We start from the raw sequence: 43,303 nt of genomic DNA on the forward strand, positions 1-43,303 counted from the left end.
TCTTTTAATTATTCCATATATTAGAAATATTTTCCATAGAAATATTACTCAAAAATTAATGCAATTTTGTACTAGTCAAATGGGAGCAGCATCAACGATACTATAAAGTGCATCGATCATTTCTAAATTTTGATTGTTTATATCCATGATATTTGAATTCCTTTCCATTTTTGTTGCTTTGAGAAAGCATAATACTAAAATATAGCTACGGGGATACCACAGTATTTGTAATTTTCGGGTATATCAAAAACTTGTGTGACAGTATGCTGTTTTAAGTCAATCCACACTTCAAGGAGAGGTTCTCTTTCGAGTATTTCAGTGAAGATTGCCGTTCCGGAGGCAGCAGAGTTACTGTCACGCAGGATAGCTTTCGTAAGAATAATTTTGTATTGTGTCTGGTCATAATCGTTTGGAGAAGCGTGCCCTGATCGGTATTCAATGCCGTTCATGGGAATCTCGGCAGCGTACCAATTTGTCGGCAGTATATAGTTCAGATACATATTTTCTGTGTTATTTATATAGTCTGACGTTTGTTCGTTCTCAGAAACAATGGTCAGGATTTCGGAAATTGTAGATTCGTCCATATGGCAGACAGCAATAGTAGCAGAGTTTTCTGTATAAGAAGCATAAAGGCTATTTAAAGAATGATTATATATTAACATCGCCATGCTATAGGCGGGAACTAAGGAAAAGATGTACATTCCTGTCAGTATAAGCGATCTTTTGGTCTTGTGATCAGGAAGACTGTTTGTACACTTTCCTTTGCAAAACGGAAAGAACATAGAGGTTTTGTTTTTATAGTCGATATAAGATTGACCAAATTTGGTTTCGCACTCCCGCTCCTCTGCTTTGGCTAGCAGATAATAAACAAAAAGCATTGTGATAAACATAAACAGATTGATATATCTGGGCCACAGGATCAACAATCCCAACCCGCAAGTGGCAAATGAGGTATATTGTGGATGCCGTACAAAACGGTATAGCCCACCAGTGACAGCACCTTTACGGGTGAATTTGCTGTAATAGATCTGCACGGCGCCAATCAGGAAAAGGATAAAGCCGATGATCGCGATAAAAGCTCCCACATATTCATGGATATTGATAAGGGAAGAGGTTGTTGTTCTTGCAATATGCGGCAGAAAAAATCTGTTTAAGAACGACAGCGCAGGCGAACTGTTAAAAAATTTTAATATGGGATTGTAAATTCCGTAGAAGTAAATGGCAAATGGACCCGCCATGTAGACCATTTCAAAAGCGATAAGCAGATAAAACAGGACTGTACCCCGGAGCGCTTTTACAGCAGTGGATTTTCCGGTTCCCTCTTGTTTTGTGTTATGTTTGTTTGGCATAATGATTCCTCCATTCATGTGTATTTGAATGAAGTATAGCAATCCTGACTTTGAATCTGCTTTGAAACACGCTGCAATTTTTTCAAAGCAAATTCAAAGGAAAGGTATTTATAATAATGTAAGAGGTGGTGATGTAAATGAAGATATTGCTTGTGGAGGACGAGCTGCGCCTTGCAGAAGCTCTGACACAGATATTGCAAAAGCAAGGCTATCAGGTGGATATGACGGGAGATGGAGTGGAAGCGCAGGACTATGCGGAAACAGGGCTTTACGATGTTATTATCCTTGACCGTATGCTGCCGCACAAAGAAGGCGTGGAAATATTGAAGCATATCCGGAAGAATGGTATTATGACACCTGTTATTTTCCTTACTGCAAAGGATGCTCTGCCAGACCGGATTGAAGGTCTTGATGCAGGGGCAGATGATTATCTGGTAAAACCATTTTCCAAAGATGAGCTGCTTGCCAGAGTGCGTGCATTAGGGCGGCGTTCTGTAAATATGCTGCCAAAAGATAGAATTTTAGTGGCTTCTTTAGAGTTGGATATTAAAAACTGTGAAGCATCCTGTTTGGGAACAAAAATCAAACTGACAGCAACAGAAACACAGCTTTTGGAATTCTTTATGAGGAACAAAGGATTAGTGCTTGGGAAGGAACAGATTTTTGGCAGAGTGTGGGGATTTGAAAAAGAAGTTGAAATTGCATGTGTGGAATTATATGTGTTCTACTTAAGAAAAAAGATTGATTTTTCTTCCTGCGGGGTATCTCTTGATACAATCCGGGGTGTTGGCTACTGTCTGAAGGAGGTTATAAATGATACATGATCTGCGGAAACGTTTTATTATATTTTGTGTGTTGGTTATAAGTATTATTCTGCTTGTTATCAGCTCCTTCATTTTACTAAATCCGGTGGGAGAGATTTCTATCAGACGGTGGGTCGTGACCATTATAGTAGGTATCGGTATGGTGTTTATTGGAAGTTTGGTTTTATCTAAGATCGCTGTTGCGCCCATCGAAAAGGCATGGCAAAAGCAGCTTGATTTTACTGCGGATGCTTCTCATGAACTCCGTACACCACTTGCGGTAATACGAACAAATTTGGAACTGGTTATGGACTGTAAAGAGGAAAGTGTAGAGAGCCAGATGAAATGGCTGAAAAATATTGATGCCGAAAGCCGGAGAATGACAAACCTTATTGATGATTTGCTTACCTTGTCAAGAGCAGATACAGATAGGCAGGAACTAGAGTGTAATGAATTTTATCTTCGCCAGGCAGTGAATGAAGCAGTAAGAGCATTAGAAGGAATCGCAAAGCAGAAGGGCATATGTTTGCATGTTCAAATGAAGCATGACATTTTATTTTATGGTGACAGAAAAAGGATAAAGCAGGTGCTGATGATCCTCCTGGATAATGCCATTTGGTATAGTGGAGCATCTGACATTGCAATTTCTATCATGCAACATAAAAAAAGCATAGAAATATTAGTACATGATAATGGCTGTGGAATAGAAAAGGAGCATTTAGAGCATTTGTTTGATCGTTTTTATAGAGTAGCAGAAACGAGAAACAAAAATCCAGATGGTGCAGGTCTTGGCTTGGCTATTGCAAAATGGATTGTTGAAGGACATGGAGGAAAAATTAGAGTGGAAAGCGTAGTTGAAAAGGGGACAGAATTTAAAATTATATTTTCTGTTCAGAGGATGCAGGACAAAAGGAAAAATGTACTTGAAGCACAGGAAAAAGATATATAGAATCAAAGCAGCGGAGCACATGGATACATATCAGGAGCCAAAAGTCTCTCCGGAAACGTGGATACTCACGATCGCGACAGTTCTGCAGCGGCTAAAGAAAAGATACGCATTATGCTGGAAAAAGAGTTAGGATGATGATAGTATATAAAAGTGTTAAGATGATGACAGTTTATAATTGTTTATAAGGAAGGATAAGATGGATCAGAATATTTTTCGAAAAGAAAGCATAGAGAAAATTTCATCTCCGGAGAAAATCGATGAAATACGGAGGCTACCGGTTTAAAGATTATGAAACGGGAAAAATTCAAAAGGCGCGCTCGACAGATCTGAGTGATCTTTCCGACGAAGGAATCTGTTTTTATCGTCCCTTTCCGCAGAAGAAACTGAATATCCTGGACCTGTTCCGGTTTGTTGAAAAAATTATCATAGAAGACGGCACTTATGAACAGTTGATTGAGGCGGGCGGAAGCTTTGCCGAACTGGTAAAAAGACAGCGGATGGATTTTTAAACCCCACTCAAAATTCAGAAACCAACATATTTGATGATTTGTGATGTTCAGTTAATTTGTAAAGTTTCCTATGATGAAGATATCAAATATAAGGAGGCCACAGGCTATGAACACAGATAAGATTTATGCGGAAGCCCTTGCAAATGAGTATGCACCGAAGGACACCTCAAAGGTGCTGGCACTTAAGAAATTGGATAGAAAAGCGAAGCGTCCAGCAAATGTATTTGCTTATACATTTGGTATCATAACGTCACTTATTGCCGGCATTGGAATGTGTCTCTCTATGGATGTGATCGGAGGAGGTACTGCAGGTTTTATGGTACTTGGTATTACGATTGGAATCCTGGGACTTGCAGGAATGGGAATCAATTATTTCATTTATAAGAAGCTTTTGGAAAAAGGAAAGCAACAATATGCCTTTGAAATTATTGAACTTGCAAAGCAGATCAGCGATAATGAATAGGGAATGCTGATAAAAACGAAAGAGGGATAGGAAATGAATAAGTCAGAAAGCAAATATTTTAATACTGCTATCCGGATGGACAAGGCGTTTCTCTCCCTCTTGGAGAAAAAGGATTTTGAATATATTACAATAAAAGAAATCTGTGACCTTGCGGGAGTAAACCGCTCCACTTTTTATCTTCACTATGAGACTACGCGGGATCTCCTTATGGAGGCACTGGAATATATCAACTCCCGGTTTCTTGGATATTTTACGACAGACGCTGCGGCTACCATAGAGAAGATTAAAAGCGGAAATTTAGAAGAGCTAATCTTTATAACTCCCAGATATCTTATCCCTTATCTGGAGTTTATAAGGGATCATAAAAGAATGTTTACAGCAGCATTGGCAAGGCCGGAAGAATTTCATGTCAATACTTCTTTTCAGAAAATGTTCAAGCATTTATTTAATCCTACACTGGAACGTTTTTGTATTCCAGAACCAGAAAAAAGTTACATTTTATCCTTTTACATAAATGGAATTATAGGGATTGTCACAGAATGGCTTAGAAAAGATTGTGCAGAGTCAGTGGAAGCTATTACCAGCCTTATTATAAAATATACACTTCCGACAGGAAATGGTTGCAGTTAAGGAATAAATACAGGGATGTGAAAAAATGAAAGCAGGAATTTATTTAGGACAGGAAAATATAGAAATCAGGGAGCTTCCAATACCGGAAGTGGGGGACAGAGATGTACTGATTCAGAATATTTACTCCAGCATATGCGGGACAGATGTAGCTGTCTATAGGCATGGACCGAATACCGGGCATAAGATAAATATTGGCGGTGAATTTGGACACGAAACTGTTTCAAGGGTAGTAAAAATTGGAAGAGATGTCACTGATTTCACTGTAGGAGAGAGGGTGTATCCATATCCGAGATATGCCAAAAATGATACAAAAAGAGCAGGCACGATTGGCGGATTTTCAGAGTATATATTGGTACCGGAAGCAAAAAGAATGCATTCCCTTTATCCTGTGGATGAAAGGATATCTGATAAACTGGCCAGTCTGATTGAGCCATTTACTGTTGGCTGCAGGGCGGCCAGAAGAGGGATGATTCCTGCCGGAACAGATGCGGATGCAGGGAAAATGGTTTATGTGAAGGGACAGAATGCAGTAGTATTTGGTGCAGGAACCATAGGCATTGCAGCCGCAGTAGCTTTTAAATACTTTGGAATGGACAAGGTTATGGTATGTGACGTGTCGGATTATAGGCTTTCTCTGGCAGAGAACCTTGGATTTGAAATATGTAATATTGAAAAGCAGGATTTTAGTGAAAAATCAAAGAGTGTATTTGGCACAGCATTCTCTTTAATGGGAGAGACAGCGGATATTGACTGTTGGCTGGATGCGGCAGGAGCCGAAAGTATTCTGGGGCGGTTTATGGAGTTTGGCAAGATTGAAAGCAGATTTGTATCTGTGGCCGTAAACAATACCATGAAGGAACTTGATCTTCTGCATTTGACATATTCACAGAAGAGTATCATAGGCTCTGGCGGTTATATGCCGATTGATGTATGGGATGTGCAGGAAATCATGGCAAGCGGAAGATGGAAATTAGAAAGTATTATCACCCATGAATTTGGCATTGATGATTTGGAAAAAGCAATAAAGACTTCTGGGAATGCAGATAAATCTGGTAATGTTGTAATTCATTTTTAGAGTATTGGATTGCTGGGTGTCACAAGCCATTGAGACAGGTTCAAAACAAGCATTTCTAAAGTTGAAAGAGGTGTATCCACAAGTTTGTCTGGTACATTTATATACTTTAGAGAGAGAGCAATTTAAGAAAATAAATTTTCAAATGAATCTTATAGGTTGGTGAAAAAGTAAATATGGAGAAAGCAAAATGGATATATTGTCCTATTTGTGGCAGTAAAACACGTAATAGATGACGGTCATTACAGAGCCAGGCGCTAAGTCGCAGAGCGATAACAATGAGATCATGATAATTCTCAAGTTATTGCTCTTTTTATTTTGTTGTCAAAAAACGTCGGTAATTCGTAAATGGTGAGAACTGGTCAGGTCAAGGCATTAGCGTCCGGTGGGCAGGTCAAGCAGCCAACGGTATTAATTTTCTAAAGTGACGAATCTCTCACAAAAATGTCACCGAAATGTAAGCATATGGTTCTATTATATAAGGGTCAGGTTCAAAACTCTGATATAAGTAACAAAGTATGAAGTTAGACTAGGGGGTCAACTATTGCTGGATGAGGAGGATCGTTATGATAAATATTGAGGATGTACCAGGACTTGAAATGGAACTGCAGATGGTAAATACGCATATAGAACGTTTATGTCGGTCAAACAGTGAGTCAATGCAGAAAATGCTGGATTGGGTGTTGAATGCAAGGGGAAAGCAGATACGGCCGATTTTGACACTTTTATGTGCGAGACTGAAAGGGAAAGCCGTTGATGCGACAGAGGTCGCGGCGGTGATTGAAATATGCCATACCGCTTCCTCTGCTGGAATTTCTGGCGATCATCTTTCTGTGTGGCTGTATTGAGTATTACATATCATGGTTTCTGGAGCAGATATATGACGGAATGAGATGGTGGGATTACAGTGATTATTTTCTTAATCTTAATGGAAGAATCTGTGTAGAAGGGTTGCTGGCCTTTGGCATTGGCGGGATGGTGATTGTATATTTTTATGCACCGCTTCTTGATCATCTGTTCAGGCGCATACCGAAAAAAATACTTGTGCCAGTATGCCTGGTACTAATCTTAATATTTTGTGCGGATCTGATATATTCAGGCAAAAATCCGAATCTCGGTAATGGGATCGCCAGATGCCGTTAATGAAACACACTGATCCGGATTCACAGATGGCTGGGTGCATGCAGTCTATTGTTCAGAAAAACATGGATGCGTGTTATAATCAGCTTGGTCTATGTTTTTCTGGCAGAATCAATATTGATTGCGTTTTTTCTGCCGATAGGGCAGGCCAGATGCACAGCGGCGTGGACGTTGATCTGTGCGGACACAAATAACATAAAGGATGGTGAAAATCAATGAAACGGATATTTTTAGTGGAAGATGATAAGAAGATTGCAAAGAATCTTGTGCGCCTGCTTCAGGCAGAGGGATTTACTGTTGCCCATGCTTCCACTCAGAAGGAGGCTGTTTCCATGATTAGTGTAAATAAATATGATCTGGCACTGGTGGATATTTCCCTGCCTGACGGAAATGGCTTTACTGTTTGTACGGAGATTAAACAAATACTGAATATTCCCGTTATCTTTCTGACGGCTTCCGGTGACGAATCAAGTGTTGTTACGGGGCTTAATATGGGAGCGGACGATTATATCATTAAGCCATTCCGCCCGAGGGAATTGATTGCACGGGTTAAAACTGCTTTGAGAAGATCGGAACCTTTTTCAGCTGCTTTTGAAATCTGCGGGCTATATGTGGATACGGCCAGCGGTATTGTGAAAAAGGATGGGAAAGAGATAGCTCTTTCTGCATTAGAGTACCGTCTGTTACTGGTATTTATTAATAATCCCAAAAACATTATTACACGGGACAGGCTGCTGAACGAATTGTGGGATGCTTCCGGCGAGTTTGTAACCGACAATACATTGACCGTATACATCAAACGCCTGCGGGAAAAAATCGAGGATGATCCAGCCGCCCCACAGATCATTCTGACAGTCCGCGGAACCGGGTACCGGCTGGGAGGCGGCTATGATCCGAAATAAAGAGCTTCGGCAGTTTGGGTTTTCATTTTTATTGATAGCCGCTGTCACAGTCATTCTGGGGTTTGTGATAGGCGCGGCAGCCGGAGTCCTGGCCCTCGTTTCCGCCGCCGCTTTTGGGATGGCGTTTTTTGTATTTACCAAAGCGAGGTATCGAAGAATTGCAGATATTTCCGATCAGGTTGATCTTGTGCTCCATAATGCCGATCATTTGTATATCAGTGAAGCGGAAGAGGGAGAGCTTTCCATTCTGCAAAGCGAGATCACAAAGATGACACTGCGCATCAGAGAGCAAAATGATGCACTGAAAAAGGAAAAAGAACATCTTTCGGATTCCCTTGCGGATATTGCCCACCAGCTTCGGACACCGCTCACGTCAGCAAACCTGATTTTGACATTGTTAGAGAAGAATCCTGACGAGGATGAAAGAAAAGCGTTGCTGCGGGAAACAGAAGAATTGTTTGCACAAATGGAATGGCTGATCAATTCTTTATTAAAATTATCCCGTCTGGATGCGGGCATCGTGGTTTTCCAAAGTAAACAGGTAGAAATGACCACTTTGATCAATACGGCTGTACGTCCGCTTCTGATTTCAATGGAGTTACACAATATTGTTTTAAAGACAGACGTGCCGGACGGGATGATCATTCAGGGGGATTTAAGCTGGCTTTCAGAAGCTATCCGGAATATCCTCAAAAATTGTATACAGAGTGTAGGTGATAATGGCAGGATTGAGATCATCTGTGAAGATAACCTGCTCTTTGGTGAGATTACCATCCACGACAGCGGGAGCGGCTTTGAAGAAGAGGATCTGCCCCATCTGTTTGAACGGTTTTATCGGGGGGAAAATGATGGAGCCTGTGGGTACGGTATTGGATTGGCACTTTGTAGAATGATCATCAGCCGGCATGAGGGGACGGTCACTGCCAAAAATCACCCGCAAGGCGGTGCGATTTTCTGCATCCGGTTCCCGAAGTGACGGATCTCTCATCGGAAAGTGACGGATCTCTCACGGAAAAGTCACGGAAATGTAAGTTAGAAGTTCTATCATATGGGTGAAATATAAAAAAGGAGGCTCATAGAATGGAGTTTTTAAAAGTTGAAAATTTATGCAAGGTCTATGGCAAGGGTGAAAATCAGGTTACTGCTTTAGACCAGGTTTCTTTGACCGTCGACAAAGGGGAGTTTACTGCGATCATCGGTTCTTCCGGCTCCGGCAAGTCCACCTTACTTCATGCCATTGCAGGAGTGGATGTGCCGACAAGCGGAAAAATTTATTTGAATGGGCAGGATGTCTATGCTGGCAGTAATGAAAAACTTGCTATTTTTCGTAGGAGGCAGGTGGGGTTGATCTACCAGTTCCATAACCTGATCCCTACTTTGAACGTGGTGGAAAATATTACATTGCCTATTTTGATGGATAAGCGGAAGGTGAATAAGGAACGGCTGAACGATCTGCTGGATCTGCTGGGGCTGCAGGAGAGGAAGACACATTTACCTAACCAGCTTTCCGGCGGTCAGCAGCAGCGTGTTGCTATTGGACGTGCTTTGATGAATGCTCCTGCAGTTATGCTGGCAGATGAGCCGACCGGCAGTCTTGACAGCCGCAATGGACATGAAATCATCAAACTGCTGAAAGAAAGTAATAAAAAATATGGACAGACTTTACTTCTTGTCACCCATGACGAAAATATCGCGCTGCAGGCAGAGCGGATTATTACAATTGCAGACGGAAAAGTGGTACGGGATGAGAGGCAGGTGGTACGGTAATGAATATTTTTCATAAAGTTGCCCTGCAGGGTTTGAAAAAAAGCCGCACCCGGACGTTTGTCACAATGATTGGGGTCGTGCTGTCCGTCGTTTTATTTACTGGAGTCGTCACCTTTGCCGTTTCATTGCAGAACTATATGATCAATGGTGCCGCAACGAAATACGGCAGTTGGCATGTGGAGCTGCCTGCCGCAGATCCTTCCTTTGAAGCAGGTGCGGCGGGAGACAGCCGTGTTGCAGATAGCGTAACACTGCAAAATATTGGCTATGCTGCACTGGAAGACAGTAAAAACGATTACAAACCGTATCTTTTTCTTTCGGGGTGGGATCAAAAGGCTTTTGATACACTGCCCATTAAATTGCTTTCTGGAAGGATGCCGGAAAACAGCAGTGAAGTTTTGATACCGGCTCATCTTGCGTCAAACGGCGGAGTAAAAATCTCGGTGGGCGATACGGTCACGCTCCAGGTTGGGGATCGTATAAGCGGAAGTCAGAAGCTCAGCCAGCACGATGCTTATTCTTCTTCCGGAGAGGAAACACTTGTGCCGGTAACAGAGAAGTCTTATACGGTTGTCGGTATCTGTCAGCGTCCTGCCATTGAGGAATACAGTGCGCCGGGTTACACCTTGATCACAACAGCAGACTCCGCTGCTGCGGACAGTCTTTCCGTTTTTATTACATTAAAAAATCCGTATCAGCTTCATTCCTATGTAAAAGACCTGGGGGAGGGTGTCAGTTATGTTTTAAATGATGATGTACTGCGCTTTATGGGGCTTTCCGGTGAAAAGATGATAACTGTACTGCTTTATTCGATCAGCGCGATCCTGATCGTACTGGTCGTTGTCGGATCCGTATTTTTGATCTACAATGCCTTTCATATATCCCTGAACGAACGTACGCACCAGTTTGGGATTTTGATGTCAGTGGGTGCAACGGCAAGGCAGCTTCGGGGTTCGGTTCTGTTTGAGGGTCTGTGCATCGGTGCGGCAGGTATTCCCATTGGCATTTTGGTGGGGCTGCCGGGCACCAGGCTCGTGCTTTCCCTTGTGGAAAAGAATTTTACAAACGTCATGTATGATGACGTGCCGCTGGATTTAGTGATTTCATGGCCTGCCATTATCGTTGCTGTTGTTGTCAGTGTTGTTACAATTTTAATTTCAGCATATATCCCGGCAAAAAAGGCTTCTGATACGCCGGTAATGGAATGTATCCGCCAGACAAATGAGGTCAGAGTAGAGGCTAAGAAACTGAAAACCCCGCGGTTTGTGCGGCGTTTTTTGGGGCTGGAGGAAATGTTGGCACTAAAAAATTTCAAGCGCAACAAACGCCCTTACCGCAGTATCGTCCTGTCGCTTACTTTCAGTGTTGTGTTATTTGTTTCGGCAAGCTCCTTTGGCGCCTATTTGAAGCAGGTCGCAGAGAACTCGAACCAGGTTGTGGAGCAGTACGATATCGTTTTTTCAAGCCCGAACATGGAGGAAACCCAGCTTTTTCAGCTTTATGACCAGTTGAAAGAGATATCCGGCGTGACAGCGAGTGCATATCAGGCTGATGTGACATATCCTTGTAAGATCAATGCAGGAGAACTTTCTGACCATTTTATGGATACATTCGGGAAGTTTATCGAATATGACGAAAAAAGCCAGACGGCAGATGCATTGCTGGATGCTGTGTTTGTGGACGATGATACGTACCAGAGCCTGCTTAAAAGCCTTAACCTGTCTGCTGAGGAATATACCGGACAGGATCATAACATGATTATGGCAGCTTATGTGGAAGGTTATTTATATATGCAGGATGAGCCGATGGAGTTTTCCCTGTGCAATGGGAATGGCGATGCAGTGAAGACAGTTCGTGCAGCTTATGTAAAGGATTATCCGGATCTTCTGCCAAGAGAAGCGGATGATGGAGCCTTCCGCGGTTACTCCCTGATGCTGATCGCTCCTTATGAGGTGAAGGCACAGTTTGATGCACTTGGTACGGCGACAGCAGTCAAGCTGGGGATGACCTTTGAATCCGATAATCCGGGGAGATCTACATCACAGATGCAGACAATTATTGATGCAAATGGTATTACCGCAGATTATACGCTTTACAATGTATATGAGATCCTGGAGCAGAACCGTAATCTCAATTTTATCATCAATTTTTTTGCGGCTGTGTTTATCGTGATGATCACACTGATCTCGATTGCAAACGTCTTTAACACAATTTCCACAAATATCAAGCTGCGAAAACGAGAGTTGGCTATGCTCCGTTCTGTGGGAATGTCCGATCGGGATTTCAACCGGATGATGCGTTTTGAATGCATCCTTTATGGGGTGCGGACTATGTTATGGGGACTGCCGCTTTCTGTGTTTGTTTCCTATTTGATTTATAGGAGCATGGTACTTGGCGGCGGTTTTGAACTCATCTTTATGTTTCCGTGGGGAAGCATAGGCGCCAGTATCCTCGGCGTGTTTTTGATCGTATTTATTACCATGCTGTATGCAACAAGTCAGATTAAGAGGGAAAACATCATTGATGCGCTTCGGGATGAGTTGGCTTAATTCTTGTATGCTTGACAAACTTGTCGAAAGCGGAGTTTTTGGAAAAGGGATTCAAATCTGCTTCCTTGCGGAACATTGTTAAAAACGCGGGTGTGACTACCGGAGCGTTTTACGGTTATTACGACAGCAAAGAGGAATTGTTCGAGGCTTTGGTGGATGAAGCTTACGAATATATGATGACCCGATACAGGCAGGCACATGAACAGTTTGAACATCTGCCGATACAAGAGCAGCCGAATCAAATGGGCAAGCTTTCGCAGGAGTGCATGAACGATCTGCTGATTTACACTTACGAGCATATGGAGGAATTTCATCTGATCCTGAGATGTTCGGAGGGAACAAAGTACGCCCGTATGGTGGATGAAATGGTGGAGCTTGAGGTGCAGGCTACCCATAGATATTACAAAGTTTTAGAGCAGCTTGGCAGACCTGCAGCAAAAATCGACGAAAGACTGGAACATATTCTGGCGACGGGAATGCTGAATGCCTACTTTGAAATGGTTTTGCATGAAATGCCCATCGAGGATGCAAAAGTATATTTGCAGGAACTGTGTGAGTTCTATACCGCAGGCTGGCTGAAAATCATGGGACAGTAGTCCTGCCATTAACGATAATAGAAAGGGAGCTTTGCGAACTTTCTATTATATTTTCACAATAAGTTAGGAAGAGCTAACTAATATTTTGTACGGGTAACAGAAAAGGCTGCAGCGTTTTCTTTATCATAAAAAATCAATATAAGGAGGTCTTATCTTTGAAAAAAGAATCCAATCTGAAAAAGCTCTTCGGTTATGCCGGAAACTACAAGTATTTAACGATAGCGTCATGGATTCTAAGTGCCTTAAGTGCTTTCGTGGCGTTGCTTCCATTTGTATATATCTGGAAGGTCATAAAAGAGGTTCTGGATGTCCATCCGAATTACAGGGAGGCGCAGAATTTAACCCATAACGGGTGGATGGCGGTGCTGTTCGCAGTTGCTGCAATTCTTATCTATGTGGCAGCTCTGATGTGTTCCCACTTAGCGGCGTTTCGGGTACAGGCAAATATCCGTACGAAAGCGATGCACCATATCGTGACCTTGCCTATGGGATTTATGGATGGTATCGGAAGCGGCAAAATTAGAAAAACCGTGTACGAATCCAGTGCTGCAACGGAAACTTATCTTGCCCACCAGCTACCAGACAAGGCGAATGCCCTTGCGACACCCGTGGGATTACTGGTTCTTCTGCTTGTCTTTGACTGGAGATTGGGCTGCCTGAGTCTTTTACCTATCGCGGCTGCGTTTATTCTGATGAGCGTGATGACAGGAAAGCGTATGGCGAAGAAGATGGAGGAGTACAATAACGCACTGGCACAGATGTCCAATGAGGCAGTGGAATATGTCCGTGGTATCTCGGTTGTCAAAACCTTTGGCCAATCGGTTTTTTCCTTTAAACGCTTTAAGGAGTCTATCGATAATTATGAAAGATGGGTCATCGCATACACGAAGGATCTGCGGCTCCCAATGATGTGCTATACTACGCTGGTCAACGGTATTTTTGCCGTTTTGATTGCGGCAGCATTGGTTATGACATCGGATGGCGTGACAAATGAATTTCTGCTGAACCTGATGTATTACATTATCATTACTCCGATTATTACGCTGACGTTGACAAAGATCATGTATGCCAGTGAGAACAAGCTGATCGTGGCGGACGCCATGTCCCGTATTGACAGTATTTTAGAAATGAATCCTCTGCCGGAAGCAGCGAGTCCAAAGCATCCAAAGGGCAATTCCGTGGAACTTTCCAATGTTTCCTTTAAGTATAAGGACGCAGAGAGAAACGCACTTGATAATATTTCCATTAGTATCAAGCCGGGCGAACACATCGCTTTTGTAGGACCGTCAGGAGGCGGCAAAACCACCCTTGTAAGCATTGTGGCACGATTTTGGGATACAGACAGTGGCTCCGTTAAAATCGGAGGCGTCAATGTAAAGGATATTGCAAAAGAGGAACTTATGAACACGGTTTCCTTCGTATTTCAGGATTCAAAGCTGTTAAAGAACTCTATTTTGGAAAATGTGCGGATGGCAAAGCCGGACGCTTCACGCGAGGAAGTGCTGAAAGCCCTTCATGACGCACAGTGCGATGATATCCTTGAGAAGCTGCCAAAGGGTGTTGATACGGTAGTTGGCGCAAAGGGCGTGTATCTGTCGGGAGGAGAGCAGCAGCGTATCTCCATTGCCCGTGTAATGCTTAAGAATTCCCCGATTCTCATACTTGATGAAGCCACTGCCTTTGCTGATCCGGACAACGAGTCTAAGGTGCAGGCGGCATTTAATGTACTTGCGAAGGGCAAAACCGTGCTGATGATTGCACACAGACTTTCCACTGTCACTGGTGCGGACAGAATTGTGGTCATAAAGGACGGAAAAATAGCAGAATCAGGTACTCATTCCGAACTCAAAAGTAAGGACGGCATATATTCTGAGATGTGGAAACAGTATAATAAAGCTGCGAAATGGAAGGTAGGTGTTACAAATGCTTGAAAAATTAAAACACACCTTTGCCCTGTCTGATAAAGGCGCAAAGGACATGGTAAAGGCGTTTATAGCCTGCATACTGCATAATATTTCCCTGATGATTCCGGTTGCGCTTCTGTATAACCTAATCAGCGATTTGATGAATGGTGGGATACCGTATGGAAAAAGCATCTTTTACATAGTGGGACTTGTAATTGCTCTTGGATTTATTATGCTGACCTACTATTTCCAGTACAACGCAACTTTTTTCGCTACCTATGTGGAAAGCGGCGTGCGCAGGCTTACACTGGCAGAGAAGCCGCGGAAAATCCCGCTGTCCTTTTTCGGAAAGAAGGATCTGTCTGATTTAACAAGCGTACTTATGTCAGACTGTGCATCTTTGGAAAGCGGACTGTCCCATTGGGTTCCTGAATTTATAGGTTCTGTGATTTCCACATTTTTAATTGCCATTGGTATCTTTATTTTTGACTGGCGTATGGCGCTTGCTTCACTCTGGGTGCTTCCGGTTTCTTTCGGTATCCTGTTCCTTACTTCCGGCATTATGAGAAAGTCAGAGAGAAGGCTGCAGAAAACAAAGCTGGACTGTGTCGAAGGGATACAGGAATGCCTGGAAACGGTAAGAGACTTGAAAGCCAACAATGCAGAAGCCCAGTATTTAAAGGGACTGGATGGAAAAATTAAAGCAGAAGAAAAGGAAACGGTTGTCAGTGAGCTGACTCATGCTGTGTGCAATACCACTGCACGAATGATATTGAAGCTCGGCATTGCAACCACGGTGCTGATTGGCGGCATGCTGCTTGTAGATGGACAGATTACCCTGCTTACCCTGTTTGCCTTTTTGATACTGGTTTCCCGTGTGTACGACCCGCTCATTGGCGCTCTTGATAACCTGATGGCAATCCTTATGATGATGAACATTCAGTGCAAAAGGATGGACGAAATCTTAAGCCATCCGGAGCAGGAGGGTACGGACAGACTGACAAACAAGGGTTACGACATTACATTTGACCATGTGGGCTTTTCCTATAACAGCGGTGAAACGGTGTTAAAGGATGTGTCCTTTACTGCAAAACAAGGTGAGGTCACCGCTCTGGTGGGTCCTTCCGGCGGCGGAAAGACCACCGTATCTCGTCTCGCCTCTCGTTTCTGGGATATCCAGAAGGGAAAAATCACCGTTGGAGGCATGGATATATCCAAAATCGACCCGGAGGCACTGATGTCTCTGTATTCTATCGTATTTCAGGACGTAACCTTGTTTAATAATACAGTTATGGAAAATATCCGTCTGGGACGGAAGGATGCCACCGATGAGGAGGTGCTTGCGGCGGCAAGGCTTGCCAATGTAGACGAATTTGCAGAGAAGCTTCCCGACAGGTGGAACACCCTGATTGGTGAGAACGGCTGCGAGCTTTCGGGCGGGGAACGTCAGCGTATCTCTATCGCGAGAGCATTCCTGAAAAACGCTCCGATTATTCTGCTTGATGAAGCAACCGCATCGTTGGACGTAGAAAATGAAACGCTGATTCAGGAATCTCTGTCACGACTGATCGAGAACAAGACGGTGATGATTATTGCCCACCGTATGCGTACTGTAGCGGGAGCAGACAAAATTGTTGTTCTCTCGGATGGCACAGTGGAGGAGCAGGGTAATTCCGATACCCTGATTAAGAAGAATGGTATCTATGCCCGCATGGTAAAGCTCCAGACGCAGAGCCAGAATTGGGCGATGGAGTAAAAAATTGATTTTATAATAAATGTACGATACACAAAAAGCAACGGTTGCGGAGAGCCTTATATAGCTTTCCGCAGCCGTTATTTTTACTATCTTTTCTTTTGCTCCTTGAACGAAAATAAAATCATTTGTCATAGTATTCGCCCCTTGTAAGTTTGTTCCCAATAGTATATCATAAACCATGCCCAAAACGTCATGGTTAGGAGGGGGAATGAGCAAACGGTTTTTAAAAGTGGAGAGAACAAGGATTATGGCAGATTTGCTGAGAGGGAGAAGAAAGATGATATTGGAAACAGAAAGACTATACCTGCGGGAAATGAATCAGTCGGATTACGAAGCACTGAGCAGGATGCTGCAGGACGAGGATGTAATGTATGCTTATAATGGAGCCTTTAATGATGAAGAAACACAGGAATGGCTGGACAGATAGATTGCAAGATACCATGAATATGGATTTGCAGGAATTGTACTATTTATTGGACTTACAGCCTGAAATTATTGAAAAGCTGGAATTGATCAGTAAAAAAGTAGATTTAAGAAAAATAGACTTATATTTGGAGCAGTTGATGGATATAAAGACAGCCCCTCAGTCTTATGAATATTTGAAAACTCTTTTTCAGGAGGACAAAGATAATCTGAAAATGCTTTATTGTCAGTTGGAATGCGCGCGGCGGGTATTTGTCAAATATCAGGAAAAAAATATACCAAAAACAATATACGCAGATACCATGAAATGCTTTACAAGGTTTCTTGCGGAATGCAAAAAGAAGAACGGTCGGATGTATTTTGACAGAGGATGGTGGACCTATAGACAGATCAGTATGACTATATTCCGTATTGGAGAATTAGAGTATCAGTTCATGGAGCATGAAGGGGAAAATGCCATTGGCATTCACATACCCTCAGACGCAGATTTATCAAAAGAAGCGGTGGATCATTCGCTAAAACAGGGAGGTATATTCTTTCAGACACATTATCGAGGTTATGAATATGATAAATACACTTGTGATTCATGGCTAATGGCACCAGTATTAAAACGGTTATTACCCGAAAATTCAAATATACTATCTTTCCAGAAACGCTTTGATATAATCCGCGAAAATAAAGAAGATAAAGAATATATGGAATGGCTATATCAGGTTCCAGCGGATACGGATTACAAAGATTTACCTGCGGTTACCAATTTGCAGAGAAAAGTTAAAGAGCTGCTGTTAAACGGTGGGGCTGTTGGATCCGCATATGGAATCATGTACAGGCTTCCTCTGATGGCTGACTTTATGCAATAATATAAATGTTGACAGTGTCAACAAAATCATATATACTAAAAAATGGACGAAGTCAACAAAATTTCAGGTGGTTATATGAAAGCACCTCAGGCATTGGAGTGGAAAACAATATGAAAAATGATTCAGGCGCAAAGATTATGCTTAGTGTTTCTATGGCTATTTTTGGAACGCTTGGCCTTTTTACCAGGAATATTTTATTGAGTTCCGGAGAACTGGCATTATACAGAGCAGTTTTAGCTTCGGGAGTGATCTTGATTTATCTGGCTGTCTCAAAACAACGAATTGATTTCAAAGCGATAAAAAAGGAAATTCCTCTATTGCTGGTATCCGGCATTGCCATGGGAATTAATTGGATTTTGCTCTTTCAGTCTTACAAATATACGACAATCTCGGTAGCAACCCTGAGCTATTATTTTGCTCCGGTGATCGTGACTATTACATGCCCTTTTTTATTTCATGAGAAACTGACAGGGAAGCAGATCCTTTGCTTTTGTATGTCAACAGTCGGCTTGGTTCTGATCATTGGGATTGGTAATATGGGACAGGGCGGAAACGATTTGCTGGGAATCTTATTTGGACTGGGGGCCGCTGTCTTTTATGCGGCAGTTATCCTGCTTAATAAATTTATAAAAAATGTAGCAGGCGTACATCGCACGCTTTTGCAGTTTTTTGCGGCAATTTTAATTTTAATTCCCTATGTGGCAGGTACAGGGGGCATGCATCTTACAGAATTGAACACTTCCGGATGGATATGCCTGCTTACAGTTGGCCTTGTTCATACGGGAATTACCTATTGTATGTATTTTTCCGCACTAAAAGATTTAGCCGGGCAGGAGGCAGCTATTTTAAGCTATATTGACCCATTGGTGGCGGTTCTTGTTTCCGTGGTGATTCTTGGTGAAAGCATGACCTTTATGCAGGTGCTGGGAGGGATGTTCATTCTTGGTTTTACATTATGGAATGAAAAAAGCTCGTGACAGATTTAATATTTACATATCCAAAGAAAAGAGGTGGCAGGATTGTTTTCACCGGATCAGATAGCAGATGTTCAGGGATTTAACAAGGTTTATTTGTATCTGTGTAAACAGATCGATGATGCGATACTAAACGCAGGATATTCGCTTACGGAGAAAGATGTTTTGCTGGAAATCAGCAAAACGGAACGGTGTACGGCAAATATTTTGACACAGCGGCTGCATATTGACCGCAGCTATATGAGCAGAATGATCGCCAAATTTGAAAAAAAAGGATTGATTGAGAAAACGCTGTCCAGGACAGACAGCAGAGTCCGCTATATCCGGCTGACAGAGAAGGGCAGAAAAGAGTTTAACCGATTAAGTGATATTCAAAGTTCACAGATTCAGAAGATTTTTCAACAGTTGAATGAACATGACCAACAGGCTGTCCTAAGTGCAATGGTTATGATCAGAAATAAACTCTCTGATGCAAATGATGTGATTACCATCAGACCGTTTAAACAAAGTGATATCGAATATGTAATTTCAAGGCATAAGACACTTTACTATGCAGAACGCCATCTGTCAGAAGTTTTCTCAGCTTATGTAGACTGTATTGTATATGAATTTGTTGATAAATTTAACCCAAAGACAGACTGTCTGAATATTCTGGAATGCAATGGTGTTCCTGCCGGGAGTATAGCTATTGCAAAGGCGGATGATGTGACAGCACAATTGCGCTTTTTCATGCTGGAGCCGGAAATGCGCCGGCGCGGTTATGGAAACAGGTTGATTGAGCTGGCACTGGATTTTTGCAGGGAAAAGGGATATAAAAAGGTGTTTTTGCTTACGATCACGGCGCAGGTTGTCGCGCGTCATATTTATGAACAGCACGGCTTTTATAAGGTTTGGAGCAGGGGCAAGTCTGAGTGGGGAGAAGGAGTAATTGAAGAACGCTGGGATTTGGATTTATAAGCCGTTTCATGCAGCGCGCCGTTTGCTGTGTCAGCACAATTCTTTTTTTAATTTCTTTTTTACAATCGTGAAAAAAACGAAAATGGTAAGGCAACTACCCAATATATCCGAGATTGATCCGGCATAGAAAATATTTTTCAAATCAGTGACAAATGGAAGGAAAAAAATCAGTACCAGGTACAGTGCTTTTCGGAATAAGGAAATGGGCAACGCATATTTTATTTTCCCCATGGCTGTCAGGCCATCCACAATGGCATACTGGACAGCGATACCATATAGCCCAAGAGTGTATTTCCGGATAAAGGAAGAGGCAAGTGGAATATTTTCAGCTCCATCCACAAACATCCGTACAAAAAACTGTGGGGCGAATTGGGCAAAGAGAAATAGAAGTCCGATATAGGTGATGCAGAGAAGAAAAACGTACCGGAATACCTGCATAACCTTTGTATAGTTGCCTGCCCCGTAATGGTAACTGTATAGTGTTCCACAGCCCGTTGTGATTCCCTGTGCAGGGCAGGTTACAATGACCATGAAGCTTTGAACAATAGCAGCACAGGCAATATACTGGTCGCCTGTTTGACTGCCGCCATGATAGCGCAGGGAAGCATTTAGAAAGATAATAATAAAATTATCCAGCACTATAATGAAAAACGGCATCATTCCTATTTTCAGGATGCACTTCATAATGTCTTTTTGATAACTGCCTTTCTGTATGCGGATCGGCGCTTTATTCCCAAATAAAAAATGAAGAACATAGCATAAGGAAAGGATCTGTGACAGAACGGTCGCGGCTGCCGCGCCTGCAATTCCAAAATGAAAAACGAATATAAATAATGGATCTAATACCACGTTTGCTATTGCTCCAATGACGATGGAGAGCATTCCCTGTTTGGAAAAACCCTGGGCAAGAATAAACTGATTCATTCCCGTTCCGCACAGTGCGGCAGTTGTTCCGCATATATAAATGGTAAAATACCGGCTGGCAAAAGGATACATCGTATGGCTGCATCCCAGCAAATAAAGAAGAGGCCTTTTGCATATGAGTGCAATGGCAGTAACTGCTGCAGAAATAACCAAAAGCATGACAAAGGCATTGTTGATCGTTTTCTGCGCATATAGCCTGTCCCTGCGGCCGAGAGCGATACTCATGGATGCGGAGCCGCCTGTACCAACCAGATAGGCAAATGCGGACACCGTAGTCAATGCCGGCGCACAGATCCCCACACTTGCCAATGCCAGTTCTCCGTTTTGCGGCAGATTGCCAACATAAATACGGTCGATGATATTGTATAAAATATTAAAAAATTGAGCAGCCATTGCCGGAAGCCCTAATTTTAATATCAATTTTTTAACGGGTACATGTTCAAATTCTTTTTCCATATTTCTCCTCGATCGTCAGCTCAAAAATTTCAGCAGACTGTAAGCTGTTGAATAATTCTGGTATTTTTGGTAGAATCAATGCTACCATATTTTTGGGGCAGAGAATACGAGGAGTATGTCAGAAAATATCAAAATTCTAACAGGAGTATTCTTATGGAGGATTTTCAGCTATTACATGAAACAAACAGATATGATGATCGTATGTTTCCCTACGAAATGTACTGTGTAAATAAAAAGGACATTACCCCGCCGGGGCGCGGTTATATGGACCTTCATTGGCATAAGGAGCTGCAGTTTACCCTGGTGACCAAAGGTACGATACGAATGCAGGTAAATGGATATGAGTATCACCTTGCGTCCAATGAAGCTATTTTTATCAACTGTGGTTTCCTGCATATGACAACGGATATTTCTGAGGATGGGGAATATGTAAGCTTTAATTTTCCGGAGAAATTTCTTTCTTTTTTTGGAGGAAGCAGAATGGAACAGGAATTTGTTCTTCCATATACGACGAACTGGGCGCTTCCCGTAACAATACTGAGACAGGATATTGAATGGCAGAAGCAGATTATTGACATCTTGTGGGAGTTAAAAGATGCCATCAGGAATCAGGATCTGTTTGGAAGAGAATATTTTTTATCAGTGAAAACCGTGGAGATTTGGTATATTCTGATCAAAGAGCTGTCCAAAACAGCCATAAAACAGCCGGACAGCTTTCTTTGTAAGAAACAGAGAATGCAGACTATGCTTACCTTTATTCATACGAACTATGCAGATAATATTGCTGTGGCAGACATCGCTTCTTCGGCAAGTATCAGCGCTGGGGAATGTCACCGCTGCTTTAAGAGCCTTCTTCACACGACACCGAAAGATTATCTCAATTCATACCGTCTGAATAAAGGTTTGGAATTGCTGAGTAATACGGAATTATCTATCACAGATATCGCCAATATGACAGGTTACAATTTCACAAGTCATTTTATAAGCAGTTTTAGATCAAAGTATGGCGAGTCTCCTGCAAAATACCGTTCAAAAAGGAAAGTGTAAACTGTTTTCCCATTCTATAAAAAAGAAGTGACTTCAAGTATGAGATAATAGTATAATGGTGAAAAGATACCGGGAAAGACAATATGCGATCGAAGAAGTAATGAGAAGGAGATGGTAATATTGTGATAAGGGAATATAGAGAAAATGATTTGGCGTCTATTATGCAGATATGGCTTGATACTAATATTCGGGCACATGATTTTATTTCCAAAGAATATTGGATGAGTAATTATGAGCTGGTTAAAGAATTGATGCCGCAGGCAGAAGTGTATGTGTATGAAGAGGATGATCCTAAGAGAATAGAAGGATTTATCGGATTGACAGATGATTACATTGCAGGAATTTTTGTGCGGGGGGCATTCCAGTCGAAAGGCATTGGGAAAAAATTATTGGATTATGTGAAAGGCATTAAAATGAAGTTGACTTTGAGTGTTTATCAAAAGAATCAACGGGCAATACACTTTTATCAAAGAGAGCTTTTTGAGATTCAGGCTGAAAATATTGATGAGGATACTGGCGAGAAAGAATTTCTTATGGTTTGGAGCCGCGTTGACGAGTGCCGGAGGATTCCTTAAAACGCATAATTCCGGCAGCAGATGCCTGTCAGTTTATGGCAGCGGAATGGGACATGAAAAATACTATGTAGAGGGAGAATTTTTATGATGAGGCCAATAGAAGTGATAGTAGTAGGTATGGGAGCAAGGGCAATGATTTATGCAAAAGAGTCCTTGACGCATCCTGATATGTTTTGTGTGGTCGGAGTCGTGGATGTAAATATGGATAGAGTCCGCGCTGCAAAAAAGTTATTTCAGATTCCTGATCATCATTGTTTTCACTCTGTTGAAGAACTGGTTTCTGTTCCTAAATTTGCGGACGCAGTGATAAATGGTACTATGGATCCTCTGCATGTGGAGACAACGGTACCTCTGCTTGAGCATGGCTACGATGTGCTGTTGGAAAAACCTTTTGCCGTTAATCAGAGCGAAGCGGATACTCTTCTTCAGTGTGCCAATGAAACCGGGCGGATCGTCATGGTATGCCATGTACTCCGCTATGCACCCTTTTATAGAGAAATACAAAAAGTGCTTAGAAGCGGAGTGATCGGCAAGGTCATAAATATCCAAATGAATGAACAGGTCAGCTATTTTCACGAGTCTGTATCTTATGTGCGTGGAAAGTACGCTTCTCCTGAAATTTGCGGTTCAGGTATGCTGTTGTCGAAATGCAGCCATGACCTTGATATTATAGCTTGGCTAATGAGCGGTAATTTACCTGCTTCTGTTTCAAGCGTCGGTTCTGTCATTCAGTTTCATCCTGGAATGGCACCAGAGGGCGCGGGCACACACTGCATGGTTGACTGTCCAGTTGAGTCTGACTGCATATATTCTGCGAAACGGCTGTATATAGAGAATCCACAGCGATGGGCGAATAATATCTGGCATGACAGCGGGATAGAGGATCCAACAAAGGAAGAAAAAGAAAAACTGCTTAGTGATGTGGGAAATCCCTTTAGCCGCTGTGTTTATCGCTGTAATCTGAAAATAGTTGATCATCAGTCCGTTCTGATCCAGTTTGCAGATGGGGCAACAGGTACATTTTCTATGAACGGAGGGGCATCTGCATCAGGAAGAAACATTCATATTACCGGAACAAAAGGGGAGATCATTGGGACTTTTGAGGAAGAATGCTTTACAGTGCATGAGATTGCCCCTGATAGTCCGGGCGGACGGATAAGCCGAACTGTCGATGTATCTGAGGCGCAGAAGGGAAATGCCCATGGAAATGGAGATCAGGCTATTGTACAGGATTTCATCGCTGTGCTGCGCGGTGAACAGCCGTCACCTTGCTGCACTACATTAAATGATTCTATGGTTGGACATAAAATAGTCTTTTTGGCAGAGGCTTCACGGGAAAGCGGAGGAAAACTTCTGAAATATGAAGCTTGCCGGGAAAAATAGAGTTTATCGGGCTGCTGAACGAGTGCCGCTGGACAGGAAAAAGCTGTGACTCTCACGGAACGTCAGGCTGTAGAATGATTTTGTCAAAGAAAAGTAGGAAAAAAGGATGAGGACTGTAATAACAAAGGTCCTGTCAAAACGGCAGGACCTTTGTTTGAGAAAGCAGGCGCAGCTGCGCTTCGGCGCGAGTGTACGCCAGGGTGAACACTTTTTACCTGCTATGTTAACGCTTCAGCGTTTTCTCGTATTCCTTCAGGGAATCCATGGCCTGCCGGGAAAGGGGGATCAAAGCGATCATATTGAAAATGGTCATCAGGCCGATTCCGATGTCTCCCAGGTCCCAGACAAACGTATAAGCAGCCAGTCCGCCAATAAAGAGCATCACCAGAGCAAGAATTTTGTACAGGGTCTGTGACAGCCAGTTATCTCCGAATATATAGGCAACATTTGGTCTGGCATAGAACAGGATTCCAATGAAAGTGGAAAAACTGAACAGCCATAGGATAGCGGCGATAAAGATCACGCCAAAGTTTCCCATATGGTAACGCATGGCTTCCTGGAGAAGATCCATGCCGACAAGTCCGGAAGTCAGATCAGCAGGTGTCAGCAGCATGATCATTGCGGAACAACTGCAGATTACGATGGTATCAATAAATACGCCAAATGCCTGCAGCAGACCTTCCTTTGCAGGATGGCTGATATCGGCAGCCGCAGCCGCACATGGAGCGGAGCCGGAACCTGCTTCATTGGAGAATAATCCACGCTTGGCGCCGTTCATGAGAACTGCACCGAATCCTCCTGCCACCACCTGCCTTATTCCGAAGGCTTCCTCGAATATCTGCCGGAATACGGATGGAAGCTGACCTGCATTTTTGAAAATGATGAACAGCGTGATCAGGAAATACAGACCTGCCATAATGGGAACTACAACATCCAGAACTTTTACCGTAGCATTTTTTCGCAGGACAATGATCGCCGCAACCAGCACAAGGACTGCTGTTGTATAGAGCGGCGGAATCTGGAATGCGTTTTCAAAGGCAGAAGAGACAGAATTTCCAATCACCTGGCTGATGCCGCACCAGCAGATCAGACCGGAGATAGCAAATAATACTGCAATTATGGAATGCCTGCGTTTGCTGTCCTTTTTTATGAAAAGGTGGTGGATATAATAAGCCGGACCGCCTCTGAACCCTCCGTAGAGAGGGTCTTTTTCTTTATGTAACTGCGCCAGAGTCGCCTCGGCGAATGCAGTGGAGGAGCCAAGCAGGGCAGTGACCCACATCCAGAAGACCGCACCTGCGCCTCCCGCAGAGATCGCGGCCACTACGCCGACCAGATTACCCATTCCAACACGGGTCGCGGTTGATATGATCAGTGCCTGCACACCTGAGATGGAATCCTTTTGGGAAAGATTCTTTTTTTCAACAGCGATCTTAAGCATTTCCGGGAAGAGCCGGAAAGGAAGGCACCGTGTACGTATGGTAAAATAAATTCCGGAGGGAATCAGGATCAGGACCAGCAGCGAAAGTCCAAGGGAGCTTCCTCCGGGTAATGGGATCGTAATGAGATCGCCCCATAACAGATGATAAATAGCATTGAATAGAGTCATAGTGTTTTTACCTCTTTGCAATTTTTTCATATTTAGTATATAGTAGAAATTAACATCTGTAAAATTGATAATTATAATGCTTGGAATCGAAAAAATAGATTGAGGGATAAAAATGGACATAAAAAATCTGATCACATTTATTCATGTAGCGGAATTGAATAGCTTTACACGGGCTGCAGAGGTATTAGGTTATTCGCAGTCAACCATATCCTTTCAGATTAAACAATTGGAATCAGAATTGAATACGCAGTTGTTTGAAAGGATTAATCATACGATCGCTTTGACGGAAAAGGGCAGTGAGGTATTGGAGTATGCCCACCAGATCAGTAAATTGACCCAGGAGCTGGAGGCAAATATGCAGAAGGAAAAGACCGTCAAAGGCTACATACGGCTGGCTACAGCAGATTCTCTGTGCGATTCGTTGCTGGAAAAGGAGTTTTTAAAATTCCGAAGCCAATATCCGGGGATCCGCCTGAAGGTCATTGCAGCGGGGACAGAAGAGATGTTCCGGCTTATCAATCGCAATGAAGCAGATTTGATATTAACACTGGACAGCCATATTTATAATGCAGAGTATCTTATTGTCAGAGAAGAGCGGATGAGGACGCACTTTGTAGCAGCACCGCAGTGCCCGCTGGCTCAGCTTGGGAAACTTTCCGTTCAACAGCTTTTAGACCATCCTTTTATTTTGACGGAGAAGGGCATGAGTTACCGAAGGCTGATGGATGAAAAGCTGGCATCCATGTCATTGGAGATCCAGCCTGTCTTAGAGGTTGGAAGTACCAGGCAGATTTGTGCGCTGGTGGAGCAGGGAGCGGGAATTTCGTTTTTGCCGGACTATGTAACAGCCCGGGAGGTTGAGTCGGGCAGGATGATTTATCTGGATGTATGGGATTTTGAGATTGAGATTTGGAAGCAATTGCTGTATCATCGTGATAAGTGGGTTTCTCCGCAGATGGAAATCGTGATGCAGTATTGTATAGAGCGGGAATTTACATGAATTAATCTGATGGGGTGATTTTTATGGAGATCAGGCATTTTACACAGGCGGATGACAGAATGGCAGTCAGCCATATTTATGAAGAAAGCTGGAAGTTTGCATATAAAGATATTATCCCGAAAAGTTATCTGGAAAGCATTCCTTCCGGTCAGTGGGCAGCACATTTGGATCAGGATGGAATGAATACGCTGGTTATGGCGGAACATGGAAAGCTTATCGGTACATCCAGCTATTGTGCATCCAGATTTCCGGATTTTCCCGGCTTTGGCGAAATTGTATCCATCTATTTTCTGCCGGAATATATGGGCAGAGGATATGGGAAAATGCTGCTGAATGCAGTGATCGCAGAGCTGGCTGATCTGGGCTATCACGACATTTTTTTATGGGTATTAGAAGAGAATATCAGAGCCAGAAGGTTTTACGAAAAAGAAGGATTTGTATTTGGCAATCAGTTTTTAGATGACAATATCGGCGGAAAGTCGGTAAGGGAAATCCAGTATTGTTATCATCTTAGATAAATTCGGCTGTTGCTTATCCGAAACTGCCTGAATAGCAGATGGCTATATTAATGCCTCATGTGGGAATTTCAAGTCTTCTTTCACATGACAGCATAGCACGTGAGCAGGGACGCAGAAAAAAGAAATAAGGACAGCTATTTTAGGGCTTGACTCTCACACAGTGGTATACTCTAAACTGTATTTGAGCTCAGAAATGCACATATATGTGAGGTGAAACCAATGTTAAAAATAGGAGACTTTTCAAAGCTGTCAAGAATCAGCATCCGTATGCTGCGGCACTATGATGAAATAGGAATCCTCCACCCGGAATGTGTGGATGACTTTACAGGATACCGTTATTACAGTGAGGCACAGCTTCCTCTGGCGGGAAGGATACAGGCGTTAAAAAGCCTGGGATTTGGGCTGTCTGTGATAAAGGAAATCCTGAGTAAGTATGAGGACGCACAGGAGATGGAGCAATTCCTGCTTGTAAAGCGGAAGGAACTGGAGGAGGAAGCCAGGGAAACGCAGCAGAAGCTTCGATACCTTGACAGCACTTTGAAATGGCTGAGAAAGGATGGTAAGCTAATGGATTACAATGTGACGGTCAAAACACTTCCGGAACGCTATGTGGCAAGTGTGCGCCAGGTGATTCCTGCTTATGAATGCGAAGGGCTGTTATGGGAGATTATGTGCCGGGAGCTGGAACCCCAGAATGTACAGCAGGCAGTCCCGGGCTATGGGTTAGCAATTTTTCACGATGAGGGACATAAGGAGCATGACCCGGATGTGGAGATTCAGATCAGTGTGGTTGGAAAATATCAGGATACGGAGCATGTGAGATTTAAGACTGTGCCGCCCATTCAGATTGCGTCTGCCACATATAAGGGCAGTTACGAGCAGATTACAAGAGTAAATGCGGCAGTGGCAAATTGGGTTGTTGAAAACGGATATAATTTTGACGGAAAGTCATTCTGTATCTATCATGTGTCACCGGGCCAGACCTCCAATCCCGAAGAGTTGGTTACGGAAGTCTGCTTCCCGGTAAAAAAGAAATGATCATATAGTAAGATAGAACTTACGGGAAGGCATCTCATTTGGGGTGTCTTCCTCCAGAGCGGGGAAAGAAAATCAAGATGACAAAGGTGATATGCGAGGAAGATAGTTTTATGGGAAAACGGCTTACGGTGAATGGAAAAGAGTACAGTATCGTGAAATTATTGGGAAAAGGAAAGGGCGGATATTCATATTTGGCGGATGATGGTACGAGGAGATATGTGCTAAAGCAGATTCATCACGAGCCATGCGATTATTACCAATTTGGAAACAAAATTGAAGCGGAAGTAAATGATTATAAAAGGCTAAAGGAAATAGGAATAAGAATCCCGGTCATGTTTGATGTGGATATGGAAAATGAGCGTATTTTAAAAGAATACATAGAGGGCGAGACGATCTATGATCTGGTGCTGCTGGATAAGATAAAGCCTTCTTATCTGGAACAAATGCAGGAGATGTGTTCCCTGTTATATGCAGCTCACACAAATATCGATTATTTCCCTACAAATTTTGTGGTTCAAAAAGAAGAGATTTATTACATTGATTTTGAGTGTAATGACTATATGGATGAGTGGAATTTCGAAAATTGGGGCATTAAATATTGGTCAAAGACGCCGGAATTTTTGCAATATGTAAAGGAGCATTCGTGACGGATGCGATTTCCGGGAGAGGGGATACGAAGGCATGATATTTCAGATCTGCGGGGCAGCCGCATTGATACTTTTTTATGGCATATATCTGGGCAAAATGCTCCTGCAAAGGCAGAAAGGCATACAGACGGACCAGATTGCAAAAGGAAATAAAGATGGAAAATTATATTGGACAGAAGTGTTTATGAAAATAGCGACTTATCTGGTTGTTTTGGCGGAAGGCATCAGTGTGATCCGAAATGACAGCGGGCTTCCGGCTGCTTTTAGATGGATTGGACTGGCAACAGCTTTTATTGGCGTGATGGTCTTTGCTGTATCGGTCTATACTATGAGAGACAGCTGGAGGGCTGGCATACCGGAGAATGATAATACGGAATTTGTGACAACGGGAATTTACGGATGGAGCCGGAATCCGGCATTTCTCGGATTTGATCTGACATACATGGGATTGCTGCTGATGTTTTTTAATCTCATATTGCTTGTATGTACCTGCTTTTCAATGGTCATGCTGCATTTGCAGATATTGCAGGAGGAAGTCTTTCTTAAAAAAGCTTTTGGGAGAGATTACGATGCTTATAAAAGCCAGGTTGGACGATATTGGGGAAGGAACAGAAGTTCATGAGAAAAGTAATTTTATTCATTGCAATGAGCCTGGATGGCTATATTGCAGACAGCGAAGGAAAGGTAAACTGGCTTGAAGGTCAGGGAGATGACCAGGAGATGGTGGATACTTATTCTGAATTTGTGAAACAGGTGGATACTGTGATCATGGGTTGGAAGACGTATCATCAGGTGGTGACAGAGCTGTCACCCGAAGAGTGGGTATATGCGGACTTGAAAAGTTATGTGATCACACATAGAGAAATTCCGTCCACGGACCAGATTATTTTTACTCATAATAGTCCCTGTAAGCTGGTTGAAGAGCTGAAGCACGAGGAAGGTAAAAAAGATATCTGGATATGCGGCGGAGCCGGGATCGTACAGCAGCTAATGAATAAAGATTTGATCGATCTTTATTATATATCTGTGATACCGACACTTTTGGGAAGCGGCATCCGGCTTTTTGACCATATGGAGAAGGAAATTCCCTTGAGATTAGTAAAGACGCAGAATTATAACGGAATAACGGATCTGGTATACGAGCGCAGGTAAATGAGGACAGGAGGAAAATACAATGTATGAATTGATACAGGTTTCAGATAAATGCTATTACATTCAGAGCCCTGCAAAAATAGGGCTTGTAAAGCTGAATGACACGGAGGTTTGCCTGATCGACAGCGGAAACGACAAGGATGCCGGGCGCAAAGTGCGGCAGCTTTTGGACGCCAACGGATGGAAACTGTCTGCAATTTATAACACGCATTCCAATGCGGATCATATCGGCGGCAATAAGTATTTGCAGGGACAAACAGGATGTAAAATCTATGCACCGGGTATGGAATGTGATTTTACCAGACATCCTGTTTTGGAGCCATCCTTTCTGTACGGGGGATATCCCTGCAAGGATCTTCGGCACAAATTTTTGCTGGCTCAGGAAAGCAGCGCAGAATATTTGACAAAGGATGTCCTGCCGGAAGGTTTCGAAATCATCAATCTTCCAGGACACTTTTTTGACATGGTGGGCTTCCGGACACCGGATGATGTGGTCTACCTTGCGGATTGTCTGTCCAGCCGGGAAACGTTGGAGAAATACCAGATTGGTTTCATCTACGATGTTGGCGCTTACATAGAAACGCTGGAAATGGTTAAAAAAATGAAAGCAAAAATGTTTATTCCGGCTCACGCCGCTGTAACAGAGGATATATCCGGGCTGGCACAGTACAATATTGAGAAGGTTCAGGATATTGCACAAAATATTCTCTCACTTTGCGAAAAGCCGCTGTCCTTTGAGGCAATTCTGCAAAAACTGTTTACCGGATATGGCCTTGCCATGAACTTTGAGCAATACGTTCTTGTGGGCAGTACGGTCCGTTCCTATCTGTCATGGCTGAAAGACACAGAACGGTTAAAGGTAAGCTTTGAAAATAATATGCTGCTTTGGGAGCGGAGATAGAAGTATGGAGTCAGGGACAAATACGCTGGTACGACAGGCCCTGTATCGGATTTTCTGGCCTGTGTGTTGTCGCTGGTGGATAAGGAAACGGTGACTTTCCGGCTGGCAGGCCATTTGGCGCGATCATGGAATATGAAGAAGACCTGTACATATCCACAGGAGATGGAAAAAATGTTTACAGGCAATTAAAGGAACATCCTAAAATGCAGATCATTGCTTTAAAGGCAGGAACGCGTGCCTGGGTGAGAATAACAGGCATTGCGGAAGAGTGTATTGATTTAAAAATAAAAGAGAAAATGCTGGCAGACTGTCCTGATCTGACGAAGCGTTTTTCCACGCCGGATGCACCTCATTTTGCGGTGTTTAAGATAAAAGTCGTAGATTCGGATTTGTACTGAAAGCAGATATGGAAAAAAAGGAAGATATCTCTGCAGGAATTTATTAATAATTGATTCCTGCAGGGATATTTCTATTTTAAGTACCTGACAGATCCCGGATACTATTTTCCAGAGGACTTTTGCGCATATCCGGTTACCATACTGGTCAGAGCGAACAAAGCAATGGCATTGGGAATGACCATCAGGTTGTTGAACATATCGGACAGCTCCCATACCAGATCATTGGAAACCAGAGTTCCCAGGAAGATAAACACAAGGGCGATGACCGTATAGATGGTGGCACAGAGCTTAGGGGATTTCTTGCCAAACAGGTAGATAACATTGATCTTACCAAACAGGTTCCAGCTTAAAACCGTTGAGAAGGCGAAAAAGAACAGGCAGACAGCCACAAATTTTGCCCCCAGACTGGCACCAAACACGGAACCAAAAGCGGTCTGAGCCAGATTGGATTTGCTGATGGTTTCAGTCACTGCACCGGTATAGCCGCTCTCCAGAACACCGCCGCTGGTATACAGGGTGGAGATAATGACAAGAGCATTCAGGGTCAGCACTACAAAAGTATCAATAAATACACCGACCATAGCCACAACACCCTGGTCATGCGGATCCGCTACATTTGCCTGGGCGTGAGCATGAGGCGTGGAACCCATACCAGCCTCATTGGAGAACAGACCGCGTTTGGCACCCTGGCTGATGGCAGTTTTCAGTGCTGCGCCGAAGCCGCCGCCGATGATGGCTTGGGGCTGGAAAGCGTACTGAAAGATCATGCCAAAGGTCGCTGGCAGATACTTGATACGGGCAATCAGGATGATCAGGCCGCCAGCCAGAAAGATAGCCGCCATAACCGGCACAACCTTTTCGGTGACAGAAGCCAGACGCTGCACACCGCCCAAAAAGATGACAGCGCAGATGATGACCAGTACGATTCCTACGATCCAGGAGGGAATGCCAAAAGCAGTCTGGAAGGTGGAGCCGATAGAGTTAGACTGAACCATGCAGCCCATGAAGCCAAGGGCAAGAATGATGGCAACGGCGAAAAATCCAGCCAGGAATTTGCCGAATGCACCCTTAAAAGCTGTGGTGATATAGTAAACGGGGCCGCCGTGAATATTACCGTCTTTGTCGATGGTTCGTGTTTTTAAAGCAAGTGTGGCTTCCGCATAGATGGTAGCCATGCCGAAGAAGGCAATGATCCACATCCAGAAAATTGCGCCGGGACCTCCGGTCAGAATAGCGCCGGATGCACCTACGATGTTTCCGGTACCTACCTGGGCAGCGATGGCTGTTGCAAGCGCCTGGAAGGAGCTCATACCGCTCTCCTGTTTACCGCCCCGCAGGGACAGATTGCCAAACACCCTTTTCATACCCTCGCCAAAGCAGCGTACCTGGACAAAACGGGTTTTGATGGAATACCACAGGCCAACCGCGATAAGCAGGAACACCAGGATGTAGCTAGACAAATATGTATTGATGTCAGCTACTATGGGAAATAGTGTTGCTTCAAGTGTTTCTAACATGATTTTCTCTCCTTTTACTAAAAAGTGCGCGCTCTGGCGTACACTGAAGCCAGAGCGCTGCTGCGCAGCAACCATAAAAAATCGGACCACGGAGTATGCTCCGTGATCCGAATAAAGGGCAAAAAAATGTTTTGCAACAGAACGCAATATATCTGTTGCAGAACATTTTTTATCTCTGTCCTTTTGCCTGAGAGATTCGTGTGGTAAATCATGACTACACGTTGCACCTTCGGCACTCGTCTTTGAGCTTCTCCAGAGTGACATCTGCGTACAGTCCCTCTCCTAAGTGGGAGACCTGAGAGTGTTATTCCTTCGGCAAGTATTCTTCACTTTTTCCTGCACGCTTCATCTGTCCGATTCAGTTGTAGAAAGTAAGATATCACAGCAAAAGACACCTGTCAACCCTTTGCGGACAAAATCTGTGAATGGTGTATAGAAGTAACCAGTCATAGGAAGTTTCGGAAGATTAGTAATTTTCAGCGTGAACCTCAAAGTAGCTCTTAGGATGTGCACAGGTAGGGCAGATTTCGGGAGCCTTTGTGCCTACGATCAGATGACCACAGTTGCGGCACTCCCATACCTTAACTTCGCTTTTGGCAAATACTTCAGCCATCTCAATGTTTTTGAGAAGTGCGCGGTAACGCTCTTCATGGTGCTTTTCAATCGCTGCTACCAGACGGAATTTTGCAGCCAGTTCACGGAAACCTTCTTCTTCGGCTGTTTTTGCGAAGCCGTCGTACATATCGGTCCACTCGTAATTCTCACCCTCTGCAGCGGCAGCCAGGTTGGCAGCAGTATCGCCGATCCCGTTTAATTCCTTAAACCACATTTTGGCGTGTTCCTTCTCATTTTCCGCTGTTTTTAAAAACAGAGCGGCAATCTGCTCAAAACCTTCCTTTTTGGCTTTGGAAGCAAAATATGTATATTTGTTTCGTGCCTCAGATTCTCCGGCAAAAGCTGTCATCAGGTTCTTTTCGGTTAATGTTCCAGCATACTTAGACATAATGTTTCCTCCATATTATTCTGATTTATTTGTTTTTATTTTTTTGCAATACGGGCAAAGTCCTTCGAAGAGAAGCGTGTAAGCGGAAAAACTGAAGTCCTTATCAGCCGCCTGCTCCAGTTCAAGAAGCTGGGGCATATAAGGAAGTGAAGCATCGAAAATCCTGCCGCAGCAGGTGCATTTAATATGGTAGTGCTCCTGCTTTTTGCTTTCAAAATAATCTGCGCCGTCAGGAACTTCAATGCGCATTACTTTTCCCTGCTTTTCCAGTGCCCTGAGATTTCTGTAAACAGTAGCTTTTGATACAGACGGATGAACCTCATGAATCTTATCATAAATCATATCAGCCGTCGCGTGTCCCTGTATTTGACAAATCTCTTGAAGAACGATTTCCCTTTGCAGTGTGTTTCTGGTGCTGTTCATGGTCATCCTCCTCATATTGATATTATATATTAATTAATATTAAATATCAATAGTGAATTTAAAAATATTTTTATCAGATCTTTTTTAACTTCTTGTCTTGCAGAGCTTTTTGTATTATTATTAATGAATAAATTATCTACATAAACAGGAGGATACCATAATGGACAAAAAAGTTTCCGAACTTTTAAATGACCAGATCAACAAGGAGCTGTATTCCGCATATCTTTATCTCGATATGGCAAATTTTTATACCGGAAAAGGACTGGATGGATTTGCAAACTGGTATGAGATTCAGGCAAAGGAGGAACAGGATCACGCTCTGCTGATTTATCAGTATATGCACAATAACGGCGAAAAGGTTACCCTTGAAGCGGTGGCAAAACCGGATAAAGAATTTAACGCTTTGATGGACCCGCTTACAGCAGGACTTGAGCATGAAAAATACGTGACATCCCTGATCAATAACATTTATGCAGCAGCACAGGAGGCAAAGGACTTCCGTACGACTCAGTTTTTAGACTGGTTTATTAAAGAGCAGGGCGAAGAAGAAAAGAATTCTCAGGATCTTATTACAAAGATGGAACTGTTCGGAAATGACCCGAAGAGTCTGTATATGCTGAACAGTGAGCTGAGCTCCAGAGTATATTCTGCACCTTCTCTTGTATTATAAGATGAATTGAAAAAACAGGCATCTCCGAAGCTTTACGGGATGTCTGTTTTTTGCGTCAAAGGACAGGAGTATGTAACATGATTGATACAGTTTTATTTGATTTAGATAATACATTACTGGATTTCAGCAAGGCAGAAAGGATCGCTCTAAAAGCGGCGTTGGAGAGAATGGGACTACAGCCCGGAAATGAGATGCTGGACAGATACAGTGTGCTGAATGGGGAGCAGTGGAAGCTGCTGGAGCTTGGAAAGCTTACCCGTGAAGAGGTGAAGGAGCGGAGATTTGAGCTGCTTTTCCAGGAATATGGACTTAATTGTTCTGCGAAGGAGGCTACGGAAATTTATGAAAAGCTTCTGGAAATAGGACACTATTTTGTGGAAGGTACACCGGAGCTTCTGGAGGAACTTTTTTCAAAATACAGGATGTACATTGTGACAAATGGCACGGCTAGTGTGCAGAAATGCAGGATGAAAAGTGCGGAGATTGAAAAATATTTTTCCGGGGTTTTTATTTCCGAGGAAATTGGATTCGACAAGCCGACGAGAGAATATTTTGACCGTTGTTTTGCAAAAATCCAGGGCTTTCAAAAGGAAAATGCCGTCATCATAGGGGACAGCCTGACGTCTGACATCCGCGGCGGAAAAAATACCGGCATCCGGACCATCTGGTTCAACCCAAAACATATACAAAACAACACGGATATACAGCCGGATCATGAAATAGAATGCCTGAATGAAATACCGGAATTGTTACGGAAGATGTAAAAAGATAGTCACGATGCGAACCAGTGGCGTATTGCGGAATATATTATAGTGAAGTGCTTTTGATGATGCGTCAGGAGGTTTTGCGTGAGCATTTATGTGGTAAATACAGGGGATAATGTTGATGGGATTGCAGAGAATCATGGGGTGTCTGTATGGAGGATCATTGAGGATAACCAATTGCTTTATCCCTATGAACTTGCTGTTGGGCAGGCCCTTCTGATAAGAGATGGAAATGCTGTAGGATCTGGAAGGGAAATCGTAAGCAATGGCTATGCGTACCCATTTATCAGCCCTTGGGTTTTGGAACAGACACTTCCGTATTTATCGGAGCTGTCTGTTTTTTCTTACGGTTTTACGCCGGAAGGGGAGCTGATCCCTCCCCAATTGGATGACCAGTGGATGATAGATACGGCACGGCGTTTCGGGGCACGTCCCATTTTGACGCTGACGCCGCTTAATGCAGAAGGAAGATTTGATAATAGTCTTATCACGGCGGTTGTCTGGGATTTGCCAAGCCGGGAGCGGCTTATTTCTAATTTGCTGATAGTCATGGAAGAAAAGGGATATCAGGGTCTGGATATTGACTTTGAGTATATTCTGGAGCAGGACCGCGATTTGTTTTCGCAGTTTGTCCGGGTTTGCGCGGAGGCCATGCAGAGGATGGGATACACCTTATCAGTTGCCTTAGCACCAAAAACCTCAGCAGACCAACCAGGGCTTCTATATGCGGGAAAGGATTACCGCGCATTGGGCGCCGCCGCTGACAGTGTTCTGCTCATGACTTATGAGTGGGGTTATACCTACGGACCACCTATGGCTGTGGCGCCTTTGAATAAGGTGCGCCAGGTAGTGGAGTATGCCATTACGGAGATACCGCCGGAAAAAATCAACCTGGGGATTCCAAATTATGGATATGACTGGCCCCTTCCCTTTGTGCAAGGAGAAACAAAAGCAAAAACCATTGGAAATATTGAGGCTGTCCGGATTGCTGTCAGCTATGGGGCAGAAATTCAGTTCGATGAAACTGCACAGTCTCCGTTTTTTCGCTATTACGACAGATCGGGAGTTGAGCATGAGGTTTGGTTTGAGGATGTGCGAAGTCTGCAAGCAAAGTTTGATCTTATTGATGAGTTCAACCTCCGTGATCCTGGTTACTGGCAGATCATGCAGCTTTTTCGTGCAAATTGGCTGCTGCTGGCAGAACGGTTTCGGATATTGAAATAAAAGTAACGGACTGGAGCAAAAACGCTCTATTGAAGAAGAATAGCAATTGGGGTTATAATAGGAAAAAGGCAACAGAAACTGAAAGGAAGCAAAAGCGAAAAGCTATGGAAGGAATCAGTAAAAAGATATATCTTGTTTTAGAAGAACCTACGGAGGAGGACAGCCGTTCCAGTCAGATGCGCATTCTGGATGGGCTGAAGGAGCAGGGTCTGGATGCAAAAATGACAGTAAAAGTCATGCGCAAGCTTTATCCATTGTGCGATGAGGCACAGTGGAAAATAACAGTATCTCTGGCATGGAACGGAGACTGCTGGACAGTAGTGAATCTGGAAAAAGGTGATACCTCAGCAGAGCATTACGGCATTGCCGTGGATCTGGGAAGCACCACGGTTGTGGCACGTCTGATGGACTGCGCTGCAGGAAAATGTATCTGTGAGGAGAGCTGCTATAACCATCAGATTGCCTACGGTACGGATATTTTGACACGTATTTTTCATTGCAAAGATAACGAAAAAGAATTGGAAGCTATGAGAAAAGCCACGGTTGATTCCATTACGGAATGTTTGAACGCATTGGAAAAAAAGGCAGGAATCGCGCCGGAATCCTGTATCTCCATGGTGGTTTCAGGCAATACCACAATGATACATTTTCTGTTGGGAATGGATGCGTTCTGTGTGTTCTATACTCCTTATGCAGTGCGGGCAGACCGTCCGGGCTTTTGCCGCGGAAAGGATCTGGGTTTTCCTGTCAGCGGTTATGTTTACTGTTATCCGTCGAAATCCAACTACTTGGGCGGAGATATTATCAGTGGTATGGTCGCAACGGAGATTTATAAAAAGGATGAGGTCAGCGTATTTTTTGATATTGGAACAAACGGTGAGCTTGTCATTGGAAATAAGGAATTTCTGCTGTGCGGCGCGGGAGCGGCAGGCCCTGCTCTGGAAGGCGGAGTAGTCAGGACCGGCATGCGTGCAACGGAAGGTGCTGTAGATGAAGTAAAGCTTGAAAATGGCAGATTCCGCATCCATGTGCTGGGAGAAACGGAGGCAAAGGGCATCTGCGGATCGGGAATTATTGACCTTTTGGCAGAGCTTTTCCTGGAGGGATGGGTAGATATCCGGGGCAGGCTAATGCCGGAAAAAAGCCCTTTGATCCAGGAAAAAGAAGGCTCTCTGGCAGTGGAATATGCCCCGGGACTTTACTTTTTCCAGAAGGATATCGATGAATTTATCCGTACGAAGGCGGCGGCTCATACTATGGTTGAGATTATGCTGCAGGAATCCGGTCTTGGCATGGAGGAGATAGGAAAGTTCTATGTTGCCGGGGCTTTTGGAAAGCATGTTTCCAAGGAATCCGCCATCGCGATCGGTATGTATCCGGATATGGAACGGGAGCGGATCGTCAATGCAGGAAATTCTTCACTGGAGGGTGCTGAAAAACTGCTTTTAGATAAGAAGGTTCTGGATGATATTGATAAGATTCTGGATAATATGGTTTATATTCAGTTTGGCGCGGTGGATGGCTTTCTTAATATGATGATTGCGGCGCAGGCACTCCCTCATACAGATTTTCAGCGCTTTCCAAGTGTGATGAAGGAGTTGGAAAAAAGGAATAAAGAAGGGAAAGGTGTCATATCTGGCACTTGACAAGGAATAATCGGAATGATATGATACCCTCAGTAAAGAAAAGCGGACAGTTTTTGTTACTGAGGGTATTTGTGGCTTTTCTTTTAAGATTCGCTTACGCCGGAGGGCATAAGCGATAAAATATAAAATTAGATAAGTTATAAATATAAAATCTCAGGGGGGGGGGTAAACGTGAACCGAAAAAGGGTCACGTTTTCTCACTGTTATGGAAAATAGAAAAAATATGTCGGAAGAGGAACAAAAAAATAAATCGCGTGATTTAAAAATTGGCGGTCAAAGTATGCTCAGACGCCCTCAGAAACGTTTTGAGCACTGGCAGATTATTGCCTTATATCTCATTATTTACGACATTATTGCGGTTAATGCCGCATATTTTCTGGCGCTGTGGTTCCGTTTTGACTGTATGTATTCTCAGATACCAGGGGATTATTTTTCTGTCTATCTGAAGTTTGCACCCTGGTATACGGTCTTTTCCATTTTGATATTCTGGGCGCTTCGTCTGTACAACAGTGTGTGGCGGTTTGCAAGTTATAGCGAGCTTTTGCGGGCAGGGGCGGCTACCGTGATTACATCCCTGCTGCAGATAGCAGGAACCAGGCTGCTGTTTCAGCGGATGCCAGCATCCTATTATCTGTTCGGTACGATTATTCAGTTTGGGCTGATCGTGGGAGTACGTTTTTCTTATCGGTTTATCCTGCTGGAGCGGAGCCGCCGGGAGAAGAGTGAAAGTCAGGGTTTGATTCATCATGTGATGCTCATCGGAGCAGGTGCTGCGGGGCAGATGATCCTGAATGATGTGGAACGGGCATATGAGACAAAGGCGCGAGTCTTCTGCATTATTGACGACAACCCCAACAAATGGGGGCGGTACATAGAAGGTGTTCCTATTGTGGGAGGCCGGGAAGATATCCTGGTAAACGTGGAGAAATATAAGATCGACCAGATCTTTCTCGCGATTCCCAGTGCAAATGCGCAGGAACGTCGAGATATTCTGAACATTTGCAAGGAAACCGGATGCGAGATGAAAATTTTGCCGGGCATATACCAGCTTGTGACCGGGGAAGTGTCCGTGAGCAAGATGAAGGATGTGGCGGTGGAGGACCTGCTGGGAAGAGAACCCATCAAGGTAAACATGGATGAGATCTATGATTATCTGAGCGGGAAGGTCATCCTTGTGACAGGAGGCGGCGGTTCCATCGGCAGCGAACTGTGCCGCCAGATCGCAGGGCATAATCCGCGCCAGCTCATTATTTTTGATGTATACGAGAACAATGCCTATGACATTGAACAGGAACTGAAAGCAAAATATCCCAGGCTGAATCTGGCGGTGCTGATTGGCTCCGTGCGGGACAGCAGGAGAATCAACAGTGTTTTTGAAACTTATAAGCCGGATATCGTGTACCATGCAGCAGCGCATAAGCATGTGCCTCTGATGGAAACAAGCCCCTGCGAAGCAATCAAGAACAATGTAATGGGAACATATAAGACAGCACATGCTGCCCTGAAAAATGGCTGCCAGAGATTTGTACTGATCAGTACAGATAAGGCGGTGAATCCAACGAATATTATGGGAGCCAGCAAGCGGCTTTGTGAGATGGTGATCCAGTCCATGGACATGATCAGCAAGCAGGGAAGAGAAGATTTGCTGCCGCTGTTAGGAAGCCACTATGAGGATAGTGATGAGGTGGAGGCCGGTAACCTGACAGAGCGGCAGGGAGTGCCTGCTCATATCGCGGGCGGCAAAGCAGTTCCCGGCAGCAGGTGCAGAACAGAATTTGTTGCTGTGCGCTTCGGAAATGTATTGGGAAGTAACGGCTCCGTCATTCCGTTGTTTAAGAAGCAGATTGCGAAAGGCGGTCCAGTGACGGTTACTCACCCGGATATCATCCGTTACTTTATGACCATACCGGAAGCCGTGAGCCTGGTGCTCCAGGCCGGAACCTATGCAAAGGGCGGAGAAATTTTCGTCCTGGATATGGGCGCCCCGGTGAAAATCGACACGTTAGCGAGAAACCTGATCAAGCTGTCCGGCTATAAGCCGGATGTGGACATCCGGATCGAATACACCGGGCTTCGTCCGGGCGAAAAGCTGTACGAAGAGAAGCTGATGGCAGAGGAAGGGCTTACCAAGACACGGAATGATCTGATCCATATTGGGAAGCCGATTCCGTTTGACATAGAGAAGTTTCTTGGACAACTTGAGATCCTGGCGGAGACAAGCTATAGCAATAGTCCTCATATCTGCGGGATGGTGGAGGAGATTGTGCCTACTTACCATTCGGCAGAGTCCGATTTGAACTTGCATGGAAGAGTGTATGAGGAACTTTTGAAGGAGGCGGCGGTGGCGAAGGAAGCCATTTGAGCCAAAGGAATACACTGTAATTGAGAAGTCTGCGGCTGAAAGGGGATGATCAAGTATGGTGTTATAAATAATAGTAATAAAATCCATGCGCTGAGAGTTGATAGGATAGCAGTGAAAATGTACGAGTAATTGAATTAGTAGTTGGCTTGGGCTAGTTGTTGGATTTGTATATAGGGATTTAAAATTAGGAAAGAGGAAAAAATCATGTTTGTTAAATCAGAGGGTATCAAGCCTTTTGAATCAAAAGTGTGGCTTGCATCACCAACAATGCATGGTGATGAGCTGAAATATGTAACAATGGCATACGAAACAAACTGGATGTCTACAGTTGGCGCGAATATCAATGAGGTAGAGCGGATTGCTGCAGAAAAAGCTGGGGTTAAATATGCAGTAGGCCTGTCCTGCTGTACTGCTGCATTACATCTCTGTGTGAAGTTTGCAGGTGAAAGGTTGTATGGAAAACCTGCGCTCGGTCATGGTGCAGTGGAAGGCAAGCGAGTATTTTGTTCTGATATGACTTTTGATGCGACTCTAAATCCTGTTGTATATGAAGGTGGAATCCCGGTGTTCATTGACACGGAACGCGACACTTGGAATATGGACCCTATTGCTCTGGCGAATTATTCTTGTTAGATGAAGAAGTAAATGAAGATGGAACAGTGACAGGAGAATTAGGTTATCGAGGTCCGAATGTTACGATGGGATACGCACTTTGCAAAGAGGATCTTTTGAAGGACGATGAATTCTGCGGTGAGTACCACACAGGAGATATTGCCACAAGAGATGCTGACGGTTTCTATTTTATTATTGGGCGTAAGGGACGTTTTCTTAAGCTTTTCGGTTTACGTGTCAGCCTTGATGAGACAGAGAGAATTCTTAAAACTCAGTACCCAAGTGTTGATTTTGTGTGCACTGGAAATGATAAGAAAATGAATATTTTCATAACGGACAATTCATTAAAGGATCAGATTATTCCGTTCATCAGTAGCAAGACAAATTTGCATAATTCTGCATTTAGGGTATGGGTGGTTAATGAAATACCTCGTAATGATTATGGAAAAGTACAGTTTAATGTCTTAGAAAAAATCACTGAGAGTTAATTATGATCGTAAGATGGGTCTCGCTCACAAAGAAGAGTCAGCCAGATTCTGCTCCATGCTCAATGACGTTTTGGCTCTGTCATAAGCAGAAAAGAAAGGGATTTCTGTAACGGAAAGATGCAGGCAATGATATTTATGCTTGCATATTCATATGAATTCAACTATAATAAGCCCATAGAGTTCCTCTGCAAAGGAGGAATAAGATGGCAAAACGAAAAAAACTAAAAGACCTGACGATTAAAGACAATTTTATGTTTGGCGCTGTGATGGCTGATGAGAAGCTTTGCAAAGAATTTCTGGAACTTGTACTGGGATTTCCCATTGAGAAGGTGACAGTCAATAAAGAAAAAAGCATTGTCTACCATCCGGAATATAAAGGTATTCGCCTGGATATTACAGCGGCGGATGAAAACCATACCCACTATAACGTGGAGATGCAGGCACAGCGCAAAAGAAAGCTTGGAAAGAGGAGCAGATATTACCATAGCCAAATCGATATGGAGCTTTTGCTGGCAGGGATGGATTATGCAGAGCTGCCAGACTCATATGTGATTTTTATTTGCGATTTCGATCCCTTTGGGAAGAAGAAATACCAATACACCTTTGATGCCGCCTGTAAAGAGGATAAGGAGGTGCTTTTGGAGGATGGAAGTCACACTATATTTTTGAGCACCAGAGGGGAAAATGAAAAGGATGTTCCCGCTGGTCTGGTAAAATTTCTTCGGTACGTCAGGGCAGGTCTGAATGAAAGTATGGCAGATTTTGAGGATGACTTTGTTAGACGCCTTCAGAGTGCTGTGGGGAAGATCAAGAAAAGCCGTGAGATGGAGGAGCGCTATATGGTATTTGAAGAACTTCTTAAGGAAGAAAGAGAAGAAGGAAAGGCGGAGGGAAGAGCAGAGGGAAAGGCAGAAGACATACTCGAGCTTTTAGCCGATCTTGGGGAAATCCCAAAGCAGCTTCGGAAAAAAATCCTTGAGGAAAGAGATCTACAAGTTCTGAAAAGTTATTTGAAAAAGGCTGCCTGTGCAAAATCTGTGGAAGAGTTTGAAAGTCTTATCAAGTAGGTGTGGACTCTCGTTCAGAGTTTGTACCGGGATTTCCTATTGAGAAGGCGACAGTCAATAAAGAAAAAAGCATTGTCTACCATCCGGAATATAAAGGCATTCACCTGGATATTACAGTGGCAGATTTGGGGGATGACTTTGTTAGACGCCTTCAGAGTGCTGTGGGGAAGATCAAGAAAAGCCGTGAGATGGAGGAACGCTATATGGTATTTGAAGAACTTCTTAAGGAAGAAAGAGAAGAAGGAAAGGCGGAGGGAAGAGCAGAGGGAAAGGCAG

The 43,303-nt window shown here is 43.6% G+C and carries 46 protein-coding genes and 1 riboswitch; of the genes, 40 read left to right on the top strand and 6 right to left on the bottom strand.

Features of this window, described 5'->3' with window-relative positions; translation table 11 throughout:
* Positions 1–194: 194 nt before the first annotated feature.
* On the bottom strand, positions 195–1,367 hold the full coding sequence (locus ACESZH_RS17380; RefSeq protein ID WP_373217977.1) for an isoprenylcysteine carboxylmethyltransferase family protein: 1,173 nt from the start codon (positions 1,365–1,367) through the stop codon (positions 195–197).
* A 119-nt stretch (positions 1,368–1,486) separates the two neighbouring features.
* On the opposite strand from ACESZH_RS17380, the gene ACESZH_RS17385 reads away from it, so the two are divergent.
* From ACESZH_RS17385 to ACESZH_RS17480, 20 genes are all read left to right on the top strand, one after another.
* Entirely contained in the window at positions 1,487–2,173 is a 687-nt protein-coding gene (locus tag ACESZH_RS17385) for a response regulator transcription factor (RefSeq protein ID WP_373217978.1), read from the top strand.
* Positions 2,163–3,101 carry a sensor histidine kinase gene (locus ACESZH_RS17390; RefSeq protein WP_373217979.1) on the top strand — a complete coding sequence of 313 codons (939 nt, stop codon included), beginning with the start codon at positions 2,163–2,165 and terminating at the stop codon, positions 3,099–3,101. The genes ACESZH_RS17385 and ACESZH_RS17390 overlap by 11 nt, the downstream gene beginning before the upstream one ends.
* Positions 3,102–3,358: 257 nt before the next feature.
* Entirely contained in the window at positions 3,359–3,610 is a 252-nt protein-coding gene (locus ACESZH_RS17395; protein WP_373217980.1) for a hypothetical protein, read from the top strand.
* Positions 3,611–3,716: 106 nt separating this feature from the next.
* Complete coding sequence (locus ACESZH_RS17400) at positions 3,717–4,073, top strand: dihydropteridine reductase (RefSeq protein ID WP_373217981.1); 357 nt, start codon at positions 3,717–3,719, stop codon at positions 4,071–4,073.
* Positions 4,074–4,106: 33 nt separating this feature from the next.
* Positions 4,107–4,703, top strand: a complete 597-nt coding sequence (locus ACESZH_RS17405; protein WP_373217983.1) for a TetR/AcrR family transcriptional regulator — start codon at positions 4,107–4,109, stop codon at positions 4,701–4,703.
* A gap of 25 nt (positions 4,704–4,728) precedes the next feature.
* Entirely contained in the window at positions 4,729–5,778 is a 1,050-nt protein-coding gene (locus ACESZH_RS17410) for a zinc-binding dehydrogenase (RefSeq protein WP_373217984.1), read from the top strand.
* A gap of 173 nt (positions 5,779–5,951) precedes the next feature.
* On the top strand, positions 5,952–6,011 hold the full coding sequence (locus tag ACESZH_RS17415) for a cysteine-rich KTR domain-containing protein (RefSeq protein ID WP_373218053.1): 60 nt from the start codon (positions 5,952–5,954) through the stop codon (positions 6,009–6,011).
* Positions 6,012–6,341: 330 nt separating this feature from the next.
* Positions 6,342–6,623, top strand: a complete 282-nt coding sequence (locus ACESZH_RS17420; protein ID WP_373217985.1) for a hypothetical protein — start codon at positions 6,342–6,344, stop codon at positions 6,621–6,623.
* Positions 6,556–6,918 carry a hypothetical protein gene (locus tag ACESZH_RS17425; protein ID WP_373217987.1) on the top strand — a complete coding sequence of 121 codons (363 nt, stop codon included), beginning with the start codon at positions 6,556–6,558 and terminating at the stop codon, positions 6,916–6,918. Before ACESZH_RS17420 ends, ACESZH_RS17425 begins: the two co-directional genes overlap by 68 nt.
* Before the next feature lie 212 nt (positions 6,919–7,130).
* Positions 7,131–7,817, top strand: a complete 687-nt coding sequence (locus ACESZH_RS17430; protein WP_373217988.1) for a response regulator transcription factor — start codon at positions 7,131–7,133, stop codon at positions 7,815–7,817.
* Positions 7,804–8,793 carry a sensor histidine kinase gene (locus ACESZH_RS17435; protein WP_373217990.1) on the top strand — a complete coding sequence of 330 codons (990 nt, stop codon included), beginning with the start codon at positions 7,804–7,806 and terminating at the stop codon, positions 8,791–8,793. The genes ACESZH_RS17430 and ACESZH_RS17435 overlap by 14 nt, the downstream gene beginning before the upstream one ends.
* A gap of 104 nt (positions 8,794–8,897) precedes the next feature.
* Positions 8,898–9,584 (top strand): ABC transporter ATP-binding protein, encoded by a 687-nt coding sequence (locus tag ACESZH_RS17440; protein WP_373217991.1) that lies wholly within the window; start codon positions 8,898–8,900, stop codon positions 9,582–9,584.
* Positions 9,584–12,133, top strand: a complete 2,550-nt coding sequence (locus ACESZH_RS17445; RefSeq protein ID WP_373217992.1) for an ABC transporter permease — start codon at positions 9,584–9,586, stop codon at positions 12,131–12,133. The genes ACESZH_RS17440 and ACESZH_RS17445 overlap by 1 nt, the downstream gene beginning before the upstream one ends.
* A gap of 38 nt (positions 12,134–12,171) precedes the next feature.
* Positions 12,172–12,729 (top strand): TetR/AcrR family transcriptional regulator, encoded by a 558-nt coding sequence (locus ACESZH_RS17450; RefSeq protein ID WP_373217993.1) that lies wholly within the window; start codon positions 12,172–12,174, stop codon positions 12,727–12,729.
* 155 nt (positions 12,730–12,884) lie between these two features.
* Positions 12,885–14,660 (top strand): ABC transporter ATP-binding protein, encoded by a 1,776-nt coding sequence (locus ACESZH_RS17455; RefSeq protein ID WP_373217994.1) that lies wholly within the window; start codon positions 12,885–12,887, stop codon positions 14,658–14,660.
* Positions 14,653–16,389: an ABC transporter ATP-binding protein gene (locus ACESZH_RS17460; RefSeq protein ID WP_373217995.1), complete on the top strand. Its 1,737-nt coding sequence runs from the start codon at positions 14,653–14,655 to the stop codon at positions 16,387–16,389. Before ACESZH_RS17455 ends, ACESZH_RS17460 begins: the two co-directional genes overlap by 8 nt.
* A 208-nt stretch (positions 16,390–16,597) precedes the next feature.
* Entirely contained in the window at positions 16,598–16,816 is a 219-nt protein-coding gene (locus tag ACESZH_RS17465) for a GNAT family N-acetyltransferase (protein ID WP_373217996.1), read from the top strand.
* A gap of 19 nt (positions 16,817–16,835) precedes the next feature.
* The gene (locus ACESZH_RS17470; RefSeq protein ID WP_373218054.1) at positions 16,836–17,672 is read left to right on the top strand and encodes an acyltransferase domain-containing protein; all 837 of its coding nucleotides are present in this window, start codon (positions 16,836–16,838) and stop codon (positions 17,670–17,672) included.
* Positions 17,673–17,782: 110 nt separating this feature from the next.
* Entirely contained in the window at positions 17,783–18,649 is an 867-nt protein-coding gene (locus tag ACESZH_RS17475) for a DMT family transporter (protein ID WP_373217997.1), read from the top strand.
* A 33-nt stretch (positions 18,650–18,682) separates the two neighbouring features.
* A complete protein-coding gene (locus ACESZH_RS17480; protein ID WP_373217998.1) occupies positions 18,683–19,603 on the top strand; it encodes a GNAT family N-acetyltransferase in 921 nt (306 codons plus the stop codon).
* A 30-nt stretch (positions 19,604–19,633) separates the two neighbouring features.
* Here the strand turns inward: ACESZH_RS17480 and ACESZH_RS17485 are convergent, their stop codons facing one another.
* Positions 19,634–20,983: an MATE family efflux transporter gene (locus tag ACESZH_RS17485; RefSeq protein ID WP_373217999.1), complete on the bottom strand. Its 1,350-nt coding sequence runs from the start codon at positions 20,981–20,983 to the stop codon at positions 19,634–19,636.
* A gap of 153 nt (positions 20,984–21,136) precedes the next feature.
* Between ACESZH_RS17485 and ACESZH_RS17490 the strand changes: the two genes are divergently transcribed.
* The 3 genes from ACESZH_RS17490 (at position 21,137) to ACESZH_RS17500 (ending at position 23,988) form a co-directional block, all read left to right on the top strand.
* Positions 21,137–22,030 carry a helix-turn-helix domain-containing protein gene (locus ACESZH_RS17490; RefSeq protein WP_373218000.1) on the top strand — a complete coding sequence of 298 codons (894 nt, stop codon included), beginning with the start codon at positions 21,137–21,139 and terminating at the stop codon, positions 22,028–22,030.
* 122 nt (positions 22,031–22,152) lie between these two features.
* Positions 22,153–22,605: an N-acetyltransferase gene (locus ACESZH_RS17495; protein WP_373218001.1), complete on the top strand. Its 453-nt coding sequence runs from the start codon at positions 22,153–22,155 to the stop codon at positions 22,603–22,605.
* An 84-nt stretch (positions 22,606–22,689) separates the two neighbouring features.
* Complete coding sequence (locus ACESZH_RS17500; RefSeq protein ID WP_373218002.1) at positions 22,690–23,988, top strand: Gfo/Idh/MocA family protein; 1,299 nt, start codon at positions 22,690–22,692, stop codon at positions 23,986–23,988.
* Positions 23,989–24,211: 223 nt separating this feature from the next.
* On the opposite strand, the gene ACESZH_RS17505 is transcribed toward ACESZH_RS17500, so the two are convergent.
* Positions 24,212–25,597, bottom strand: coding sequence for an alanine/glycine:cation symporter family protein (locus ACESZH_RS17505; RefSeq protein ID WP_373218003.1), 1,386 nt, complete (start codon positions 25,595–25,597; stop codon positions 24,212–24,214).
* A gap of 112 nt (positions 25,598–25,709) precedes the next feature.
* Here ACESZH_RS17505 and ACESZH_RS17510 point away from each other — a divergent pair, with 112 nt between their 5' ends.
* The 8 genes from ACESZH_RS17510 (at position 25,710) to ACESZH_RS17545 (ending at position 31,251) form a co-directional block, all read left to right on the top strand.
* Positions 25,710–26,597 (top strand): LysR family transcriptional regulator, encoded by an 888-nt coding sequence (locus ACESZH_RS17510; protein ID WP_373218004.1) that lies wholly within the window; start codon positions 25,710–25,712, stop codon positions 26,595–26,597.
* Positions 26,598–26,620: 23 nt separating this feature from the next.
* Positions 26,621–27,115: an N-acetyltransferase family protein gene (locus ACESZH_RS17515; RefSeq protein ID WP_373218005.1), complete on the top strand. Its 495-nt coding sequence runs from the start codon at positions 26,621–26,623 to the stop codon at positions 27,113–27,115.
* A gap of 219 nt (positions 27,116–27,334) precedes the next feature.
* A complete protein-coding gene (locus ACESZH_RS17520) occupies positions 27,335–28,153 on the top strand; it encodes a MerR family transcriptional regulator (protein ID WP_373218007.1) in 819 nt (272 codons plus the stop codon).
* Positions 28,154–28,263: 110 nt separating this feature from the next.
* Positions 28,264–28,800, top strand: a complete 537-nt coding sequence (locus ACESZH_RS17525) for an RIO1 family regulatory kinase/ATPase (protein ID WP_373218008.1) — start codon at positions 28,264–28,266, stop codon at positions 28,798–28,800.
* A 34-nt stretch (positions 28,801–28,834) separates the two neighbouring features.
* Positions 28,835–29,422, top strand: a complete 588-nt coding sequence (locus ACESZH_RS17530; protein WP_373218009.1) for an isoprenylcysteine carboxylmethyltransferase family protein — start codon at positions 28,835–28,837, stop codon at positions 29,420–29,422.
* Positions 29,419–29,952 carry a dihydrofolate reductase family protein gene (locus ACESZH_RS17535; RefSeq protein WP_373218010.1) on the top strand — a complete coding sequence of 178 codons (534 nt, stop codon included), beginning with the start codon at positions 29,419–29,421 and terminating at the stop codon, positions 29,950–29,952. Before ACESZH_RS17530 ends, ACESZH_RS17535 begins: the two co-directional genes overlap by 4 nt.
* A 22-nt stretch (positions 29,953–29,974) precedes the next feature.
* A complete protein-coding gene (locus ACESZH_RS17540; protein ID WP_373218012.1) occupies positions 29,975–30,853 on the top strand; it encodes an MBL fold metallo-hydrolase in 879 nt (292 codons plus the stop codon).
* A gap of 125 nt (positions 30,854–30,978) precedes the next feature.
* A complete protein-coding gene (locus tag ACESZH_RS17545) occupies positions 30,979–31,251 on the top strand; it encodes a hypothetical protein (protein ID WP_373218013.1) in 273 nt (90 codons plus the stop codon).
* 101 nt (positions 31,252–31,352) lie between these two features.
* Here ACESZH_RS17545 and ACESZH_RS17550 read toward each other — a convergent pair whose 3' ends face one another.
* The 3 genes from ACESZH_RS17550 to ACESZH_RS17560 form a co-directional block, all read right to left on the bottom strand.
* Entirely contained in the window at positions 31,353–32,768 is a 1,416-nt protein-coding gene (locus ACESZH_RS17550; RefSeq protein WP_373218015.1) for an alanine/glycine:cation symporter family protein, read from the bottom strand.
* A gap of 165 nt (positions 32,769–32,933) precedes the next feature.
* Positions 32,934–33,034: riboswitch (glycine riboswitch) on the bottom strand.
* 200 nt (positions 33,035–33,234) lie between these two features.
* On the bottom strand, positions 33,235–33,771 hold the full coding sequence (rbr, locus tag ACESZH_RS17555) for a rubrerythrin (RefSeq protein ID WP_373218017.1): 537 nt from the start codon (positions 33,769–33,771) through the stop codon (positions 33,235–33,237).
* Between the two features lie 15 nt (positions 33,772–33,786).
* Positions 33,787–34,194, bottom strand: coding sequence for a Fur family transcriptional regulator (locus ACESZH_RS17560; RefSeq protein ID WP_373218018.1), 408 nt, complete (start codon positions 34,192–34,194; stop codon positions 33,787–33,789).
* 160 nt (positions 34,195–34,354) lie between these two features.
* On the opposite strand from ACESZH_RS17560, the gene ACESZH_RS17565 reads away from it, so the two are divergent.
* The 9 genes from ACESZH_RS17565 to ACESZH_RS17605 all read left to right on the top strand — a co-directional run.
* Positions 34,355–34,864, top strand: coding sequence for a ferritin (locus tag ACESZH_RS17565; RefSeq protein WP_373218020.1), 510 nt, complete (start codon positions 34,355–34,357; stop codon positions 34,862–34,864).
* Between the two features lie 77 nt (positions 34,865–34,941).
* Positions 34,942–35,628 carry a YjjG family noncanonical pyrimidine nucleotidase gene (locus ACESZH_RS17570; protein ID WP_373218021.1) on the top strand — a complete coding sequence of 229 codons (687 nt, stop codon included), beginning with the start codon at positions 34,942–34,944 and terminating at the stop codon, positions 35,626–35,628.
* 84 nt (positions 35,629–35,712) lie between these two features.
* Entirely contained in the window at positions 35,713–36,852 is a 1,140-nt protein-coding gene (locus ACESZH_RS17575) for a glycosyl hydrolase family 18 protein (protein ID WP_373218023.1), read from the top strand.
* Between the two features lie 104 nt (positions 36,853–36,956).
* The gene (locus ACESZH_RS17580; protein ID WP_373218024.1) at positions 36,957–38,498 is read left to right on the top strand and encodes an ASKHA domain-containing protein; all 1,542 of its coding nucleotides are present in this window, start codon (positions 36,957–36,959) and stop codon (positions 38,496–38,498) included.
* 280 nt (positions 38,499–38,778) lie between these two features.
* Positions 38,779–40,860: a polysaccharide biosynthesis protein gene (locus ACESZH_RS17585; protein WP_373218025.1), complete on the top strand. Its 2,082-nt coding sequence runs from the start codon at positions 38,779–38,781 to the stop codon at positions 40,858–40,860.
* A gap of 204 nt (positions 40,861–41,064) precedes the next feature.
* Positions 41,065–41,493 carry a DegT/DnrJ/EryC1/StrS family aminotransferase gene (locus ACESZH_RS17590; RefSeq protein ID WP_373218026.1) on the top strand — a complete coding sequence of 143 codons (429 nt, stop codon included), beginning with the start codon at positions 41,065–41,067 and terminating at the stop codon, positions 41,491–41,493.
* A complete protein-coding gene (locus tag ACESZH_RS17595) occupies positions 41,487–41,960 on the top strand; it encodes a hypothetical protein (RefSeq protein WP_373218027.1) in 474 nt (157 codons plus the stop codon). Before ACESZH_RS17590 ends, ACESZH_RS17595 begins: the two co-directional genes overlap by 7 nt.
* Before the next feature lie 203 nt (positions 41,961–42,163).
* Positions 42,164–43,027, top strand: coding sequence for an Rpn family recombination-promoting nuclease/putative transposase (locus tag ACESZH_RS17600; RefSeq protein WP_373218028.1), 864 nt, complete (start codon positions 42,164–42,166; stop codon positions 43,025–43,027).
* A gap of 2 nt (positions 43,028–43,029) precedes the next feature.
* Positions 43,030–43,303 (top strand): hypothetical protein (locus tag ACESZH_RS17605; RefSeq protein WP_373219951.1); only part of this gene is annotated, 274 nt, incomplete at its 3' end.

This window comes from Ruminococcus sp. 5_1_39BFAA, from assembly GCF_964240875.1.
GTDB lineage: Bacteria > Bacillota > Clostridia > Lachnospirales > Lachnospiraceae > Blautia_A.

Coding starts and splice junctions, on each gene's coding strand:
- ACESZH_RS17545 (WP_373218013.1), top strand. CDS start 30,979: ATGGAATATGAAGAAGACCTGTACATATCCACAGGAGATGGAAAAAAT.
- ACESZH_RS17550 (WP_373218015.1), bottom strand. CDS start 32,768: ATGTTAGAAACACTTGAAGCAACACTATTTCCCATAGTAGCTGACATC.
- ACESZH_RS17580 (WP_373218024.1), top strand. CDS start 36,957: ATGGAAGGAATCAGTAAAAAGATATATCTTGTTTTAGAAGAACCTACG.
- ACESZH_RS17440 (WP_373217991.1), top strand. CDS start 8,898: ATGGAGTTTTTAAAAGTTGAAAATTTATGCAAGGTCTATGGCAAGGGT.
- ACESZH_RS17385 (WP_373217978.1), top strand. CDS start 1,487: ATGAAGATATTGCTTGTGGAGGACGAGCTGCGCCTTGCAGAAGCTCTG.
- ACESZH_RS17470 (WP_373218054.1), top strand. CDS start 16,836: ATGGATTTGCAGGAATTGTACTATTTATTGGACTTACAGCCTGAAATT.
- ACESZH_RS17515 (WP_373218005.1), top strand. CDS start 26,621: ATGGAGATCAGGCATTTTACACAGGCGGATGACAGAATGGCAGTCAGC.
- ACESZH_RS17600 (WP_373218028.1), top strand. CDS start 42,164: ATGGCAAAACGAAAAAAACTAAAAGACCTGACGATTAAAGACAATTTT.
- ACESZH_RS17380 (WP_373217977.1), bottom strand. CDS start 1,367: ATGAATGGAGGAATCATTATGCCAAACAAACATAACACAAAACAAGAG.
- ACESZH_RS17430 (WP_373217988.1), top strand. CDS start 7,131: ATGAAACGGATATTTTTAGTGGAAGATGATAAGAAGATTGCAAAGAAT.
- ACESZH_RS17460 (WP_373217995.1), top strand. CDS start 14,653: ATGCTTGAAAAATTAAAACACACCTTTGCCCTGTCTGATAAAGGCGCA.
- ACESZH_RS17505 (WP_373218003.1), bottom strand. CDS start 25,597: ATGACTCTATTCAATGCTATTTATCATCTGTTATGGGGCGATCTCATT.
- ACESZH_RS17510 (WP_373218004.1), top strand. CDS start 25,710: ATGGACATAAAAAATCTGATCACATTTATTCATGTAGCGGAATTGAAT.
- ACESZH_RS17475 (WP_373217997.1), top strand. CDS start 17,783: ATGAAAAATGATTCAGGCGCAAAGATTATGCTTAGTGTTTCTATGGCT.
- ACESZH_RS17525 (WP_373218008.1), top strand. CDS start 28,264: ATGGGAAAACGGCTTACGGTGAATGGAAAAGAGTACAGTATCGTGAAA.
- ACESZH_RS17465 (WP_373217996.1), top strand. CDS start 16,598: ATGAGCAAACGGTTTTTAAAAGTGGAGAGAACAAGGATTATGGCAGAT.
- ACESZH_RS17590 (WP_373218026.1), top strand. CDS start 41,065: ATGTTTGTTAAATCAGAGGGTATCAAGCCTTTTGAATCAAAAGTGTGG.
- ACESZH_RS17390 (WP_373217979.1), top strand. CDS start 2,163: ATGATACATGATCTGCGGAAACGTTTTATTATATTTTGTGTGTTGGTT.
- ACESZH_RS17530 (WP_373218009.1), top strand. CDS start 28,835: ATGATATTTCAGATCTGCGGGGCAGCCGCATTGATACTTTTTTATGGC.
- rbr (WP_373218017.1), bottom strand. CDS start 33,771: ATGTCTAAGTATGCTGGAACATTAACCGAAAAGAACCTGATGACAGCT.
- ACESZH_RS17535 (WP_373218010.1), top strand. CDS start 29,419: ATGAGAAAAGTAATTTTATTCATTGCAATGAGCCTGGATGGCTATATT.
- ACESZH_RS17400 (WP_373217981.1), top strand. CDS start 3,717: ATGAACACAGATAAGATTTATGCGGAAGCCCTTGCAAATGAGTATGCA.
- ACESZH_RS17570 (WP_373218021.1), top strand. CDS start 34,942: ATGATTGATACAGTTTTATTTGATTTAGATAATACATTACTGGATTTC.
- ACESZH_RS17560 (WP_373218018.1), bottom strand. CDS start 34,194: ATGAACAGCACCAGAAACACACTGCAAAGGGAAATCGTTCTTCAAGAG.
- ACESZH_RS17405 (WP_373217983.1), top strand. CDS start 4,107: ATGAATAAGTCAGAAAGCAAATATTTTAATACTGCTATCCGGATGGAC.
- ACESZH_RS17395 (WP_373217980.1), top strand. CDS start 3,359: ATGAAATACGGAGGCTACCGGTTTAAAGATTATGAAACGGGAAAAATT.
- ACESZH_RS17485 (WP_373217999.1), bottom strand. CDS start 20,983: ATGGAAAAAGAATTTGAACATGTACCCGTTAAAAAATTGATATTAAAA.
- ACESZH_RS17445 (WP_373217992.1), top strand. CDS start 9,584: ATGAATATTTTTCATAAAGTTGCCCTGCAGGGTTTGAAAAAAAGCCGC.
- ACESZH_RS17540 (WP_373218012.1), top strand. CDS start 29,975: ATGTATGAATTGATACAGGTTTCAGATAAATGCTATTACATTCAGAGC.
- ACESZH_RS17420 (WP_373217985.1), top strand. CDS start 6,342: ATGATAAATATTGAGGATGTACCAGGACTTGAAATGGAACTGCAGATG.
- ACESZH_RS17435 (WP_373217990.1), top strand. CDS start 7,804: ATGATCCGAAATAAAGAGCTTCGGCAGTTTGGGTTTTCATTTTTATTG.
- ACESZH_RS17410 (WP_373217984.1), top strand. CDS start 4,729: ATGAAAGCAGGAATTTATTTAGGACAGGAAAATATAGAAATCAGGGAG.
- ACESZH_RS17585 (WP_373218025.1), top strand. CDS start 38,779: ATGCTCAGACGCCCTCAGAAACGTTTTGAGCACTGGCAGATTATTGCC.
- ACESZH_RS17520 (WP_373218007.1), top strand. CDS start 27,335: ATGTTAAAAATAGGAGACTTTTCAAAGCTGTCAAGAATCAGCATCCGT.
- ACESZH_RS17500 (WP_373218002.1), top strand. CDS start 22,690: ATGATGAGGCCAATAGAAGTGATAGTAGTAGGTATGGGAGCAAGGGCA.
- ACESZH_RS17490 (WP_373218000.1), top strand. CDS start 21,137: ATGGAGGATTTTCAGCTATTACATGAAACAAACAGATATGATGATCGT.
- ACESZH_RS17565 (WP_373218020.1), top strand. CDS start 34,355: ATGGACAAAAAAGTTTCCGAACTTTTAAATGACCAGATCAACAAGGAG.